Here is a 57,671-nt window from a genome sequence, read left to right as displayed (position 1 = left end):
TGGTATGCCCGTCGGTGCCGGTATGGGCTGCACGATCATCGGCAGCGAATACCGTTGCTGGCATCATACCCATGACCAATACCAGCGATAGAAGTATCGCCAACCATCGGTGAAGTGTTTTGGGTCGAGTCATAAAAACTCCTCCTTATTGCAGTGTTTCTTTTTCGCAAAATATAGATATATACTTGTACTCTATTTTAGCATTTTTCATGTCTTGCATCAATGAAAGTATAAAGTTTTCCATTCCACACAGATTTTCACACGCCAATTTCCAAGTAGCTGTGACATATGTTGCTTTTTCATAAGAATGATCTCAAGAGCAGGGAAGTGGATGTTTGTATCAACCCAACAATATAGATGCCAAGAGAAGATGGGGCCCCACACGGTGGGGCGGCGCTTTTGCGCCGTACAAGTGTTTTCGCCGTGGGCGAAAACCTTGGCGCAGGCGGAATTGACTTCCGCTGAGCATTGAAATGAGCCTGTGGCTCACAAAATAAAAGCACCTGCGAGAGCAGGTGCTTTTATTTTGGTGGAGCAGTATCGTTTATAAACGACGCAGCCGCCTTTGCGGCAACTTTTTTGTTTGTTGTTGCCGTACTGGTCTTTGCTGATCATACTAACACTGCTGCGCTGATTTTACTGGCTATGTTGACTGTTCCTATACTTTTTAACCGGTCTACTCCAACACCCTTTGAAATTGCATCTGTGGCAGGAGCGTTTTTGGAAGGTGCTTGTACCACTTTGAAGGATAAACTCTCTGTCTTTCGAGACTTATACTACGATTCTTTCCCTATAGAGGAAACCGGTCAGTATCACTATTACCCCCGTTGGGAGTGGAAAACATATAATTGCAACGGACATACCGTTGTGGAGATTGGCTTACTGCGGCTTAGTAAAAGCGATCTATCTGCTACAACGCTCTCACAGGAGCGGCGAGTTCTCCAAGATTTGCTTAGTGATGATCTGCGCCGTGGTATGCTTCCCAATGTAGCACATCCTGCTTTCACAGATGGGACACCCACACTATATCTGCTTGATATAAAGGAAAGTAATTCATACATTGTATTTGATTTTGTGTGGGTTGACAGCAAAAAGGTGGCCGATTTTGTCCACCGTTTCGATCTTCCTCCTACCGGCAGCGATATTGCTGATGATGATTTTTGATGTCTATACCATTCTTGTATGATGCTCAGTTAGTGAACCGCGGAATCAAGGTCTACATATCCGTAGACCTTGATTCCTATCCCCACTTGTTGTGTGTTGGAGCCACTGGGAGCGGCAAGACCTACGCTCTGGCACTCTTACTGGGCAAAATAGCACGGTACGAGGGTACGACTCAACTGGTTATCTGTGACTACAAAAAATCGGGATTCGGTCAGTTCGACGGGTGCAGCGGTTTCTATGGTTTTATCGCGGCCCTTGACGGCATCGACGCCGTGTATCAGGAGTTCTCTATCCGGCTGGAAGCAAATGAGCCCGAACGGAATCAGCACAGGCTGTTTCTACTCATTGACGAGTATGGTGCCCTTATATCCTCGCTGGACAAAAAAGCTGCCGAGGAAGTAAAACGCAAGGTAGGAAACATCCTCCTGATGGGACGCTCCTTAGGGGTCCACCTGATTATCGGTATCCAACGCGCAGACGCTGAATATTTCCGTGCAGGCGCGCGCGACCAATTTGGGGCTATTCTCATGCTGGGTAATCTTTCAAAAGAGCAAAAGGCCATGCTTGTACCTGACTACCGGAATCAAATGACCTACAACAATGCGCGCGGACAGGGATATTTCTTTCTGGACGGCCAAGGTCTATACCATATTCAAGTTCCGCGTGTCACCGATACCGGCAAACTCAATAGCTACATTAAACGCCGGTTATTAGCACCATCACCGCCCACCGACGCGGGCGAAGCCTAAGCGATCGGCGGGCGGGGCAGGGAGGGTTTACCCTCCCTGCTCTTTTTGCAAGGGGTCAGTATTACCCCCTTGCACACTTCTGTCGCAAGCCGCAAATCAAACAATATTAAGCAAAGGAGGCATTTTATGAGCGACACTCAATGCCGCAAGTGGCAACTGACAATCAATAATCCCATTGAAAAAGGGTTTACACATACACATATAGCCAACGAGTTAAAAACCTTAAAATCTCTCGTTTACTACTGTATGGCAGACGAAGCAGGCCATACTCACCATACACACATATACGCGGCGTTCTCCAGCGCCGTCCGCTTTTCCACCCTCAAAGCGCACTTCCCGGAAGCGCACCTTGAAACTGCACGCGGAAGTTCAGCCCAAAACCGTGACTATATTTCTAAGTCCGGCAAATGGGAGCACAACACCAAGCACGGGACACGCATACCTGGGACCTTTGAGGAGTGGGGTGAAATCCCGGAAGAACACCAAGGAAAGCGTACTGACCTTAATGACCTCTACCAGATGGTCAAAGAGGGCGCAACTGATTTGGAAATCTTGGAGATACACCCCCGCGCGATGATGTACTTGGACAAAATCGAGCGCGTGCGCCAGACCTTAAAGGCTGAAAAATACGCCACCGAGTTCAGAATGCTCAATGTTACATATATTTGGGGTCCTACTGGGACCGGCAAGACTCGTGGGGTTATGGAGGAGTACGGTTACGACAAGGTTTGTCGCGTGACCGACTACGACCACCCATTTGAGCGGTACAACGGCGAGGATATAATCGTCTTTGATGAGTTCCGCTCTCAGCTGCGTATTTCCGATATGCTCAATTACCTTGATGGCTATCCTCTAATGCTTCCCTGCCGTTATGCTAATAGGCAGGCCTGCTATACCAAGGTGTATCTCATTTCAAATGTGCCGCTTGAAAATCAGTACCGTTGGGTACAAATGGACGAGCCATTGACATGGAAGGCTTTCCTGCGCCGTATTCACCATGTGGTTGAGTACACCGCCGAGGGCTGCAACGCCGAGCCGGTGCCAGCACAGGAGACATTGTCCGGCTTCACCGAGATCAACGAGGACGAGGGTCTACCATTTTAAGTGAGAGAGGGAACAGCTAATGCTGCTCCCTCTTTTATGCTCTTGACACTATAATTTTTTATAGTATAATATATTATATTTAACAATTAAAATCCTATAAAATATTATAGGAATGAGGTGATATCGCCGTGTCGAACAAGTCCATACAATTGTTTGGATCAAAGGAGTACCGCTTTCTGAACTGGCTGAAGGGTCAGGAGCAGACGACTTCACGCGGCGCAACTATCAACTTTTCACAAGAAGAGATCGCCGTTGAGTACGGCAGCAGTCCAGCGACGGTAAACAAATGGCTGCAAGCATTGCAGTCAGTAGGGTGTGTAGAGCAAAAGAAAAAAGGCAGTTACCGCGTCACCCAAACCGGAAACGCAGTAATTGCCAAGATGGAAGAAATTGAGAAATTGGTTGGAGGAAAGAAAAATGCCTATTGAACAATATACAGAAAGCATCACACTTCAAAGCATGAAGTGCAATATTGGAGAAAACGATTTTGGCTTTGTCTTTCCTCAGGGTGATGTTGCGGATGTCGACAAGGTGGAACGGTTACTAAAAAAGGCGGGAGGAAAACCAAAAGTCTGTGCTTTGGATGACTTCTCGCTCGGCGGTTCTGGCAAGGCTCTGCCAGAATTCATTATCACATTTAAGGATGATGTGACTACCATTATTGTTGTCGAGTGCAAAAAGTCTGTTGCGAAGCACGAGACAATAGAACGCGATCATCCCAAGGATTACGCCGTCGATGGCGCGCTGTATTATGCCAAGTTTCTGAAAGAGGACTACAATGTTATCGCCGTTGCAGTTAGCGGGACCAAGCGTGAAACCCTACGCGCAAGTGCGTTCCTTTGGAGCAAAGGCCAAGATGATTACACTGAGCTGCGTAAGGCCAGAGATATTATTCTGGAGCCCAAAAACTATGTCGACTTGGTTAAGGGCAAAAAGATTCAGCGCGAATACTCCCTTGACAGCATCCGTGAAACCGCTATTGATATGCACGAGTATCTGCGTGAAATCAAAATGACTGAGCGGCACAAGCCGATTTTCATCGCCGGTATCCTTATCGCGCTAAACGATGATGACTTCGCAAAGACATATATCAATCTGCCCTCCTTCAACAGCGTTATCACCAACATTACAACCGCAATCGACAATGTGCTCCGCGACAGCGGTATCAAGTATAACCGTATCCAGTATATCAAACAGGCATTTAAGAACCTGTTGGACAACTCCAAGTTTGCGGCTATTCCTCTCGGAAACAAGAAATCCATTGTCTGGTACATTGAAGAACTCGAAATGAAAATCAAACCCATGATGGATCACGCCGACAGCACCATTGACGCTCTAGGTGTTTTCTACCACGAGTTTATCAAATATTCCGGTGGTGACGGTAGCGGCCTCGGTATTGTTCTGACCCCACAACATTTGACCGAGTTTATGTGCAACCTGGCCGGTGTCAACAAGAACAGCCGCGTTGTAGATATCTGCTGCGGCTCCGGCTCCTTTCTCGTGACCGCAATGAGTATGATGTTCAAGGATGCCAATCCGGAAGAGGTAGAACGCATTAGAGAAGACGGATTGTATGGCGTGGAGTTTGATGATGAGTTGTATACTTTAGCGGTTGCCAATATGATTATCCGCAAAGATGGCAAATCAAACATTGAACACGGAGATTGCTTTAAACCTGAAATCGTCCGCAAACTAAAGAGTAAAAATATCAATATTGGTCTAATCAACCCACCATACTCTCAAGATGATGTGGTCGAACTGGAGTTTGTGGAACACTTGCTAGATATTCTTGCTGTTGATGGAACCGGCGTTGTAGTTGTCCCCATGAGCTGCGCAATCGGCAATAAGTTCAAGGATGTCCGAACTCGACTGTTCCAAAAACATACTCTTGATGCCGTGTTTTCTATGCCCGACGATATCTTCTACCCCACGGGGACAAACGTATGTGTTATGGTGTGGAAAGCTCACCGCCCGCATGATATTACCCGCGAAACTTTCTTCGGTTACTGCAAAGATGACGGATTTGTAAAACGCAAAAAACTGGGTCGAGTGGATGTTTATGGGAAATGGTTAGCCATTGAGGCTCAGTGGATCTCTCTGTATCGAAATAGAGATGTCGAAGATGGTTTAAGCGCACGACATTGTGTAACCGACAAAGATGAATGGTTGTGCGAAGCATATATGAAGACAGATTATAGCAAATTGTCTCAAGAAGATTTCCAACAGAGTATTAATGACTATTTGGCCTATTTAGTCAAAAAAGGTGAAGTTTATGAATCTTGATACAACAAATTGGCGCTATTTTACTATTGGTGGTCCAAATGGTATCTTCGACCTAAAAAAAGGATATTACAACAAAAAGCCCGAACACACAACTGTCGGCACAATCCCATTTATTGGGGCAACTGAAAATAATAATGGTGTAACCGAGTACTACTCGATTGATGACATTGAGCGCACACACAAAGATGGCTCAGATGCACCCGATAATATTGACAAGAAGATATTTAGAGGGAATTGCATTACTGTAACAAATAACGGTTCTGTAGGACACGCTTACTACCAAAAAGAGGAATTTACATGTAGTCACGATGTAAACCCTCTCTATTTGCGTGGAAGAGAACTAAATGAGTATATTGCGCTGTTCCTTTGTGCTGTCATTGAGCAAGATCGTTACCGGTGGGCATATGGTCGAAAATGGCGACCAGAGCGGATGGAACGTTCTATAATCAAGTTGCCGGTTGATTCTTCTGGGCAGCCCAATTTTGATTATATGGAAAATTATATTAAGGAGCTCCAATGCAAAAAGATAACTACTAAAATCTGTGCTGCAAAACATCCACTGATGTTCCAAAGGTGGAAAGAATATCGCTTAGATGAATTGTTTTACATAAAGAAAGGGAAACGATTGACAAAAGCAGATATGGTCGACGGTTCGACAAATTATCTTGGAGCAATTAGCGATAACAATGGAGTTCGGCAGCAGATTGAAGTGGAAAGAGAGCAACAGTACACACCGAATTGTATCACGGTCAACTATAATGGCAGTGTGGGCGAAGCCTTTTACCAGTCCGAACCGTTTTGGGCATCGGACGATGTCAATGTGCTATATGCCAAGGATTGGACTCTGAACAAATACACGGCGCTATTTATTACAACTGTTATTAAAGCGAACAGGTATAGATTTAGTTATGGGCGTAAGTGGACCTTGGAAAAAATGAATGAAACTATAATTAAGCTCCCTGCCAAAGAAGATGGTGCACCAGATTTTCCGTATATGGAACACTACATAAAATCACTTCCTTATAGCGATAAAATATAACAATAGAGCGGCCAAGGCGTAAAACCTTGACCGCTCTTTCTGATTGTCGGTACTAAAACCACACCGTCACGGCGAAGCACCGTGAAAATAATAGGTGTTCGTGTAGTACCCTTTTGGTGGAGGCGAGGGGAGTCGAACCCCTGTCCGAAAACCATTCCACAGGACTTTCTCCGGGTGCAGACGGTTATTTACATTCCCTTCCCACGCCGTGAATCGTCACACTGCGCAGGTTGGTAGAGTCATGATGCGTGGCACGGTCAACTCTTTCCGTACGCACGGGCACCACTGAGATGACGCCCCGGCCGGCTCGTGGTCCTTCCGGCAGGGACGGCCGCATTAAGCAGCGGCGAGAACGACGTTATCGTTGTTCTTTCATTTATAAGTTGCCCATTTTAAGGCGGCTGGGCGCCGCCACCCGCTTATCCTGCTTCCTAGTCCCCGTCGAAACCAGTACGCCCCCATTTCAAATGAAAAATGAAAAATGAAGAATGAAGAATGGGTAGTTGAAAGAACTGGTGCGCTATATTATGATAGCGTCAGGGAGGGAGAAGATGAAAGAAAATCTATTGCAGACGAAATCCTTGGCATTCTCGGTACGCATCGTGGGATTGTACCGATATTTAACCGAACAAAAGAAGGAATACATCCTATCCAAGCAGATTTTGCGTTCAGGGACCAGTATCGGGGCCAATATCTATGAAGCAAATTACGGTCAGAGTAAAGTGGATTTTGCGGCGAAGCTGCAAATTGCACTCAAAGAGACTGCAGAGACAGAATATTGGCTACTTTTGCTCACTCAGACTAACTATCTGGAGGTTCCTATGGGAAAGTCCCTAACTGAGGATTGCCTGGAGCTGAAACGATTGCTCATTTCCAGTGTACGAACTGCACGAGATCAGAAATAAAGAATAAAACAAAAAGATGCAGGCCCCGGGAGAATGACACGCCCAAGGGCCTGCATTCTTCATTATTCATTATTCGTTATTCGATTAAACAGTTTCAGGCTCGGGATATTCCACGCCGAAGGTGTCCACGGTGACGGTCTTCATGCGCTGATCCTGGAGGGGCTTGTCGTTGTAGTCCCGCTGGGCGGACACGATGCCGTCAGCCACTTCCATACCCTCGATGACCTTGCCGAAGGCGGCGTAGGCGCCGTCCAGGTGGGGGGCCTTCTCCACCATGATGAAGAACTGGCTGCCGGCGGAGTCAGGCCGCATGGAGCGGGCCATGGACAGCACGCCACGGTCATGGGCCAGATCGTTCTTGAAACGGTTCTGGGTGAACTCGCCCTTGATGGAGTAACCGGGGCCGCCCATGCCGATGCCCTGGGGATCGCCGCCCTGGATCATGAAGCCGGGGATGACACGGTGGAAAATCAGGCCATTGTAAAAGCCCTTTTTCACCAGGGAGATAAAGTTGTTGACGGTGTTGGGAGCCACCTCGGGATACAGCTCGGCCTTCATGATGCCGCCGTTTTCCATTTCAAAGGTAACGATAGGATTCTGAGCCATGGGAATTTCCCCTTTCCGTATAGTATTTCATATGTCATTGGGTTGCTGCCCCAGGATCTGCCCTTATGGGCAGAGGATATCGAATGGACAAGAGATTTCTCTGTGAATGACAGACCCTCTAATATCTGCCGCGGGAGAGTCGATCCATCTCCCGTTTGGCGTCCCGCTTGGCGGCCGCCTCTCGCTTGTCGTACAGCTTTTTGCCCCGGGCCACTGCCAGCTCCACCTTCACCCGAGGGCCGGAGAGATAGACGGACAGGGGGATGAGGGAATACCCGTCCTGCTGTACCTTGGCATGAAGCTTGAGAATCTCCCGCTTGTGCAGCAGCAGCTTGCGGGTGCGCCGGGGGTCTTTGTTGAAGATGTTGCCCTGTTCATAGGGGGAGATATGCATCCCGTGGAGGAACATCTCGCCGTCCTTGACAATACAGAAGGAGTCCTTCAGGTTTACATTCCCCTTGCGGATGGACTTGACCTCTGTACCGGCCAGCTCAATGCCGGCCTCGTATTTTTCTTCTATAAAGTAATCGTGAAAGGCCTTTCGGTTGGAGGCCAGCTGTTTCACAGATTGTTTTGCCACCCGGGACACCTCCTCTCTGGGCAGGGTATCAGTATACCACGGATCCATGTTCCCTGCAAGGGGAAAAAGACGGAGAAGTTGGGAGTATGACGAAAATTTATCCCCTTCCATTGACAAAAATATGGGTGTTTGGTTAAGATAGAAGTAAACAAAGATACAGGCGGCATGAGGAAGCCGCAACAGATCCGGAAGGGGACTTTGGGATGAATATTACCGAATTTGCCGCATTGGCCGGGGTGTCCAAAACTGCTGTGAGCCGTTATTTCAACAACGGCTATCTCAGCGCAGAAAAGCGGGCTGCCATTGAGGAAGCAGTGCGCCGTACCGGCTACTCCCCCAGCGAAGCGGCCCGGGGTCTGCGCACCCGCCGCACCCGCCAGATCGGGGTGGTACTGCCTCGACTCAGCGGCGAGAGCAGCGCGCGGGTGGTGGACGGCATCAGCCTGGTACTGGGAGATAAGGGCTACCGCATGCTGCTGGCCAACACCGCCAACCGGCCGGAGCGGGAGGTGGAGTACCTGGACGCCTTGCGCCAGAGCGGGGTGGACGGGGTCATCTTCCTGGCCAGCATGTTTACCCCCGAACATCGATCGGTGCTGAAAAGCATGCACATGCCGGTGGTGATCGTGGCCCAGCAGTATGACGGGTACAGCTGTGTCTATCACGATGATTTGGGCGCAGCTCGTGACTTGACCAAGCTGCTGATTCGGCGGGGCAGCCGTCCGGCGTATATCGGCGTCACCGCCCAGGATCGGGCCGCCGGCCTGGCCCGGCGGGAGGGATATGTGCAGGCGATGCGTGAGTCTGGATTGGTGGTGCGCACTGAGGATATGTGCGTGTCCGGGTTCAGCCTGGAGGAGGGGTACCAGCAGGCCAAGACCCTGATCCAAGCCCGCCGCCCCGACGGTCTGTTCTGTGCCACCGATTCCATCGCCGTGGGTGCCATGCAGGCCTGCCGGGAGCTGGGACTCCAGGTGGGAAAGGATATCTTAGTGGCCGGAGTGGGAGACAACCGCATCGGCCGCTACGCCGCCACGCCCCTCACCAGTGCCCACTTGCACTACCAGACCAGCGGCCAGGAGGCCGCCCAGCTGCTGCTGCGGCTGCTGTGCAACCAGGGGACAGGGGTGCGCAACGTGTGCCTGGAGTACGAGATCGTGGAGCGGGCCTCCACCGGCGCAGTGTGTGAAACACGGTGAAACCAACAGAATATTGAAGTTGTATTCTCCCCTCAGACAATAGATTTTGCCCCTCTTCCGTGATATCATAGGATTAACAGGATGAAACCGATACCATAGTCGCTTTCATCAAAAACGGAATCAAAGGAGAGGGAATTTTATGGATTACAGGCAGACGGCATTGGAGCTTTTACAGGCAGTGGGAGGGGCGGAAAATGTGGCCAGTGCAGCGCATTGTGCCACCCGCCTGCGCCTGGTCATTGTGGATGACCAGCGTGTGGATAAGGCAACCCTGGAGAATGTGGACGGTGTGAAGGGTGTGTTCCAGGCCCAGGGACAGCTGCAGATCATTTTCGGCACCGGTACTGTCAATAAGGTGTACGACCAGTTCATTCAGCTCTCCGGTGTGTCCGCAGTGACCAAGGAGGAGGCTAAGGCTCAGGGAGCAAAGAAGGGAAACTGGTTCCAGCGAGCCATTAAGACCCTGGGCGACATCTTTGTGCCCATCATTCCCGCCATTGTGGCCTCCGGCTTCCTGATGGGCATCATGGAGTCGCTGAAGTTTATGGTGAACAACGGCTTTTTGGAGCTCAACACCAGCAGCTCTCTGTTTGTGTTTGCCGATCTGTTTTCCAACGTGGCCTACACCTTCCTACCCATTCTGATTGCCATTTCTGCGGCCAAGGTCTTTGGAGGCAATCCGTTCCTGGGTGCGGTTATTGGTATGATTATGCTCCATCCCAGCCTGCAAAATGCCTGGACAGTGGCCACAGAGGGTGTGCACACCTATCAGGAAGTGTTTTTCGGGCTGTATGAGATCCCGCTGGTGGGCTACCAGGGACACGTGATCCCCGTCATCATCGCTGTGTGGCTGATGAGCTTCATTGAAAAACGGCTGCACAAAGTGGTGCCCCCCATGTTTGACCTGTTTGTGACTCCTTTGGTGTCGGTGTTTGTCACTGGGTATCTGACCCTGGCTGCCATCGGCCCTGTGTTTACCACCGTGGAGAACTTCGTCATCAACGGCGTTCAGTGGCTCATCGCCATTCCCTTTGGCATCGGCTCCTTTGTCATGGGTGGCCTGTATGCCACCACCGTGGTCTCCGGCATTCACCATATGTATACCATCATCGACCTGGGCCAGCTGGGTGCCTACGGTCTGACCTTCTGGCTGCCTCTGGCCTCTGCGGCCAACGTGGCCCAGGGTGCTGCTGCTCTGGCTGTGGCCCTGAAGACCCGTGACAAGAAGCTCAAGTCCATGGCTCTGCCCGCCTCCCTGTCTGCTTTTATGGGCATTACAGAGCCTGCCATCTTTGGTGTAAACCTGCGCTTTTTACGTCCCTTCATTGCCGGTTCCATTGGCGGAGCCTGCGGCGCACTGTATGCCTCCGTGGTGGGGCTGGGTGCCACCGGAACAGGTGTGACCGGCATCTTCGGTATTTTGCTCCACCTGCACCGTCCGGTTCAGTACCTGATTACCATTGCCATTGCCGCAGGAGTGGCCTTTGTGCTGTCCTGGATCTTCGGTGTCAAGGGGCAGGAGACGGCACCGGTGGCTGAGACTCCCGCTGAGCTGGACAGCGCCAAGCAGTAACTGCTGGGAGAACATCCATGAGCAACGCATTGCAGAGAGATTTGGAGCGGCTGGTGGCCCGTGTGGAGCGGGAAGATGGCCCGCAGGCTGCCGCAGATCCCCGCCGTCAGCAGTACCATTTGATGCCTCCGGTGGGATGGCTCAACGACCCCAACGGCCTGTGTCGGTGTGGGGATTGGTACCATGTGTTTTATCAATACGGCCCCTTTGATGTCACCGGAGGGGTGAAGCATTGGGGACATTACAGAAGCAAAGACCTGCTCCACTGGGAGGCTTTGCCTGTGATGCTCTACCCTGACCAGCCCTGGGACATCCACGGGGTGTATTCCGGCTCGGCCCTGGTGGAGGACGGTGTGATGTACCTGTACTACACCGGAAACGTCAAGCATGCCGGAGATTATGACTACATCAAGGCCGGGCGGGGCCATAACACTGCCCTGGCCGTGTCCCGGGACGGGGTGACGGTGGCGTCCAACACCCTGCTGATGGAAAACCGGGATTACCCCAATGGCCTGACTTGTCATGTCCGAGACCCTAAGGTATGGGCCCAGGATGGCAAGTATTATATGGTACAGGGGGCCCGAACGCTGGACGACCAGGGTCAGCTGCTGGTGTTTGAGTCCACGGACAAGGTCAACTGGACATTCCTCCAGGTGTTGAAGACCCCCCGTCCCTTCGGATATATGTGGGAGTGCCCTGACCTGTTCTGCCTGGACGGACAGTGGTTTCTCCTCTGCTCACCCCAAGGGGTGCCCCATGAGGAGACCCGATTCCAGAACGTGTACTCCTGCGGCTATTTTCCCCTCTATGGAGATTTTCGGGGGGAGTATTCCCTGGGCGAATTTGTAGAGATGGATTTGGGCTTTGATTTCTACGCCCCTCAGACCTTCCAGGACGGAACTCGTCGGCTGATGTTCGGTTGGATGGGAATGCCGGATGCTGACTACACCAACCCCACCGTTGACAGCGGCTGGCAGCACTGTCTCACGGTGCCCTGTGAACTGCGGCGGGAGGGAGATCGGTTGCTGCGCCTGCCTGCGGTGGAGGTGACAGCCCTGCGAGGGGCAGCCATTGCGCCGGAGACGGTCAAAGTCTTTGACCTGGAGGCCTATACCCAGTCCAGCGGTCGAATGGTGTTTCGGAATGCGGCGGTTCTGGAGTGGCAAGAGGGGCTGGTGACCCTCTCCTTCCTCCAGGGTGGAGCGGGGCGCACCGTGCGCCGGGTAGCTCTGGAGCGGCTGCACACCCTGCGGGTGCTGGGGGATAGCTCCAGCCTGGAAATTTTCTTGAACAACGGGGTGGAGACCCTCTCCACCCGGTATTATCCTCAGCCGGAGGCACAGGGCGTGTGTGTGTCTGGGGCGGAGGTCCGTGTCTGGGAGATGGGTGCCATGCAGGTGACCAAAGCAGAGATTTGATGTGACGCTTTCTGAAGCGGGTGCGCTCTACAAAGGGCGCATCCGCTTTTTTCGGGAAATAGAGGGGAGAAACAAGGGGGAATCTGTGGGAAATCACCACTTGTTTTTCACTCCAGAATGACATATAATACTATGGTTTCAATGTAAGGAAAGGAGTGTGCCGGATGGATACACGGCCCATTGGAGTGTTTGACTCCGGCCTGGGCGGACTCACCGCCCTGCGGGAGCTGGCCCGGCTGATGCCCCAGGAGGATCTGGTGTACTTTGGCGATACCGGGCGGGTACCCTACGGCAGCCGCTCCAAGGATACCATCATCCGGTACGCCCAGCAGGATGTGGCCTTTTTGAGCACGTTCCAGCCCAAGGCCATTGTCATTGCCTGCGGCACCGTGTCCACCACCGCCCTGGAGACCCTGCGGGCCCAGTACGCTGTGCCCCTGTATGGGGTGGTGGAGCCTGCGGCCCGGGCAGCAGCCCAGCTGACCCAAAACGGAAAGGTGGGGCTCATCGGCACCCAGGCCACCATCCGCTCAGGGGCCTACGAGCGGGCCCTCAGCGCCCTGCGCCCCGGCACCCAGGTGACGGCCCGGGCCTGCCCTCTCTTTGTGCCCCTGGTGGAAAACGGCCGTTTCCGCCCCGGGGATATCGTGGTGGAGACGGTGGTGGAGGAGTACCTGCAAGAGGTGAAGGCCCAGGGCGTGGACACCCTCATGCTGGGCTGCACCCACTATCCTCTGCTGCGGGATGTGATTGGGGCGTACATGGGCTCTGAGGTAAAGCTGGTGGATGTGGGGGGCGAATGCGCCCGCTGGGTCACCGGACAGCTGGCAGGACAGGGGCTGCTGGCCCCTGAGGATCGCCGGGGCACCCACCGCTATTTCGTCAGTGACAGCACCGGGGACTTTGCCGCTGTGGCCTCCATGTTCCTGGGTGAGGATGTCACCGGCGGCGTGGAGCAGATCGATATCACCGTGTACTAATGGAGGAGCCGGTTTATGACAGACAACGTGATAATATCCATTAAGGGCAAGCAGCTGTATACCGACAGCGGCCCGGATGAGATGGAGCTGGTCACCGCCGGGGTGCTCCGCCAGGAAGGGGAGGGGCGCTACACCATCTCCTACCAGGAGACGGAACTCACCGGCCTGGAGGGCACCACCACAGTGGTGCAGGTGGACGGTGGCCGGGTGACCCTGCTGCGGGAGGGCAGCATCAACTCCCAGATGGTATTTGAAGAGGGGCAGCGCCACCTGTCCATGTACGAGACCCCCTATGGATCCCTGTCTGTGGGCATTCACACCCACCGGATGCGCAGCACCCTGGGGGAGAGCGGGGGAGATCTGGAGATCGACTATGCCATTGAGATCGACCATCTGGTGGCGGGACAGAACCTCTTCCGTATGAATGTAAAAAAGGATCCCTCCATCTCCCTGTGAGGTGGGAAGATCAAGAGATAAAAAGGAGCGAATGAAGATGGCCAATTTGATTCAGACCGCCCGGGAACAGGTGGCGGAATTGACCCAGCGTGCCTATGAAAAGGCCGCCGCCCAGGGTCTTCTGCCCCAGGGTGAGACCATCCGTGGTACCGTGGAGGTGCCCAAGGACAGCCGCAACGGAGACTTTGCCTCCTCCTTTGCCATGGCAGGTGCCAAGGCGCTGAAGATGGCCCCCCGTGCCATTGCTCAGATCATTCTGGACAATCTGGATTTGGGGGGCACCCTGTTCCAGCGTGCCGAGATCGCCGGCCCCGGCTTTTTGAACTTTTTCTACTCCGCCAACTGGTACCAGCAGGTGCTGGGTGCTGTGGAGGCCGACCCTGCCGGGTACGGCAGCAGCGACGTGGGCCACGGCCAGAAGGTGATGGTGGAGTTCGTCTCTGCCAACCCCACCGGCCCCATGCACATGGGCAACGCCCGGGGCGGCGTGCTGGGTGATACCCTGGCCAATGTCCTCTCCCGGGTGGGCTACAACACCTGGAAGGAGTTCTACGTCAACGACGCCGGCAATCAGGTGCACAAGTTCGCCCAGTCCATCCACGCCCGGTACATGCAGATCCTGTTGGGTGAGGACGGCTATGAGTTCCCCGAGAATGGCTACCAGGGCGAGGACATCAAGGAGCTGGCCCAGGCCTTCTATGAGGTTCATGGGGACAGCTATAAGGATGCTTCTGAGGAGAAGTGGCTGGAGGACATGAGCACCTTTGGCCTGGAGCGCAACATCCCCAAGATGAAGGCAGACCTCAACAAGTACGGCATCGAGTACGACCAGTGGTTTTTGGAGTCTGAGCTGCACAATTCCGGCTATGTGGCTGAGACCGTGGAGCTGCTGGCCCAGAAGGGCTGGACCTACGAGAAGGACGGCGCTTTGTGGCTGGACACCACCGGCCTTTTGAAGGCTAAGTACCTGCGAGAGGGCAAAACCCAGGAGCAGGTGGACAAGTTGGACCTGAAGGACGACGTGCTGCGCCGGGCCAACGGCTTCTACACCTACTTTGCCGCTGACATCGCCTACCACCGCAATAAGTTTGCCGTGCGTGGCTTTGACAAGGTCATCAACGTCTGGGGCGCCGACCACCACGGCCATGTGGCCCGGCTCCAGGCCGCTCTGGACGGGCTGGATCTGGACGGCTCCAACCGCCTGGTCATCGTGCTCATGCAGTTGGTGAACCTGCTCCAGGACGGCAAGCCCGTGCGCATGTCCAAGCGTACCGGCAAGGCCATCGCCCTCCACGATCTGCTGGACGAGATCAGCGTGGATGCCGCTCGCTACTATTTCAACAACCGGGCCTCCACCAGCCCCCTGGACTTCGATTTGGATCTGGCAGTGCGTCAGGACTCGGACAACCCCGTCTACTACGTCCAGTACGCCCACGCCCGCATCTGCTCCCTCATCGCCAACCTGGCCCAGGAGGGTGTGGAAGTGCCCGCCTGCAAGGATGTGGACGTGGCGCTGCTGGCCACCGAGGAGGAGCGGGATCTCATTAAGAACCTGGCTCAGTACCCCAATGAGATCGTACTGGCGGCCCAGCACTACGATCCCAGCCGCATCAACCGCTATCTCACTGCGCTGGCCGGTGATTTCCACCGCTTCTACAACGCATGCCGCATCAAGGGCGAGGAGCCTCAGGTGCAGCTGGCCCGGCTGAAGCTGGCCCACACCGTGCGTCTGGTGCTGGCCAACGGCCTGGGTCTGCTGGGTGTCAACGCTCCCGAGAAGATGTGAGCTTTCCTGCGATCCGCCCCCCCAGCTTGCAGGAGGGGGGCGGATTTTTGCGGGAAGAAATGAGCAAAATTACCAAAGAGATACGGTATATTTGCTGCACTTTGAATATACTATGGAGAACTTCTAAAGAATCTATTAAGAAATGGAACAACCCCTTGCAAGTTGAGCAAAAAGGGAATAAAGTAGTACAACCGATTGGTGTGGAGACCAACGGCTTGTTGATAGAATGAAGAATGGAAAAGAATGAAGTAAGGATATGAGGTGTCAAATATGTTGATGATGCTACAGAGATTCTGCGGCGTACTCACCTTGATGTTGGCGGTCTTGTATGTTTATCAGGCGTTTTACGTCATTGTCGGGCTGGTGCGCCGTAAACGGCCCCTGTCCCATCAGGCCCAGACCTTCCACCGGTATGCGGTGCTCATTTCTGCCCGCAATGAGGAGGAGGTCATAGGAGAGCTCATAGAGAGCTTAAAAAATCAGGACTATCCCAAGGAACTCCTGGATGTCTATGTGATTGCTGACAACTGCACCGATGCCACCGCCCAGGTGGCTCGTGAGGCCGGAGCCATTGTGCTCGAGCGCTTTGACCGGGTGCGTGTGGGCAAGGGTTATGCCATGGATTGGTTCTTCCACAAGCTGGAGGAGCAGGGCAAGGGCGAGCTGTACGACGGCTACTTTGTCTTTGATGCGGACAACATTGTGGACCCTGCCTTTGTGAGGGAGATGAACAATGTGTTCGATTCCGGCGATTATGCAGCCCTCACCTGTTACCGGAACTCCAAGAACTACGCTTCCAACTGGATTTCCGCCGGGTACTCCCTGTGGTTTTTGCGTGAGGCCCGCTTTTTGAACTTTGCCCGGATGGAGATGGGCACCGGTTGTGCCGTGTCCGGCACGGGCTTCCTGGTTTCTGCCCAGGTGGTGCGGGAAAACGGCGGCTGGCCCTACCATCTGCTCACCGAGGACATTCAGTTCTCCATCGACTGCGCCGTCCAGGGCCGCCGCATTGGCTACTGCGACAAGGCTGTGGTGTACGATGAGCAGCCCACCACCTTCCAGCAGTCCTGGACCCAGCGGATGCGCTGGTCCAAGGGCTTCTACCAGGTGGCTGCCCGGTATCTGGGCTCCCTGTTCCGGGGCTGCTTCACCCAGAAGAAGGGCCGGTTCACCTGCTACGACATGATGATGACCGTGGCTCCCGGTATGCTGCTGACCACGGCGGTGCTGGGCTTCAACGCCTTTATCGTCTTCTCTGCCTTTACCGAGCCCATGTCGGTGGCGGGGGAGCTGATGCAGGATGCTGTTCTGTTTTTGCTGGATAATCTGTTTAACTTCTACATCTGCATGCTCATCTACGGCGGCATGACCTTGTTGGTGGAGTGGAAGCAGGTCAACGCTCGAGCCAGCCGTAAGATCCTGTATTTGTTCACCTTCCCCTTGTTTATGCTCACGTACATCCCCATCTCCCTGGCTGCTCTGGTGCGCCGTGTGGAGTGGAAGCCCATCCGTCACAACTCTTCTGCCAGCTTGAAGGCCAAAAATGGTTCTTTGACCTAAAGATGGATGAAACCAGCACCCCGGAGTGGAAAACTCCGGGGTGTTTTTCTTTGCAAGGAACTGTTTTCATCTTACCCACCTGGGTAAGCTCCGCAGGGTGACTTTCTGGTTGGGCAGAAAGTCACCAAAGACCCACCAAAGGGAGATCCCTTTGGAATCCCCAGGTTTTAATTGTTTTTTTCGGTTCAGGCCCAAGTCGGCCCTGGGCCTGGTGGGGCGGATTGGATGGCTTGGCACATCTTTGGACAGTGTCTGCTCCGCTGGCAGCCTCCGCTCCTTCCTCCAGGGCCTCAGGTCTGGGTGTAGCGGCCTTCGCCCGGCCGCTGTCGGCCGGGGTGCGCCACAGGTAGGGCCGAAATGGGGAGAACGGCGCACCACCCCAGCAGCGACAGAGAAAAAGAGGATCTCTTTTCCTCCTGGTATGGCAAATTCCCTTCGGCCCGGTCTGGGAAGCAACTCCTCCCCTCCTAGGAAAGCGGGGTAGATTCCACAAGGAGGGGGAAGGCCCCTCCTTTGGCGATTCTTTCCCCGATTTCTCATCGCTGAGAAATCGGGCCCAGCGGAGCGTCCCCACCAGGCTGGCAAGCCTGCGTTTGAGATATCGGAGAAGAACAGACTTACGTTTTTATCCCTGCGGGTGGAGGCTCTTGATCTGATAGAGAACTGAAAGAGAGTTTTTTTAAGCAGATCGATGCTCTGGGGCTTGCAATCTCTGGACAGATATGGTATACTGCTACCGTAAGTAGGGTAGTTTAGGTAAGAGTGAGGCATCCGCCTCACTCTTTCTTTTCGGACACAAGGAAAGGAGCTGAGTAAAATGGCTAAAGTGGCAGATGTGGTGGAAAAGCTGGCCCTGCCTGTGGTGGAGCAAGCGGGCTGCACCCTGTGGGATGTGGAGTATGTCAAGGAGGCCGGTGAGTGGTTCTTGCGCCTGTACATCGACAAAGAGGGCGGTGTGGGCATTGAGGATTGCGAGGCAGTGTCCCGCCCTGTGTCCGATTTGCTGGACGAGGCCGACCCCATCCAGGGTGGCTATACCTTTGAGGTGTCCTCGGCTGGGCTGGATCGTCCCCTGAAAAAGCCCGAGCACTTTGCACACTGCGCCGGACAGCGGGTGGATGTGCGCTTCTACCGCCCCATGGACGGGCGCAAGGAGTACACCGGCACCCTGGTGGGCTGCGATGGGGACGGCAACGTCACTGTGGATGATAAGACGTTTGAGAAAAAAGACGTGGCGCAGGTGCGCCTCCACGTCACATTTTGAAGGAGTTAATTGATATGGCCAAGAAAAAGACTGCCGCAAAGAGCATGGAGCTGGACGCCAAGGAATTCTTTGCCGCCATCTCCGACATTGAGAAGGAAAAGGGAATCCCCAAAAGCTACATGATCGAGAAGATCACCCAGGCTCTGGTGGCCGCTTACAAGCGGGACCACGCCGGCATCACCGACAACGTGGTGGTGGATGCCGACGAGGAAAAGTGCCAGGTGCGCATGTTTGTGAAAAAAGAAGTGGTGGAGGATGTGACCAACCCCAACACCGAGGTGGCGTTGGAGGATGCCCGCCGGGCTCTGCCCCGGGTACAGCTGGGCGATGTGCTGCGCATTGAGATCAAGCCCAAAAACTTCGGCCGCATTGCCGCCCAGACCGCCCGTCAGGTCATTGTGCAGGGCATGCGTGAGGCAGAGCGGGGCATGATCTTTGACGCCTTCTCCGCCAAGGCCCACGAGATTATCTCCGGCGTGGTCACCCGTGTGGATGCCCGCAACGGCTCTGTGTCCGTGCGCCTGACCTCCGGGTCTGAGTTCACCGACTCCTTCCTCTCCGCTGAGGAGCAGGTGCCCGGCGAGGTGGTGAAGGAGGGCGACCGCATCCGTGTGTATGTGGTGGAAGTGCGCCAGGCCAACCGTGGGCCCCAGGTGCTCATCTCCCGCACCCACCCCGGTCTGGTCAAGCGCCTGTTCGAGCTGGAAGTGCCGGAAATCTACGACGGCACCGTGCAGGTCATGTCCATCTCCCGTGAGGCGGGCAGCCGCACCAAGCTGGCCGTGTGGAGCGAGGACGAGAATGTGGATGCCATCGGCGCCTGTGTGGGCCCCAAGGGCCAGCGTGTCAACGCCGTGGTGGAAGAGCTGCGGGGCGAGAAGGTGGACATCATCAAGTACTCCGAGGACCCCGCCGAGTATGTGGCCGCTGCTCTGGCCCCCGCTGAGGTGCTCAGCGTGGTGGAGCTGGAACCTGGCAAGCGCTGCCGTGTGGTGGTGCCCGACGACCAGCTGTCCCTGGCCATCGGCAAGGAGGGCCAGAACGCCCGTCTGGCCGCCCGTTTGACCGGTCTGAAGATCGACATCCGTCCCGCCAGCGACCCCGAGCCCGCCGAGGAGCTGGTGGAGGAAGAGACTGCTGTGTTGGAGCCCGACGAGGCTCAGGCCCAGGAGCAGGTGGTGGGCGAGGAGGAGTAATCCCTCCCACCATATAGGAAACCAATCATTGGGGGTGAAGGAGAATGCCGAAAAAAATACCCATGCGTCAGTGCCTGGGCTGCCGGGAGATGAAGCCCAAGGGGGAACTGATCCGGGTGGTGCGCTCCCCGGAGGGGGAGATTTCCCTGGATTTTAAGGGGAAGAAGCCGGGGCGTGGAGCCTATGTGTGTCCCAATGAGGGGTGCCTGGCCAAGGCCAGAAAGGCCAAGAGCCTGGAGCGGGCCTTTTCCGCCCCCATTGACGCCCAGGTCTATGAGGCCCTGGAGGCGCAGATGAAGGCGGGTGAGCACCAGTGAGCGAAAAGGTGTTAGGCCTGTTGGGTCTGGCCCTGCGGGGGGGCAACCTGGCTGTGGGCGAGGCCCCGGTGGAGGAGGCCTGTGCCACCCACCGAGCCAGAGTGGTGCTCCACGCCGCCGACGCTGCGGAAAACTCCGTTTCCCGGGCTGGCCGTCTGGCCCAGCGCTCCGGGGTGGAGCTGGTGAGCCTGCCCTGTACCAAGCAGGAGCTGGGGTACGCCCTGGGACGCAATAGCTGTGCGGTGTTGGCCCTCACCGATGGAGGCCTTGCCGCTGCGGTGGTATCCCGCCTGGCCCAGGCCCGGCCGGAGCTGGAGCCTTTGGCCCAGACCCTGGCCCAGGGGGCAGCCAAGGGCGGGAAAGCAACCAAGAATGTGGGGCGGCGCCGCACCCCACGCAATGTGTAACTTAGGAGGTGGCCGATTTGAGCCTTGCGAAATATAGTGCCCGTGATGTGGCCAAGGATTTTGGGGTACAGCCCAAGGAGATCCAGGGGATTCTGTCCCAGCATGGGGTGGACAACGTGTCCCCCACCAAGATCCTCACCGATCGGGAGTTGACGGTGATTTTTGAACATCTGACCCAGCACAACCAGGTGGCGTCCATTGAGAGCATCTATGCTGACGTCTACCATGAGAAGAAGGAGCCTGCCAAAGCCGAGCACAAGCCCCAGGCCAGCCAGCCCAACCAGGCTGCTCCTGCCAAGCAGGCTGAGAAGGAGCCTGCCAAGGCTGAGCACAAGCCCAGCCGCACCCCCGAGAAGAAGATCGTGGACACCCGCAAGGGCGGTGGGGTGAACCTGGAGAAGTACGACCAGCGCCTGGAGGATCTGGCTCCCGATAAGGCCAACCGGATGCAGACTGGCAAGCAGAAGTTCCAGAACCGGGGCGGCAAGAACCGCAACCAGAACTTCGGCAACAAGCGCAAGCAGGAAGAGGCGGAGAAGATGCGCCGCCTGCAGCTGGAGATTGCCAAGAAGACCCCCCTCACCGTGAAGATCCCCGACGAGATCGGTGTGGGCGAGCTGGCCAGCCGCATGAAGAAGACCGGCGCCGAGGTGGTCAAGTGCCTGATGAAAAACGGGATCATGGCCTCTCTGTCCGAGATCATTGACTATGACACCGCCGCCCTCATCGCCATGGAGCTGGGCTGCAAGGTGGAAAAGGAAGTCATCGTCACCATCGAGGAGAAGCTCATTGACGTCTCCGAGGACAAGGAAGAGGATCTGGAGCCCCGGGCTCCCGTGGTGGTGGTCATGGGCCACGTTGACCACGGCAAGACCTCTCTGCTGGACTATATCCGCCACGCCAACGTGGTCTCCGGCGAGGCCGGCGGCATCACCCAGCACATTGGCGCCTACCAGGTGGAGGTAAACGGCAAGCCCATCACCTTCCTGGACACCCCCGGCCACGAGGCGTTCACCGCCATGCGTGCCCGTGGCGCCATGGTCACCGACGTGGCCATCCTGGTGGTGGCTGCCGACGACGGCATCATGCCCCAGACCGTGGAGTCCATCAACCACGCCAAGGCCGCTGAGATCCCCATCATCGTGGCCATCAACAAGATGGATAAGCCCACCGCCAACCCCGAGCGCATCAAGCAGCAGCTCACCGAGTACGGCCTGGTGGCTGAGGACTGGGGCGGCGATACCATTATCTGCCCCATCTCCGCCAAGACCGGCATGGGCATTGACAACCTGCTGGAGATGGTCACCCTCACCGCCGAGATGCGGGAGCTGAAGGCCAACCCCAACCGTACCGCCCACGGTACCGTCATCGAGGCCCGTCTGGACAAGGGCCGTGGCCCCGTGGCCACGCTGCTGGTGCAAAACGGCACCTTGAAGCAGGGCGACGTCATCATCGCCGGCATGGCTGTGGGCCGTGTCCGGGCCATGACCGACTACAAGGGCAACAAGGTCACCCAGGCCGGCCCCTCTGTCCCCGTGGAGATCATCGGTATGGGCGAGGTGCCCGGCGCCGGTGACGACTTCCACGCCGTGGCCGATGAGCGCATGGCCCGGGAGCTGGTGGCCCAGCGCAAGGAAGAGATGAAGAACGCCACCACCGGACACGCCAAGCAGAAGGTGTCTCTGGAGGAGCTGTTCAGCCAGATCCAGGCCGGCGAGATGAAGGACCTGAACATCATCGTCAAGGCCGACGTGCAGGGCTCTGCCGAGGCGGTGAAGGCCAGCCTGGAGAAAATCTCCAACGCAGAGGTGCGGGTGCGGGTCATCCACTGCGCTGTGGGTGCCATCAACGAGTCCGACGTGATGCTGGCCGCCACCTCCAACGCCATCATCGTGGGCTTCAACGTGCGGCCTGACAAGAACGCCGCCGACTCCGCCCACCGCAACAACGTGGATATGCGGATGTACCGGGTCATTTACCAGGCCATTGAGGAGATCGAGGCTGCCATGAAGGGTATGCTGGCTCCCAAGTTCAAGGAAGTGGCCCTGGGCGAGGCCGAGGTGCGCCAGGTGTACAAGATCACCGGCGTGGGCATCGTGGCCGGCTGCTACGTCACCGAGGGCAAGGTGGCCCGCAATGCCCAGATCCGTCTGGTGCGTGACGGCATCGTCATCCACGAGGGCGTCATGAACTCCTTGCAGCGGTTCAAGGACTCTGTGAAGGAAGTGGCCCGTGGCTACGAGTGCGGCATCGGCATTGAAAAGTACAGCGACATCAAGGAAGGCGACATCATCGAGGCCTTCCAGATGGAGCAGGTGCAGCAGTAATTTCGCTCTATTTTGTGTGGGGGCGGGCGGCAACTCGCCTGTCCCCACCTTCTATATCAGACAACTGGAAGTGGTAATATGAAGCCCAAAGTATACATTGACGGCAAACAGGGCACCACCGGCCTGCAAATTTACGACCGACTGGCCCAGAGAAATGACATTGAGCTGCTGCTCATTGACGAGGACAAGCGCAAGAATGTGGAGGAGCGGAAAAAGCTCCTAAACGCCGCCGACCTGGTGTTTTTGTGCCTGCCCGACCAGGCGGCCAAGGAAGCCGTACAGATGGTGGAAAACCCCAACACCCGCATCATTGATGCCTCCACCGCCCACCGCACCAACCCCGACTGGGACTATGGCTTTGCCGAGCTGTCGGAGAACCATAGAAATAACATTGTCATTTCCCAGCGGGTGGCAAACCCTGGCTGTCACGCCAGCGGCTTCATCGCCTCGGTGTACCCCTTGGTGCAGCGGGGGGTCATCCCCGCCCACTTCCCCCTGACCTGCTACTCCCTCACCGGATACACCGGAGGCGGCAAGAGCATGATCGCCGAGTATGAGGATGAGGGGCGGGATTCCTGCCATGACAGCTGCCGGATTTACGGCCTGACTTTGCAGCATAAACACCTGCCCGAAATGCAGAAGATATGTGGTCTGGATCGTGCCCCCGTCTTCGCCCCCGTGGTGGGAGACTACCCCCAGGGCATGGCCACCACCGTACTGCTGCCCTGGGTGGATGCCAAGCTGGCCCACGAGGCCCTCAGTGAGCACTACGCCGGACAGGCCCTGGTGAGCGTGGCCCCTCTGGGTGGGGAGGAACCCATGATCTATTCCAATGCCCTCTCTGGCCGGGACACCATGAAATTGGTGGTGTATGGCCGGGAAGGGCAGACCGCTGTCACCGCCGTCTTTGACAACCTGGGCAAGGGTGCCTCGGGGGCTGCGGTACAAAACATGAACCTGATGCTGGGCTTTGACGAGACACGAGGCCTGAGCCTGTAACAAAAGGAGGAAAACACTATGCCAAGCAATCGCCTGGGCCGTATCAACGAGGAGATTCAGCGGGAACTGGCCGCCCTCATCCCCACGGTGAAAGACCCCCGTGTGACGGGGCTGATTTCCATCACCCGGGTGGAGACCACCCCTGACCTCCACTTTGCCAAGATCTATGTGTCCATGCTGGACAAGAGCGACGCCAACAACGTGGTCAAGGGTCTGAAGTCCGCCGGGGGCTACCTCCGTCGGGAGCTGAGCCGGGCTTTGAACCTGCGCCACACCCCGGAGCTGATCTTCGAGCGGGACGACTCCATCGACCACGGCGCCCACATTCTGGAGCTGCTGCGGGATCCCAACGTGGTCAAGCCTGCCAACCCCGCCAATGCCCACATCGTGCTGGACGAGGAGGACTGAGCATGACCCACCAGGAAGCGGCTCGTTTTCTCAGTGAGCACGACAACTATCTCATCCTCACCCACAAGCGTCCGGATGGGGACACCATTGGCTGCGGTGTGGGCCTGTGCAACCTGCTGCGCACCATGGGCAAGACTGCCTGGCTGCTGCCCAGCCTGGATGCCACCGCCATGTTCCGGGAGTACCTGGAGGGGATGGAGGCTCCGGAAGAGTACACCCCCGATACGGTGGTGAGCGTGGACGTGGCCACCCTGGGACTGCTGCCCCCCAATGCCCAGGAGTATGTGGAGCGCATTGACCTGGCCATCGACCACCACCCCTCCCAGGAGTTCTTTGCAAAGAATACCTGCCTGGAGGCGGACAAGGCCGCCTGTGGAGAGATCCTGTGGGAGATTGCCCAGGATCTGGGTGTGATGAATGAGGCCATCGCCACCCCCCTCTATGTGGCGGTGTCCACCGACACCGGCTGCTTTGTCTATGCCAACACCACCCCCCACACCCACCGGGTGGCGGCGGGGCTGATGGAACAGGGCATTGACTTCAAGCGCTTGAACAAAAAGCACTTCCGCACCAAGTCCGTGGCCCGGATGCGCCTGGAGAGCCTGCTGCTCCAGGGTCTGTATCTGTGCCACGAGAACACCGTGGCGGTGGCCACCCTGTCCCTGGACGTGATGGAACAGGCGGGGGCCACCAACGATGACACCGAGGACATCGCCGCCTTTGTGGGTCAGCTGGAGGGTCTGCGCCACTCCGCCACCATCCGGGAGCTGAAACCCGGGGAGTGCAAGATCTCCATGCGCACCAATGCCGACTACCTGGATGCCTGTGCCGTGTGCGCCCACCTGGGTGGGGGCGGACACAAGGCCGCTGCGGGCTGCACCGTCATGGGCAGCGTGGAGCAGGCCAGAGAGGCTATTTTGAAGGCCATCGACCAGGAATTAAACCGCAACTAACCGGGAGGAGACAAGGATGCCCAACGGAATCATCATCATCGACAAACCCCAGGACTGGACATCCATGGACGTGTGTGCCAAGCTGCGGGGTGTGCTGGGGGAGCGGCGGATCGGACACGCCGGAACCCTGGACCCCATGGCCACCGGGGTGCTCCCGGTGTTTGTGGGCCGGGCCACCCGGGGGGTGGAGTTTGCCGAGCGGGGGGATAAGGAGTATGTGGCAGGGCTGAAGCTGGGCCGGGTCACCGATACCCAGGACACCAGCGGAAACACCCTGGAAGAACACCTGGTGGAGGTAACAGCGGAGCAGGTGAGAGGGGTACTGCCCCAGTTCACCGGGGATATTCTCCAGGTGCCTCCCATGTACTCCGCCATAAAAATCAATGGCAAAAAACTCTACGAACTGGCCCGCAAGGGCAAAGAGGTGGAGCGGCCCGCCCGGCCTGTGACCATCCACGCCCTCACCCTGGAGGGACAGACCGCCCCGGACGAGTTCACCATCCGGGTCAAATGCTCCAAGGGTACCTATGTGCGCACCCTGTGCCACGATATTGGAGCGGCGCTGGGCTGCGGCGGGTGTATGAGCTCTCTGCGGCGTACCATGGCCTGCGGCTATGAGCTGACCCAGGCCCATCCCCTGCAAGAGGTGCTGGAGACTGAGAACCCAGCCGGACTGCTGCTGTCTACGGACACCCTGTTTGAAGCCCACCCCGCCCTCACCCTGGGAAAGCGGGGGGCGGAACGGGTGCGCCACGGGGCCCAGGTGCACCAGCCGGAGGCGGAGGACGGTACCTACCGCATCTACGGCCCCGAGGAGGAATTTCTGGCCCTGGGCCGGGTGGAGCAGGGCAAACTCCACATCATCAAGAGCTTTTTTGATCCCACTTGAACGGAGAGAGAACCATCATGGCAGAGAAACAACGAGTCATTGCCCTGGGCTTTTTTGACGGGGTACACCGGGGCCACGGGGCACTGTTGCGCAGGGCTCGGGAAGTGGCGGACGAGACGGGGGCTTTGGCCTGCGCCGTCACCTTTGACCACCACCCCCGGGACCTGACCCGGGGTGAGCCCACCCCCCTCATCAACACCCATCAGGAGCGCACCACCCTCATGGAGCGGTATTACGGCATGGATGAGGTGCTGGTGCTTCCCTTTGACCGGGCCATGATGGAAATGCCCTGGCGGGAATTTGCCACCCACATCCTGTCTGAGCAGATGGGAGCCATCCACGTGGTGGCGGGCCATGACTACCACTTCGGTTACAAGGGGGAGGGCAACGTGGATCGCCTGGGGGAGATCTGCCAGGAGATGGGCATTGGCTGCACCATCATCCCTCCGGTGCAGATAGACGGCATCACCGTCTCCTCCACCTACATCCGGGGCCTCATCACCCAGGGCGATATGGAGCGGGCCTGCCGCTATCTGGGCCATCCCCACCTCATCACCGGCACGGTGGTGCATGGCAAGCAGCTGGGCCGCACCCTGGGCACCCCCACCGCCAATCTGCTGCTGCCCTCCAACATTCTGGTGCCCGCCTTTGGCGTGTACGCCACCCGGGTGCACCTGGCAGGGCAGACCTACCAGGCGGTGACCAACGTGGGGGTGCGCCCCACGGTGGAGGATACCCACCAGGTGACGGTGGAGCCGTGGATTCTGGACTTTGACGGGGATGTGTACGGCCAGCGCATGGAGGTGGAGTTTTACACTCGGCTGCGGGGCGAGCGGAAGTTTGAATCCCTGGATGCCCTGCGGGACGAAATCCTCCGCAACGCTCACCAGACCCGGGCCTATTTTGTCAAAAAATGAATTTCCACGGACCGGATTGGCAGACCATGGTGATGGGCTGTCAATCTTTTTTGTGCCTACATGGACGAAATAGACAAAAAGGGGTTGAAATTTCCCGGCGGGAATGTATAATTATATCGTATGAAATTCCTTGCAAATAGACGAGGAAAGCAGTATACTTGAATGCAAGGAAGGGACATTCCGGATTTTTTTGCGGCTTATTTGTTAAAAAAATAACGACAAAAAGCCGCTGACCTTTTGTAAAGACACGTCAAAAAAATAACGTGATATCACACTTTGAAGTATATTCGGTGATAAAAAGGTCAACTGGATGTAAAATTTGATTGCAAGGAGGCAATCCCTATGTCATTTGTGAAGTTTGAAAAGCAGGGAAGCGTGGCCGTACTTACCATTGACCGTCCCGAGGCCCTCAATGCGCTGAACTCTCAGGTTCTGTGTGACCTGGATGCCGCCATCTCCCAGGTGGAGGCTGACGACGAGGTTCGTGTTGTGGTGCTCACCGGTGCCGGTCGTTCTTTTGTGGCTGGCGCTGATATCGGCGAGATGGTGAATTTCTCCGCCATCGACGGCAAGAAGTTCGGTGTCCACGGCGGCTCCATCTTCCTGCGTCTGGAGAACCTGTCCAAGCCCGTCATCGCTGCCATCAACGGCTTTGCTCTGGGCGGCGGCTGCGAGCTGGCTATGGCCTGTGACATCCGTATTGCCTCTGAGAAGGCCAAGTTCGGCCAGCCCGAGGTGGGCCTGGGCATCACCCCCGGCTTCGGCGGCACCCAGCGTCTGCCCCGCATCGTGGGCATTTCCAAGGCCATGGAGCTGATCCTCACCGCCAAGGTCATCGGCGCTGCCGAGGCCAAGGAGATCGGCCTGGTGTCCCAGGTGTACGCTCCCGACGAGCTGATGGACAAGGCCATGGAGCTGGCCAACGCCATCTGCGCCAACGCCCCCATTGCTGTGGCCGAGTCCAAGCGCTGCATCCGTATGGGCATGCAGACCGACATCGCCACCGGTTCCGCCTTCGAGGCCGAGGCCTTCGGTGTCACCTGCGGCACCCAGGACAAGAACGAGGGCATGGGCGCGTTCCTGGCCAAGCGCGCTGAGAAGCACTTCCAGAACAAGTAAGCACCTCTTGGAAGGTAAGCCCTCGGCAGAGTTTCGCCGTCCGCAGACGGCGAAAGAAAATGAAATCCGTATTTTCTGAGGACATGTGCATCAGAAAATACACTTCTCAGCCCGCAAACGTGCGAGCAAGGCGAGTGCGATGCAGCGGGCTGCAATCTCCTCGAGAAAACGCTTGCGTTTTCGAGACATAGCTGAGAAGCACTTCCAGAACAAGTAAGTAATTTCCCTTATCATATATTAAAACTGGTCATTCCAGTGAGGAGGAACTTAACATGAAGAAAGTTGTAGTCATCGGCGGCGGCACCATGGGCCTGGACATCGCTCAGGTCTTTGCTCGCAAGGGTTTTGACGTGGTGGTCCGTGACATCAAGGACGAGATCATTCAGGCTTCCGAGGCCCGTCTGAACAAGGGCCTGGACAAGCTGGTTGCCAAGGGCAAGATGGACGAGGCTGGCAAGCAGGCCATCCTGGACAAGATGTCCTTCACCACCGACCTGAACGTGGCTGCTGACGCCGACCTGGTGGTTGAGGCCGCCATCGAGAACCTTGAGATCAAGAAGTCCATCTTCGCTGAGCTGGACGCCATCTGCAAGCCCGAGACCATCCTGGCCTCCAACACCTCTTCCATCTCCATCACCGCCATTGCTGCCGCTACCAAGCGCCCCGACCGCTTCATCGGTATGCACTTCTTCAACCCCGCCACCGTCATGAAGCTGGTGGAGGTCATCCGTGGCGCCAACACCTCCGACGAGACCTACAAGGCCATCTACGACCTGTCCGTGGAGATCGGCAAGGAGCCCGTGGAGGTCAACGAGGCCCCCGGTTTCGTGGTCAACAAGATCCTGATCCCCATGATCAACGAGGCCTGCGACCTGCTGTACACCGGCGTTGCCACTGCTGAGGGCATCGACACCGCCATGAAGCTGGGCGCCAACCACCCCATGGGCCCCCTGGCTCTGGGCGACCTGGTGGGTCTGGACGTGTGCCTGGCCATCATGGACACTCTGTACAACGAGACCCACGATCCCAAGTACCGTGCCTCTCTGCTGCTGCGCAAGATGGTGCGTGCCGGCAACCTGGGCCGCAAGACCGGCAAGGGCTTCTTTGACTACACCAAGAAATAATTTGCTCCCATCCGGGGGGCGGCAATGCCACCCCCCGGTCTCATACTGATAAGGAGGAAACATTCCATGGATTTCAAACTGTCCAAAGAACAAGAAATGATGCGCAAGCTGTTCCGTGAGTTTGCCGAGAACGAGGTCAAGCCTCTGGCTGCCATGGTGGACGAGGAGGAGATGTTCCCCGAGAACACCGTCAAGAAGATGGCTGAGTTGGGCATGATGGGCATCTACTTCCCCAAGAAGTACGGCGGCGCCGGTGCTGACGTGGTGAGCTACGCCATGGCTGTGGAGGAGCTGTCCAAGGTCTGCGGCACCACCGGTGTTATCGTCTCCGCTCACACCAGCCTGTGCTGCGCCCCCATCTATGAGAACGGCACCGAGGAGCAGAAGATGAAGTATCTGCCCAAGCTGTGCTCCGGCGAGTGGCTGGGTGCCTTCGGCCTGACCGAGCCCGGCGCTGGTACCGACGCTCAGGGTCAGCAGACCACCGCCGTGCTGGATGAGTCCGGTGGGAACTGGATCATCAACGGCTCCAAGATCTTCATCACCAACGCTGGCTATGCCAACGTGTTCGTCATCTTCGCTGTCACCGGCACTGTGCTGGACAAGCGCGGCCGCAAGAGCAAGGAGATCTCCGCCTTCATCGTGGAGCGCACCGACCCCGGCTTCAAGGTGGGCAAGCACGAGAAGAAGATGGGTATCCGCGGCTCCTCCACCTGCGAGCTGATTTTCGAGGATTGCGTCATTCCCAAGGACCGTCTGCTGGGCAAGCAGGGCAAGGGCTTCGCCATCGCCATGAAGACCCTGGACGGCGGCCGTATCGGCATCGCTGCTCAGGCTCTGGGTCTGGGCGAGGGCGCTGTGGAAGAGGCCATCAACTACACCAAGGAGCGTGTGCAGTTTGGCCGCCGCATCTCCCAGTTCCAGAACACCCAGTTCCAGCTGGCTGAGATGCACACCAAGATGCAGGCTGCTCAGTTCCTGGTCTACTCCGCTGCTGCCAAGAAGCAGGCTGGCGAGAAGTACACCATGGACGCTGCCATGGCCAAGCTGTTTGCCGCTGAGGCCGCCAGCGACGTGACCCGTCGTGCCGTGCAGCTGTTCGGTGGCTACGGCTACACCCGTGATTACCCCGTGGAGCGCATGATGCGTGACGCCAAGATCACTGAGATCTACGAGGGTACATCTGAGGTTCAGCGTATGGTCATCGCTGCCAACCTGGGCATTAAGTAATTGAGGAGGAAGAGCGCATTATGAAAATCATTGTCTGTGTCAAGCAGGTGCCCGACACCTCCGGCAAGGTTGCTGTGAAGGCTGACGGCACCATGGACCGTGCCGCTATGGCCACCATCTCCAACCCCGACGATATGAACGCTCTGGAGGCCGCCCTCCAGATCAAGGATAAGAACCCCGACACCAAGGTGGTTGTCATCTCCATGGGTCCCCCTCCCACGGAGTCCATGCTGCGTGAGTGCCTGGCCATGGGCGCTGACGAGGCTGTGCTGGTGTCCGCCCGTGAGTTCGGCGGCGCTGATACCTTCGCCACCTCCACCACTCTGACCGCTGCCATCCGCAAGATCGGCGTGGAGAAGGACGACATCGTGTTCTGCGGCCGTCAGGCCATCGACGGTGACACCGCCCAGGTGGGTCCCCAGATCGCTGAGAAGCTGGGCCTGCCCCAGGTCACCTATGTCACCGGCATCGACTACACCGACGGCCAGCTCACCGTGCGTCGTGAGCTGGAGGACGGCTACATGACCATCAAGGTGCAGACTCCCTGCCTGCTGACCTGCATCAAGGAGCTGAACACCCCCCGTTATATGCGCGTGTCTGGCATCATGGAGTGCTACTCCAAGCCCTACACCGTGCTGGACTTCAACGCTCTGGTGGACGATCCCATGGTGGAGCTGGAGACTGTCGGCCTGAAGGGCTCTCCCACTCAGGTGTACAAGTCCTTCTCTCCCCCCGTCAAGGGCGCTGGCACCATGCTGGAGGGCGCCGACAAGGCTACCTGCGAGCAGCTGGTGTCCATTCTGGGCGAGAAGCACATCATTTAAGGGAAGGAGCACTGAATTATGGCTTTCAATAGTAAAGACACTGCCGCCTTCAAGGGCGTGTGGGTATTCTGCGAGCAGCGCGACGGCGTGATCCTCAGCACTGGCTACCAGCTGCTCAGCGAGGGCCGCAAGCTGGCCAACGATCTGGGCGTGGAGCTGTGCGGCGTGCTGCTGGGCCACGAGGTCAATGAGACCTACGCCAAGGCTCTGGGCGGCTACGGTGCCGACCGTGTGTACATCTGCGATCACCCCCTGCTGAAGGACTACACCACCGATGCTTACACCAAGGTCATCTGCGACCTGGTGGAGGACAAGAAGCCCGAGATCTTCCTCATCGGCGCTACCAACATCGGCCGTGACCTGGGCCCCCGTGTGGCTGCCCGTCTGAAGACCGGTCTGACCGCTGACTGCACCCACCTGGACGTGGATGTGGAGAAGTACAAGGCCTTCCTGAAGACCACTTCCACCATCGACGTGGACAACACCAAGTTCGAGGAGAACACCAACCTGAAGATGACCCGTCCCGCCTTTGGCGGCCACCTGATGGCCACCATCGTGTGCCCCGACTATCGTCCTCAGATGTCCACCGTGCGTCCCGGCGTGATGCAGACCCAGGCCTTCAACGAGGAGACCGCTGCTAAGACCGTCCTGGAGAAGGTGGACGTGCAGCTGACCGAGGCTGACATCCACGTGGATCTGGTGGAGATCGTCAAGTCCGCCAAGAAGGCTGTGGACCTCATCGGCGCCGACGTTGTGGTTGCCGTGGGTCGTGGTATCAGCGCCGATCCCAAGCGTGGTCTGGAGATCGCCGAGGAGCTGGCCAACGTCCTGGGCGGCGTGGTTGGCGCTTCCCGTGCTGTGGTGGATGACGGCTACATCAGCGTGGATCACCAGGTTGGTCAGACCGGTAAGACCGTTCACCCCAAGATCTATGTGGCTCTGGGCATTTCTGGCGCCATTCAGCACGTGTCCGGCATGCAGGACGCTGAGTGCATCATCGCTGTGAACAAGAACGAGAATGCCCCCATCTTTGACGTGGCTACCTACGGCATCACCGGCGACCTGTTCAAGGTCGGCCCCATGCTGACCGAGGCCATTGCCAAGTTCAAGGCTGAGAAGGCCTAAGTTTCGCTTTCAAAGACTGGCTTCCCTCCGGGGAAGTCAGTCTTTTTTTGCCGTATTTGCCTACGGTGCTGTGGTAGGGGAGGGGCTTGCCCCTCCCAAGGGGTTCAGGGCAATGCCAGGGGAGAGGCGGGCCAAAACCATGAAAAATCACCTGCTTTAGCGTGATGGAAAACTACCATTTGTAGAACTGCGTAATATTGGAAAATAACTGGAATCCCTTGCACACCAACGGATAGAGGGTGTGGAAAACTTTGTGGAAGTTGTGGATAACTCTCTGTAATATACGGGAAGGCGTCTGGTGCACAGGGAGAAGGGGAAAGCCCTTGACGCTGCGGGTGGGAACATGGTAAGATAGATGTGCTGTATGACTGACGGAAGTGGAGTGACCACATGGAGTACAGCCGGCGCGAGATGTGCCGTATTGCCGACCGTCTGGGCGCACTTTGAATCAGTGCGCCCTTTTTGTTTTTGTGGCGCAGGAAGGAGCATGGAAGATGAAAACAGACATTCAAATTGCCCAGGAGGCAACAATGCTTCCCATTGGTCAGGTGGCGGCTATGGCCGGTATCGACGAGAATTTGCTGGAGTATTACGGCAAGGTCAAGGCCAAGATCGACATCACCCCCCTGCGGGAGGTGCCCCGGAAGGGCAAGCTGATCCTGGTCACCGCCATCAACCCCACCCCCGCCGGGGAGGGCAAGACCACCACCTCTGTGGGCCTGGCCGATGCCCTGCGCCGTCTGGACAAGAATGTCATGCTCTGTCTCCGTGAGCCCTCTCTGGGCCCGGTGTTCGGGGTGAAGGGGGGCGCCGCCGGCGGCGGATACGCCCAGGTGGTGCCCATGGAGGACATCAACCTCCACTTCACCGGAGACTTCCACGCCATTGGGGCAGCCAACAACCTGCTGGCCGCTATGCTGGATAACCATATTCAGCAGGGGAATGCCCTGGGCATTGATGTGAAGAAGATCACCTGGCGTCGCTGCGTGGACATGAACGACCGCCAGCTGCGCAACATTGTGGACGGCCTGGGTGGCCGGATGCAGGGGGTGCCCCGGGAGGACGGGTTCGACATCACCGTGGCCAGTGAGATCATGGCGGTGCTGTGCCTGGCCACGGGCCTTGCCGACCTGAAGGAGCGACTGGGCCGCATGATCGTGGGCTACACCTACGACGACAAGCCTGTCACTGCCGCCGATTTGAAGGCCCAGGGCGCCATGGCTGCCCTCTTGAAGGATGCCATCAAGCCCAACCTGGTGCAGACTCTGGAGCACACCCCCGCCCTGGTGCATGGCGGCCCCTTTGCCAACATTGCCCACGGCTGCAACTCCGTCTCCGCCACCGACACCGCTTTGAAGCTGGCCGACTATGTGGTCACCGAGGCGGGCTTTGGCGCTGACCTGGGCGCCGAGAAGTTCCTGGACATTAAGTGCCGAGCCGCCGGACTGGTGCCCGACGCCGTGGTCATCGTGGCCACCGTCAAGGCCCTGAAGTACAACGGTGGGGTGCCTAAGACCGAGCTGGGGGCGGAGAACCTGGAGGCTCTGGAGCGAGGTCTGCCCAACCTGCTCAAGCACGTGGAGAACGTGACAAAGGTGTTCGGCCTGCCCGCCGTGGTGGCCATCAACCGCTTTGCCAATGATACCGAGGCGGAGCTGGACCTCATCCGCACCCGTTGCCAGGAGCTGGGGGTGAACGTGGCCCTGTCCGAGGTGTGGGGCAAGGGCGGCGAAGGCGGCCTGGAGATGGCTGAGGAAGTGCTGCGCCTGTGTGAGCAGGACAAGGACTTCCGCTATGCCTACGACCTGGAGATGTCTTTGAAGGATAAAATCCAGGCGATTGTGGAAAAGGTGTATGGAGGCGTGGGGGTACACTACACCACCGCTGCCGCCAAGGAGCTGGCCCGCCTGGAGGCCATGGGCTTTGACAAGCTGCCTGTGTGCATGGCTAAGACCCAGTACTCCCTCTCCGACGACGCCACCCAGCTGGGCCGCCCTGAGGGCTTTACCATCACCGTGTCCAAAGTGAAGGTGTCCGCCGGTGCCGGCTTCGTGGTGGTGCAGACCGGGGACATCATGACCATGCCCGGCCTGCCCAAGGTGCCTGCTGCCGAGAAGATCGACGTGGACGAAAACGGCGTCATCTCCGGCCTGTTCTAATCGGAAAAAAATATGGTGGCCATCGCATAGCGATGGCCGCCGTTTCATGGACAAAAAGAGTCCGCACAGCATAAGCTGTGCGGACTTCTCTTTTGCAGACTAGATTAGTCAGCGGGAGCAATGGCGCCCACGGGGCAAACGCCAGCGCAGGAGCCGCAGTCGATGCAGCTGCCAGCGTCGATCTGCATGTGATCGTCGCCCATGGAGATAGCGCCCACGGGGCAGGTGGACTCACAAGCGCCGCAGGACACGCAGGTATCGTTGATTGCATGTGCCATGTAAAATACACCTCCATCTTTAGAGTTAGAACCATTCTCATTGTAGCATATCTCTCGAAAAAAGCAATAAGGAATTTTGGGAAATGGGGGAGGAGAAAAATCCCGGCAGCAGGGGTATAAACCAGGCCAAATCAACCCATGATTGGAGGGACGACAGGAGGGATTCCATGGAACACAGCAAGGAATGGAAGCAGCAGCCCCCAGTGGGGAAAAAGGGCGGACAGCCCCGGGACTCCATGGGCTGGGGCGGGGAGCTCCAGGCCACCCGGGCCGAGCGCACCCGTGTGCGGGAGGGCGGAGAGACCAAACTCACCGACCGCTATTCCCGAGACCTCACCCGCATGGCAGCTATGGGTGCGCTGGACCCCCTCATTGGCCGAGATGAAGAGGTAAACCGGGTGGTTCAGATCCTCTCCCGGCGCACCAAAAATAACCCCGCCCTGGTGGGAGAGCCGGGGGTGGGAAAGACCGCCGTGGCAGAGGGGCTGGCTGTGCGCATGGCTGCGGGGCAGGTGCCCCCGGTGCTGTGTGGCAAGCGGCTTTTGTCCCTGGATCTGGTGTCCATGGTGGCGGGTACCAAGTACCGGGGGGAGTTTGAGGACCGAGTCAACCAGATCCTGGCGGAGGTGCGCCGGGTGGGCAACGTCATCTTGTTTTTGGACGAGCTGCACAACATTGTGGGGGCAGGCTCTGCGGAAGGGGCCATTGACGCTGCCAACATCCTCAAGCCCGCCCTGGGCCGGGGAGAGATCCAGGTGGTAGGTGCCACCACCTTGGAGGAGTACCGCAAGTATATCGAAAAGGACTCTGCCCTGGAACGGCGGTTCCAGCCCGTGCGGGTGGGGGAGCCTACCCCCCAGCAGGCCCTGGACATCCTCAAGGGGATCCGGCCCCGGTATGAGGAACACCACGGGGTGGTGATTACCGACGGGGCGCTGGAGGCGGCGGTGGAGCTGTCCCGGCGGTACCTGCCTGACCGATTCCTTCCCGACAAGGCCATTGATCTGGTGGACGAGGGGGCAGCCAAGCTGCGGATGCAGGGTGAAATTCCCCATTCCCTGCGTGGACTGATGGGCCGCATCGAGCAGGCCGCGCAACAGCGTCGGGCAGCGGCAGCGGAGCAGGATTACGAGCGAGCGGCCATGCTCCGGGATGCGGAGTGGGATTTTCGCTGTGAGCTGAAGAAAAAGCTGTCCCGCAAGCAGATAGCCTTTCACCAGCAGCTGGAGGGGGAACATATCGCCTCGGTGGTATCCCAGTGGACGGGCATCCCGGTGGAGACAGTGACCAAGGGGGAGGCCAAGCGGCTGCTGGAGCTGGAGAATGAGCTGAAACGCCGGGTGGTGGGGCAGGACCAGGCAGTGACGGCGGTGGCCTCCGCCATTCGCCGCAGCCGGGTGGGACTGAAAGAGCCCAACCGCCCCGTGGGCGTGTTTCTCTTCCTAGGCCCCACCGGTGTGGGGAAAACTGAGCTGTGCCGGGCCCTGGCTGCTGCCCTGTTCGGCAGCGAAGAGGCCATCATCCGCTTTGATATGTCGGAATATATGGAAAAGCACTCGGTCTCCCGACTGGTGGGTGCCCCTCCTGGCTATGTGGGTCACGAGGAAGGGGGACAGCTCACCGAGCGGGTGCGCCGTCGTCCCTGGTCGGTGGTGCTCTTTGATGAGCTGGAAAAAGCCCACTCTGACCTGCACAACATCCTCTTGCAGGTGATGGAAGACGGGGTGCTCACCGACGGCCTGGGCCGGAAGGCGGATTTTCGCAATACGGTGGTGGTGATGACCTCCAATGTGGGGGCTCGCCATATGGTCAGCCGCACACCCCCTATGGGGTTTGCCGGGGGTGACCTGGATGCCCACCGCACCAACGCTGTGATGGAGGAGCTGCGCCGCCAGTTCCCGCCGGAGTTTCTCAATCGTCTGGATGAGGTGGTGCTCTTCCATCGCCTGGACAAGTCCCACATGGAGCGCATTGCCGGGCGGCTGCTGGGCGGCCTGGAGGGTCGTCTGGCCGCCCTGGGGGTGGGACTCAAGGCAGATGAGCAGGCAGTGTCCCTGCTGGCCAGCCCCATGGAGCAGCGGGAGCAAGACCAGGGCGCCCGCCCCATCCGCCGTGCGGTACGCCGAAGGGTGGAGGAACCTGCCGCTCAGATGCTCCTGTCCAACAAGCTGGAGCGGGGAGACGTGCTCTGCCTGGGGGTGGAGCAGGAGCAGTTGGTGCTCCACCGGGAGAAAAAACAAGTCTGAATGAGCTGGGGCCATTCCGGAAGCGGAATGGCCCCAGTTTTTGTATATATGGATGAATATTCATTCTATCATGAATAAATATGGGGTGTTGTGGAATATTACCCATAAAATCTGGGAAACAACTGAATACTTATGCAAAATGGGGGCTTGCATTCTGAAAGCAAAAGGGGTATACTTGGCTTCACTGAGATAGAAAAAACCATTGGAGGAATGCAACCATGGCAGAAGTGAAAAAAGTAGTGCTGGCCTATTCCGGCGGCTTGGATACATCCATCATCATCCCCTGGCTGAAGGAGAACTACGGCAACCCTGAGATTATCGCCGTGTCCGGGGATGTGGGCCAGGGCACCGAGCTGGACGGCCTGGAGGAGAAGGCCATCAAAACCGGCGCCTCCAAGCTGTATGTGGAGGACCTCACCGACGAGATGGTGGACGATGTGATCATCCCCTCCATGATGATGGGGGCCAAGTATGAGGACTACCTGCTGGGCACCGCTTTCGCCCGGCCCATCATCGCCAAGCGCCTGGTGGAGATCGCCAAGGCCGAGGGCGCCGACGCCATCTGCCACGGCTGCACCGGCAAGGGCAACGACCAGGTGCGTTTTGAGCTGGCCATCAAGCGCTTTGCCCCTGAGATGACCATCATCGCCCCCTGGCGTGAGTGGGATATCAAGGGCCGGGAAGAGGAGATTGCCTACGCCGAGGCCCACAACGTGCCCTTGAAGATCAGCCGGGAGACCAACTACTCCAAGGACAAGAACCTGTGGCACCTGTCCCACGAGGGCCTGGATCTGGAGGACCCCGCCAACGAGCCCCAGTACGACAAGCCCGGCTTCCTGGAGATGGGTGTGTCCCCTGCCATGGCTCCCGACGCTGCGACTTATGTGACCATCGACTTTGAGCAGGGCTGGCCTGTGGCGGTGGACGGCGAGAAGATGAAGGCCAGCGACATCATCCGCAAGCTCAACGACCTGGGCGGTGCCAACGGCATCGGTCTGCTGGACATCGTGGAGAACCGTCTGGTGGGCATGAAGGACCGTGGCGTGTACGAGACCCCCGGCGGCACCATCCTCTACCGGGCCCACGAGGTGCTGGAGATGATCACCATCGACAAGGACACCAAGCACATGAAGCAGAAGCTGTCCATTGACTTTGCCGACCTCATCTACAACGGCAAGTGGTTTACCCCCCTGCGGGAGGCCCTCCAGGCCTTCGCCGTGAAGACCCAGGAGTACGTCACCGGCACCGTGAAGCTGAAGCTGTACAAGGGCAACATCATCACTTCCTCCGTCACCTCTCCCTGTTCTCTCTACTCCGAGAATCTGGTGACCTTCGAGGAGAGCGACTACAACCAGGACGATGCAACAGGCTTCATCAACCTGTGGGGTCTGCCCGACACCGTGCAGGCACTGCGGGAGCAGGGCAAGTTGAAATAACTTTTCTGACGCAGGGGCGGCGAAAGGCCGCCCCTGCGCTTGGACTATCTTTTTATAAAAGGCAGTGATTGCATATGAAATTATGGGCAGGCCGGTTCCAAAAGGAAACGGATACACAGGTCAACGACTTCAATTCCTCCATTACCTTTGATGCCCGGCTCTACGAGCAGGACATCCGTGGCTCCATTGCCCACGCCACCATGCTGGGGCACCAAGGCATCATTGAGGAGCATGAGGCGGAGAAGATCGTAGAGGGCCTGAAGGCCATTTTAGACGACATCGAGGAGGAAAAGGTGGAGTTCTCCCTGGACAATGAGGACATCCACATGAACATCGAGGCCCTTCTCACCCAGCGCATCGGCCAGACGGGCAAGCGTCTGCACACCGGGCGCAGCCGCAACGACCAGGTGGCCACCGACTTTAGACTCTATGTCAAGGAGCAGATTCCCACCATCATCGACATGATCGTGGACTTGCAGAAGGTGCTCATCAAGAAGGCCAAGGCCAATGTACATACGGTGATGCCTGGCTACACCCACTTGCAGCGGGCACAGCCCACCACCTTCGGCCACTACATGATGGCCTATGCCAACATGCTGCGCCGGGATGTGACCCGGCTGGAGGACTGCCTGGAGCGCATGGATGAGTGCCCCTTGGGGGCCGGCGCTCTGGCCACCTCCACCTACCCTGTGGATCGGTTCCAGACCGCCGCTGCCCTGGGCTTTGCCAAGCCCAGTGACAACTCCATGGATGCGGTGTCCGACCGGGACTACGCCATTGAGCTGCTGTCCGCTCTGTCCATTTTGATGATGCACCTGTCCCGGTTCTCCGAGGAGATCATTCTGTGGTGCTCCTGGGAGTTCAAGTTTGTGGATTTGGATGATGCCTACTCCACCGGCTCCTCCATCATGCCCCAGAAGAAGAACCCCGACGTGGCCGAGCTGGTGCGTGGCAAGACAGGCCGGGTGTACGGCTCCCTTATCACCCTGCTCACTGTCATGAAGGGTCTGCCTCTGGCCTACAACAAGGACATGCAGGAGGACAAGGAGCCGGTGTTTGACGCCATCGACACGGTGGAGCTGTGTGTGCCCGTGTTTTCCGCCATGCTGGACACCCTGACCGTGCGGCCCAAGAACATGGCCAAAGCGGCCTCCGGCGGCTTCATCAACGCCACCGACTGCGCCGACTACCTGGTGAAGAAGGGGATGCCCTTCCGGGAGGCGTACATGATCGTGGGCCGTCTGGTGAACATCTGCATCAAGTCCGGGGAGAGCCTGGACACCCTGCCCTTGAAGGACTTCCGGGCCATTTGCGGTCTGTTTGACGAGGATGTGTACGAGGCTTTGCAGCTGAAGACCTGTGTCAACGGCAGAACCGTGTACGGCGGCCCCTCCGAGGAGTCGGTGAACCAGCAGATCCAGGCCATGGAGGAGTTCGTGGCCCAGCGGAGCAAATAAAGGAGAATGAATATGAAGACGATTTCCGGCGGCGTCACCGCCCCCAAAGGATTCCGTGCCGCAGGGGTATACTGCGGCGTCAAGGCCAGCCACGCCGGGGATGTGACCCCTGTGGTGCCTGCCACAAAAGGCAAGCCTGACCTGGCCATGATCGTGTCCGACTGCGAGTGTACCGCAGCCGCCACCTACACCCTCAACCGGGTGAAGGCCGCCCCCCTGTATGTGACCATGGGCCACCTGGAGGACGGGGTGTGCCGGGGCATTGTGGCCAACAGCGGCAATGCCAACGCCTGCGCTCCCATGAGCCACGAGAACGCCGAGAAGATGTGTGAGCTGGCTGCCGCCGCCACGGGCCTGAAGCCGGAGGACTTTGCCGTGGCTTCCACCGGTGTCATTGGCCAGACCTTGAACATCGCCGCCATTGAGCGGGGGATGCCCCAGGTGGCTGGGGAGCTGTCCTATGACGGCTCGGATGCTGCTGCCCACGCCATCATGACCACCGACACGGTGAAAAAGGAGATCGCCCTCACCGTCACCATCGGCGGCAAACCGGTGACCATCGGGGCCATTGCCAAAGGCTCCGGCATGATCCACCCCAACATGGGCACCATGCTGTGCTTCATCACCACCGACTGCGCCATCACCTCTGAGATGCTCACCGAAGCCCTCCACGCCATTGTGCCCCGCACCTTCAACCGGGTCACTGTGGACGGGGACACCTCCACCAACGACATGTGCGTGGTGCTGGCCAACGGTCTGGCGGGCAACAGCCAGATCGAGTGGAAGGATGACGACTTCACCGTGTTTTACAAGGCCCTGCACCAGGTGTGTGAGACCATGGCCCGCTCCATCGCCGCCGACGGCGAGGGCGCCAGCCGCCTCATCACCTGCACGGTGACCGGGGCCCGCAACGAGGAGACCGCCGAGCGTTTGGCCAAGGCGGTGGTGGGTTCCTCCCTGGTGAAGGCCGCCATGTTCGGGGCGGATGCCAACTGGGGCCGGGTACTGTGCGCCATGGGCTATTCCAAGGCTCCGTTCCGTCCCGAGTATGTGGACGTGTCCTTCTCCTCCATCCAGGGGGATATCCTGGTGTGCCAGAAGGGTGCCGGGGTGGACTTTGACGAGGACTTGGCCAAGAAGATTTTGAGTCAGGACGAGGTGGTCATTGCAGTGAACCTCCACGAGGGGGATGACCAGGCCACCTGCTGGGGCTGCGATCTGACCTATGAGTATGTAAAAATCAACGGAGACTACCGCTCCTAAGAAAACGAAGGTGCTGAACATGGCTTATTCACTGGCAGACCGGGCCCAAGTGCTGGCGGAGGCTCTGCCTTACATTCAAAAATACAGCGGCAAGACCATTGTGGTGAAATACGGCGGCAACGCCATGATCTCCCAGGAGCTGCGCTGCGCCGTCATTTCCGACATCATCCTTCTGTCTCTGGTGGGCATCCACGTGGTGGTGGTCCACGGGGGCGGCCCCGAGATCAACCAGATGCTGAAACGTCTGGGCAAAGAGGGCAAGTTTGTGGACGGCCTGCGCTACACCGATGAGGAGACCATGGACGTGGTGCAGCAGGTGCTGTGCGGCAAGGTCAATAAGGATCTGGTGGCCACCCTCAACCGTATGGGCGGCCAGGCCTTAGGGCTGTGCGGTATGGACGCTGAGCTGTTCCAGGCGGTACAGCTCAGTGAGAAGTACGGCCTGGTGGGGGAGATCACCCATGTGGACCCCAAAGTGGTGCAGGATGCCCTGGCTATGGGGTACATCCCTGTGGTGTCCACCGTGGCTCTGGGCACCGATGGAGACACCGCCTACAACATCAATGCCGACACCGCCGCTGCCAAGCTGGCGGTGGCCCTGGGGGCGGAGAAGCTGGTGCTGCTCACCGACGTGCGGGGCCTGCTCCGGGATCCCAAGGATGAGAGCACCCTCATCCACTCCGTACAGGTGTCTGAGATCCCCGGCCTCATCAAGGACGGTATCATCAGCGGCGGCATGATCCCCAAGATCGACTGCGCTGTGGAGGCGGTGCGCTCGGGAGTGCACTCCACCGTCATCCTGGACGGGCGCATTCCCCATTCCATTTTGATTGAATTGCTCTCGGATGACGGAGCGGGCACCATGCTGGTGCGATAAAGGAGGACACTATGAATACCCAACAGCTGATGGATTTGGACCATCAATATCTGGTGCAGACCTATGGTCGCAACCCCATTGCCCTGGATCACGGCCTGGGAGCCACCATGTACGATTTGGAGGGGAAGGAGTACATCGACTTCGCCTCCGGCATTGGCGTTTTGTCCCTGGGCACTGCCCACCCCAAGTGGCTGGCGGCGGTGACCATGCAGGCGGCCAAGCTGGGTCATGCGTCCAACCTGTACTACACCCAGCCCTACGCCAAGCTGGCTGAGAAGCTGTGCACCCGGTCTGGCATGTCTGCGGCCTTCTTTGGCAACTCGGGGGCGGAGGCCAACGAGGGTATCATCAAGCTGGCCCGGAAATATTCCTTTGACAAGTACGGCAAGGGGAGAGGGACGGTCATCACCCTGAACCGCTCCTTCCACGGCCGCACCATCACCACCCTGGCCGCCAACGGTCAGGAGGTGTTCCACCAGTACTTCTTCCCCTTCACCGAGGGGTTCCGCAGTGCTGACCCCACCATGGAGGCCATCCAGGAGGTGGCGGGCCACGACGTGTGTGCCGTGCTGCTGGAGCTGGTGCAGGGCGAGGGCGGCGTGCTGCCCATGGACCAGGAGTTTGTGAAGGAACTGGCTCAGCTGTGTGAAAAGCGGGACTGGCTGCTGCTGGTGGACGAGGTGCAGACGGGCATTGGCCGCACCGGCTCCCTCTTTGCCTTCCAGCAGTACGGCATTCAGCCCGACGCCTGCTCCTTTGCCAAGGGCATTGCCGGAGGTCTGCCCATGGGCGGCTTCCTGGTGGCGGAAAAGTGCCGCAACATCCTGGGTCCCGGCACCCACGGCTCCACCTTTGGCGGAAACCCTGTGAGCGCCGCCGCTGGCTGCGCTGTGCTGGAGGTGCTGGATGACGAGACCATTGCCCAGGCCAAGGAGAAGGGGGCCTACATCCGCCAGTCCATTGAGGACATGAACCTGCCCTGCCTGGGTAAGACCCGGGGCCTGGGCCTGATGATTGGCATTGATGTGGCAGAAGGGTACAGCAACAAAGAGCTGTGCGCCAAGCTCAATGTGGGGGGGCTGTTGACCCTCACCGCCGGAGCGGGACTGCGGTTCCTGCCCCCCTTGACCATCACCCGGGAGGAGATGGACAAGGGCCTCGGCGTGTTCCGGGACGTGCTGTCCCGGGTGTAAGAAGAATATTTCCCAGGGAGGTTCGAAGGATGAAGAAGGATTTACTCAAGTTGATGGATTTGAGCGGGGAGGACATCAAGGAGATTCTGGACACCGCTGACCAGATGAAGTACAGCCAGAAGCACGGCATTCCCCACGATGCGCTGCGGGGCAAGACCCTGGCTATGATTTTTGAGAAGAACTCCACCCGCACCCGTGTCTCCTTTGAGGTGGGGATGTACCAGCTGGGTGGCCACGCCCTGTTCCTCTCCGGCAAGGAGAGCCAGATTGGCCGGGGCGAGCCCATTGAGGACACCGCCCGGGTGCTCTCCCGCTACTGCGACGGTATCATGATTCGAACCTATTCCCAGGAGGAAGTGGAGTCTCTGGCGAAATACGCCTCCATCCCCGTCATCAACGGCCTCACCGACTTTGCCCACCCCTGCCAGGTGCTGGCGGACCTGATGACCATCCGGGAGAAGATGACCCGGCTGGAAGGTCTGAAGCTGGCATTCATTGGGGACGGCAACAACATGGCAAACTCCCTCATTGTGGGTGGCCTCAAGTGCGGTATGGATGTGTCCGTGGCCTGCCCTGAGGGGTACGACCCCGACCCCCAGGTGCTGGAGTTTGCAGCCAGCGTAGAGGGGGCCAAGTTCCAGCTGTGCCGCAAGCCGGAGGATGCGGTGGTGGATGCCGACGTGGTGATCACCGACGTGTGGGCCTCCATGGGCCAGGAGGAGGAGAAGGCGGAGCGGGCAAAGGCCTTTGCCGGGTACTGCATCGATGACAAGCTCCTGTCTCTGGCCAAGCCCGGGTGCATGGTGCAGCACTGTCTGCCTGCCCACCGGGGGGAGGAGATCACCGCAGAGGTGTTCGAAGCCCACGCCGACGAGATCTTTGAGGAGGCGGAGAACCGCCTCCACGCCCAGAAGGCGGTTATGTACCTGCTGATGAAATGAGCACAAAGGCTCCTCTTGCCATGCAAGGGGAGCCTTTGTGCAAGTGAAAAATGAAGAATGAAGAGTGAAGAATGGTGGTGTGCCGCCAAAGCGGCACGGATTTCAATGGGGGCGCAGACTGGAGGGTAGGGCAAAGGCTCTCTTCGGGAGGGAAACTGGAGGGTTCTGCCGTGCACCGACGTTTTTCTAAAGAAGCACTGCATTTTTATATCGTGAGTATCAGCGGCAGCGGCGCAAGGAGTAGGGATGATTCCCCATACCTCAGCGTCGGTAGGGACTGCTCCGGCACTGAGCCAAGATGCTCAGGGGGTACCTAGGGGGGAAAGCCCTAGGCGATTCTTTGGTGACTTTTTCATCGTGGAGAAAGTCACCCCAGCGGAGCGTCCTGGCCAGGCTGCCAAGTCTGTACCAGAGCAGAGGAGAAGGACAATCCAAACACCACGAAAAAACAAAAAGCCGATGCAAAAACAGATTAAATCTGTCGTACATCGGCTTTGTTGCGTGAATATTATGGGTCGCAGCGGTACAGGTAAATCCACTGATAGCCCAGATAGCTGAGCGACCCGGACCGGATGGGCACCTTCAGGGGGTTAAACGCCCGATAGGGCTCACCCAGTTTGCACACATAGATGACGCCGTCCACCTCAATCACCGGTTCCATGCTCTCCTCCTGCACGGTGATGGACTTGCCCTGCTGGGAAAAGTGCTTCACCAGCTCGTCGGTGAACTCCCGGGGGGTGGTAATGGGGTCAGATGGTTCAATGTACATCTGATGGTTATGGGGCAGTAACTTCATGGTGACACCTCCAGGCAAAGCGATTGTGAAAAACCCCGCAAAAAGGCATGAAACTTTTTGCGGGGCTTTGTGTGTGATTGAGATTAAATACCCAGGTAATTTTTCAGCATGTTCTGGAGCAGCTCATCTCGATCCAGCTTTCGGATGAGGGCCCGGGCATTGTTGTGGTTGGTGATGTAGGTGGGGTCTTCGCTGAGAATGTAGCCCACCAGCTGGTTGATGGGATTGTAGCCCTTCTCCTGCAAGGAGGCATAGACAGAGCTGAGGACGGAGCGAATCTCGTCATCCTTGTTCATGTTGACGCTGAACTTGCGTGTATAATCCATATCATTCATTGGGTACACCCCCGATAAAAATCTATCAGTCCGATTCATCGGATGAAAGTATTGTACCCCAAATGGGGCGAATTGTAAAGAGGGAGGGAGAAAAATCCCGTGGCAACCCAGCTGCCGGATTGCCACGGGAGGGTGCTTGCATGTGAGAAAAGCGTCAGCCCATACGCTTGACTGCCACCACATAGTCGCCGTAGTAGCCGCCAAACAGAGTGTCGGTACGCACGGTGTAGCTGGTGGTGGAGGCGTGGAGGACGGTGTTGTTGCCTATGTACATCACCACATGGGTGGTGGGCAGTGCACCGCCGGAGCTGTCATACTTGGGATTGTAGATGAACACCAAATCGCCGGGCTGCATCTCATCCACCGAGACGAAGCGGCCGCTGTTGTAGTACTGGCCGGAAGAGCCCCGGTCGATGTTGATGCCCAGCTGACGGAACACATAGTAGAACAGGCCGGAACAGTCAAAGCTGTTGGGGCCGGTGGCGCCGTACACATAGGGCTTGCCCAGCTGCTGCTTGGCAAGAGCCACGGCTTTCTCGCCAACGGAACTGGAAGAATTGCTGGCACTGTTGTCGGTGCTGTTGCTGCCACCGCCGTTGGAGGTGGAGACATACTGGGCGCTGACGTAGCCTACCCCGTTTTTATAGGAGATCTTGTACCAGCCGTTGGAAGAACCCAGAATGGTCGCTGAGTTGCCGGAGTAGAGAAGACCCAGGCGGGAATAGCCGGTGCCAGCCCCAGAGCGCACGTTCAAGGCATCGGCGGTGACGATGCCGGAGGTTTTGGTGTCGCTGTTGTGGGAGCCACTGTTGCTGCCGGTGGAGATGTACTGGGCGCACACATAAGCGCTGCCATTGCCGTAGGAGATCTCATACCAGCCATTGCCGCAGTCCTTGAGAATGGACACGGAGTTCCCGCTGTACAGATAGCCCACACGGGAGTGGCCGGTGCCGGCCCCGGAGCGGACGTTGAGACAGGCGGTGTTGACAGTGCCGGTGCCGATGGGCTTGGCGTTGGAGCTGCCAGAGCTGCTGCCGGAGACCTTGATCCATTCGGCGGACACATAACCGGTGTAACCACCGCCGGAGATCTGATACCAGCCGTTGCCGCAGTCTTCCAGGATCATCACAGAGGCGCCCTTATACAAAAGACCCAGGCGGTTGTACACGGTGCCAGCCCCGGAACGCACATTCAAAGCGTCGGCGGTGACAGTGCCTTGGCCCACTACGGCCTCGCTGCCGGACTGGCTCACATTCAGCCAGTCAGCGGACATATAGCCCACCTGATCTCCATAGGAGACCTTGTACCAGCCATCCAGCTCCTCCAGCAGGGTCACCACGCTGTTGCGGGGAGCCAAGTTGAGGATGTCGGAGTTGGTGTTGGCCTGGCTGCGCAGGCGCAGGGCGTCTGCCGTCACAGTGCCCTTGCCAATGGAAGCCAGGGCGATGCCGGTGGTCATGGCCAGTGCAAGGCCGGTGATGGCGGCGACCTTGACCAGTCTTCTCTTTCTGTGCATGGGGGCAAGCCTCCTACTTTCTTTATTTATTTCCCTGACAGGGCACGCATCAGCCAGATGGAACCCATGTCAATGGCAGAGAACAGATCGGGAAGATCGGACTTCTTTACCACACGATCCCGGCTCTTCAGGTCGGGGTCAGTGAGCTGAAGCTCCAGGTGCACCTTGTCAGCCAGTTCCAGATCGCCGGACTTGGTGGTGCTCATCACCTGAATCATGATGATATACTTATCCGCCATGGACCCGTAGTAAATCAGATTGTCCTTGCGGCGCAGGGGATGTCCTTTATACATCAGTGTGCTGGTCTTGTCAGCCATAATAGCCTCCTTAGAAATATGCAAAAGTCGTTGTAACCAATTTGTAACTATTGTAACTCTTTGTTTCCCGCTTGTCAACCGCAGATATTGATGAAAAAGACCTTTCTGCCACTTTTTTGGGCAGAAAGGTCTTTTGTCAAGATCGAACCAGAACGGCCACAAAAATCGCCGCATCCAGGACAACCAACAGGGGAATTGTCACATAAAACTTGGGTTTGCGGATTTTGTGGTGAAAGAGGTGCATTCCCACAAAGCCGCCCACGGCCCCGCCTGCCAGGCAGGAAAAGAGCAGGGATGCCTCGGGAATCCGCCGTCGGCCCAGCTTGGCCATCAGCTTATCCCAGCCGAAGAGGAGCAGGGTAAAGGCGGAGAGTACCCCAAACCACACCAGCAGCAGATAGAGCCGCTCAGTCATGGCTCAGCTGGGACTCCAGGTAGTCCTCGTAGCTCATGCGCTTGTCAATGAGCTTGCCCTCGGGGGTAAAGTCAAAGATACGGTTGGCCACGGTCTGCACCAGCTGGTGGTCGTGGGAGGACACCAGCACGTTGCACTTCACCGACTCCAGGCCGTTGTTCAAAGCGGCGATGGACTCCAGATCCAGGTGGTTGGTGGGCTGGTCCAGCAGCAGCACGTTGGCCCCGGAGAGCATCATGCGGGAGAGCATACAACGCACCTTCTCACCACCGGAGAGCACCTTCACGGGCTTGAAGATGTCATCGCCAGAGAAGAGCATCCGGCCCAGGAAGCCCCGCAGGTAGCTCTCATGCTGATCCTCGGAGAACTGGCGCATCCAGTCCAGAATGGACAGGTCGCAGTCGTTGAAGAAGGGGGAGTTGTCCTTGGGGAAGTAGGAGAAGGATGCGGTCTGGCCCCACTTCACGGTGCCCTCGTCAGGCTCCCACTCCCCGGTGAGGATCTTAAACAGGGCGGTGTGGGCATTTTCGTTGTCACCCACAAAGGCAATCTTATCCCCGTGGCCCACGATGAAGGACACCTTGTCCAGTACCTTCACCCCGTCCACGGTTTTGGACACGTCGGTGACAAAGAGAATGTCCTTGCCCACTTCCCGGTCGGGAGAGAAGCCCACCCAGGGGTAGCGGCGGGAGGAGGCGGGCAGCTCCTGGACCGTGAGCTTGTCCAGCAGCTTGCGCCGGGCGGTGGCCTGCTTGGACTTGGACTTGTTGGCAGAGAACCGGGAGATAAACTCTTGCAGCTCCTTGATTTTGTCCTCGTTACGCTTGTTCTGCTGCTTGATGAGGTTTTGCACAAGCTGGGAGGACTCGTACCAGAAGTCATAGTTGCCCACATACATCTTGATCTGGTTGTAGTCGATGTCCACGATGTGGGTACACACGGTGTTGAGGAAGTGGCGGTCGTGGCTGACCACGATGACGGTGCCGTCGTAGTCCAGCAGGAAGTCATTGAGCCACTCCACGGCGGCGATGTCCAGGTTGTTGGTGGGCTCGTCCAGCAGCAGGATGTCGGGGGCGCCGAACAGGGCCTGGGCCAGCAGCACCTTCACCTTCAGACGGGCGTCCAGGGTCTCCATGTTGTTGTAGTGGAGATCCACCCCGATACCCAGGCCCTGGAGAATGCGGCTGGCGTCGGACTCGGCCTCGTAGCCGCCCATCTCGGCGTACTCCGCCTGGAGGTCAGCCGCCCGCAGGCCGTCCTCGTCGGTGAAGTCCTCCTTCTCGTACAGGGCGTTCATCTCCCGGCCGATCTCATACAGGTGCTGGTTGCCCATGATGACGGTGTCCAGCACCGTGTAGGCATCGTAGGCGTTTTGATCCTGCTTCAAAACGGACATGCGCACCTTGGGCAGGATGGACACAGAGCCGCTGGTGGGCTCCAGCTGACCGGAGAGAATTTTCAGGAAGGTGGACTTACCGGCGCCGTTGGCGCCGATGATGCCGTAGCAGTTGCCCCGGGTGAACTGCAGATCCACATGGGAGAACAGAGGGGCTCCCTGGTAGCTCAGGGACAGATCGGAAACAGTAATCATATCGAGCTCCTTCGGTAACGTCAGTGATTGGTAGGCATATTGCGCTATATCATACCACATTTTTCGGTGGAATGGTAGCGTAATTTTGGAGATTTGGCGGAAGAAGAGAAAAATCAAAAAAAGAAGCCCCGCCATCAAGAAGCGTCTTGACAGGGGACAAAAGCTATGGTATCATAAATTGCTTTTAACATATGGTCAAAAACCCGGGGGATACTCCCCCAGGCTAAGCACAGTATACCAGACCATGGCAGGAAATGCAAGAGGCAATTTTACGAATGTGACAACAACCCCGGGTGTGCGCAATGCGCCCACCTGCAAAATTCTTACGAAGTGGAGCGTGATCAGCAAATGGCAAGAGCGGTCAAAGACGTCTATTACGGCAAGACCTTGCGCAAGAGCTTCGCCCGCAGCGAGGAAATTCTGGAGATGCCCTACCTGCTGGAGATCCAGAAGTCTTCCTACAAGTGGTTTTTCGAGACCGGGCTGCAGGAAGTGTTCAACGATGTGGAAGCCATCACCGACTATGCCGGGAACCTGGAGCTGAGCTTTATCGGCTTCTCCATGGACGACCCCCCCAAGTACACCATTGAAGAGTGCAAAGCCCAGGACGCCACCTATGCCGCCCCCATTAAGGTGCAGGTGCGCCTGCGCAACAAGGAGACGGGCGAGATCAAGGAGCAGGAGATCTTCATGGGCGATTTCCCCCTGATGACCGATGCCGGCACCTTCGTCATCAACGGCGCTGAGCGTGTCATCGTCTCCCAGATCGTCCGTTCTCCCGGCGTGTACTATGCCAAGAACGCCGACAAGGCGGACAACATCACCTACGCCTCCACCGTCATCCCCTATCGTGGTGCCTGGCTGGAGTATGAGACCGACCTGTCCGATGTGTTCTATGTGCGCATCGACAAAAACCGCAAGCTGCCCATCACCTGCCTCATTCGTGCCGTGGGCCCCAAGACCGACGCTGAGATCCTGGATATGTTCGGTGAGGATCCCCGCATCCTGGCCACTCTGGAGAAGGACAGCTGCAAGACCTACGAAGAGGCCCTGCTGGAAATTTACCGCAAGATGCGTCCCGGCGAGCCCCCCACGGTGGACTCCGCCGAGAGCCTGCTCAACGCTCTGTTCTTTGATCCCCGCCGCTATGACCTGTCTGCGGTGGGCCGCTACAAGTTCAACAAGAAGCTGACCATGTGGACCCGTCTGTCCGGTCAGAAGCTGGCTGCCCCTGTGGCTGATCCCTCCACCGGTGAGATCGTGGCCGAGGCTGGCGAGGTGCTCACCCGTGAGCGTGCCATGGAGCTGGACCGCCTGGGCGTCAACGAGGCCTTTGTGGAGGTGGAAGACCTGCACACCGGCGCCCACATCGTCAAGGTGTTCTCCAACGGCATGGTCAACATGGCCGACTTCGTGGACTTCGACCCCGAGACCGTGGGCATCTCCGAGAAGGTGCGCTTTGTGGTCTTGAAGGAGCTGCTGGCCAAGCGGGATGAAGAGGGCCTGAGTCAGGAGGAGTTTGAAGACCTCATCCGTGAGCGCATGCTGGACCTCATTCCCAACCACATCATTGTGGACGACATGATGGCCTCCATCAACTACCTCAACTGCCTGGCCTTTGGCGTGGGCACCCCCGACGACATTGACCATCTGGGCAACCGCCGCCTGCGCTGCGTGGGCGAGCTGCTGCAAAACCAGTTCCGCATCGGCTTTACCCGTATGGAGCGGGTGATCCGTGAGCGTATGACCATTCAGGATCTGGACATCGTCACCCCCCAGTCCCTGATTAACATCCGCCCCGTCACCGCCGCCATCAAGGAGTTCTTCGGCTCCAGCCCCCTGTCTCAGTTCATGGACCAGACCAACCCTCTGGCCGAGCTGACCCACAAGCGCCGTCTGTCCGCTCTGGGCCCCGGCGGTCTGAGCCGTGACCGTGCCTCCTTCGATGTCCGAGACGTACATTACAGCCACTATGGCCGTCTGTGCCCCATCGAGACTCCCGAAGGTCCCAACATCGGTCTGATCTCCTATCTGGCCTCCTATGCCCGCATCAACCGCTACGGCTTCATCGAGGCCCCCTACCGCAAGGTGGAGAAGATTTACGACGAGAACGGCAAGTGTGTGGCTGCCCGTGTCACCGACCAGGTGGAATACATGACTGCCGACGTGGAGGACGAGTTCAACGTGGCTCAGGCCACCGAGCCTGTGGGCGAGGACGGCACCTTCACCAATCGACGTGTGGCCTGCCGTCACCGCAACGAGATCATTGAGGTGGACTTCAACCAGGTGGACTACGTGGACGTGTCCCCCAAGATGATGGTGTCTGTGGCTACCGCCATGATCCCCTTCCTGCAAAACGACGACGCAAACCGTGCTCTGATGGGCGCCAACATGCAGCGTCAGGCCGTGCCTCTGCTCACCACTCAGGCCCCCATCGTGGCCACCGGTCAGGAGTACAAGAACTGCCAGGACTCCGAGGTGGTTGTGCTGGCCGAGGGCGACGGCGTGGTTACCCGTGTGGACGCCACCGCTGTCTCCGTGCGCTACGACGGCGGCGAGGAAAAGACCTATCAGCTGACCAAGTTCCTGCGCTCCAACCACGGCACTTGCATCAACCAGCGTCCCATCGTCTCCGTGGGTGACCGAGTGAAGGCCCGGGACACCCTGGCCGACGGCCCCTCCACCTGCGACGGCGAGATCGCTCTGGGTAAGAACATCCTCATGGGCTTTATGACCTGGGAAGGTTACAACTACGAGGACGCTATCCTGCTCAACGAGCGCATGGTGAAGGAGGACGTGTTCACCTCCATCCACATTGAGGAATATGAGACCGAGGCCCGTGACACCAAGCTGGGCCCCGAGGAGATCACCCGTGACATCACCAACGTGGGTGAGGACGCTCTGAAGGATCTGGACGAGCGGGGCATCATCCGTGTGGGCGCCGAGGTTCATGCCGGCGACTACCTGGTGGGTAAGGTCACCCCCAAGGGCGAGACCGAGATGACCGCCGAGGAGCGTCTGCTCCGGGCCATCTTCGGTGAGAAGGCCCACGAGACCCGTGACACCTCCCTGAAGGTGCCCCACGGCGAGTGCGGCATCATCGTGGACGTGAAGGTGTTTACCCGTGAGGAGGGTGCTGAGCTGGCTCCCGGCGTCAACCAGGTGGTGCGTGTCTACATCGCCCAGAAGCGTAAGATCAGCGTGGGCGATAAGATGGCCGGCCGTCACGGCAACAAGGGTGTTGTCTCCCGCATTCTGCCCCAGGAGGATATGCCCTTCCTGCCCGACGGCACTCCCCTGGACATCGTGCTCAACCCCCTGGGCGTGCCTTCCCGTATGAACATCGGTCAGGTGCTGGAGGTTCACTTGGGTTACGCCGCCAAGGCCCTGGGCTGGAAGGTGGCCACCCCCATCTTCAACGGCGCCGACGAGAAGGACATCGCCGACACCCTGGAGCTGGCCGGCCTGCGCCGGGACGGCAAGAGCTGGCTGTACGACGGCCGCACCGGTGAGCGGTTTGACAACCCCGTCACCGTGGGCTATGTGTACTTCCTCAAGCTCCACCACCTGGTGGATGATAAGATCCACGCCCGTTCCACCGGCCCCTACTCTCTGGTCACCCAGCAGCCCTTGGGCGGCAAGGCCCAGTTCGGCGGCCAGCGCTTCGGCGAGATGGAAGTTTGGGCTCTGGAGGCCTACGGCGCTGCCTACACCCTCCAGGAGATCCTCACCGTCAAGTCCGACGACGTCACCGGCCGTGTGCGCACCTACGAGTCCATCGTCAAGGGCTACAATGTGCCCAAGCCCGGTGTGCCCGAATCCTTCAAGGTTCTGGTCAAGGAGCTGCAGGCCCTGTGTCTGGACATCCAGGTGCTGGACGAGCACGGCAATCAGATCGAGCTCAAGGACGAGGATGAGGACACCTATCAGCCCGGCCGCTTCAAGGAGGATTACGACCGCTACCAGGATTACGGCAGCGAGAGTGACTTCGCCCAGGCTGGCTTTACCATGAAGGAGACCAGCGACGACGACGATCTGTCCGTGGCCATCAACGAGAATGATACCGCCGACCAGGATGATTCCTACGGCGATGAAGACTAAGAAAGGGAGGATGAAGGAATGAGCTACGCCGAATTTAACGCCATCCGCATTGGCATCGCCTCCCCAGAGCAGATCCGGGAGTGGTCTTACGGCGAGGTCAAGAAGCCTGAGACCATCAACTACCGCACCCTGAAGCCGGAGCGGGACGGCCTGTTCTGCGAGCGGATCTTTGGCCCAACCAAGGACTGGGAGTGCCACTGCGGTAAGTATAAGAAGATTCGCTTCAAGGGAAAGGTGTGCGACCGCTGCGGCGTGGAGGTCACCCGGGCCAAGGTGCGCCGTGAGCGCATGGGCCACATTGAGTTGGCCGCCCCCGTGTCCCACATCTGGTACTTTAAGGGCATCCCCTCCCGCATGGGTCTGCTGTTGGACATCAGCCCCCGTATTCTGGAGAAGGTGCTGTATTTCGCCTCCTATATCGTCACGGATCCCGGCCCCGACTACACCCATCTGACCAAGAATCAGATTCTGTCCGACGCCGAGTACCGCAAGCTGCGTGAGTACTACGAGGACGACTTCCAGGCCGGCATGGGCGCCGAGGCTGTGAAGAAGCTGCTGCAAGACCTGGATCTGGAGCAGCTGTCTGAGACCCTCCGGGCCCAGCTCAAGGACGCCACCGGCCAGAAGAAGGCCAAGATCGTCAAGCGTCTGGAAGTGGTGGATGCCTTCCGCCTGTCCGGCAACAAGCCCGAGTGGATGATTATTGATGTGCTCCCCGTCATTCCCCCCGAGCTGCGCCCCATGGTGCAGCTGGACGGCGGCCGCTTTGCCACCTCCGACCTCAACGACCTCTACCGTCGTGTCATCAACCGCAACAACCGCTTGAAGCGCCTCATTCAGCTCAACGCCCCTGACATCATCGTGCGCAACGAAAAGCGTATGCTCCAGGAGGCTGTGGACGCCCTCATCGACAACGGCCGCCGTGGCCGTGCCGTCACCGGCGCCAACAACCGGGCTCTGAAGTCCCTGTCCGACCTGCTCAAGGGTAAGCAGGGCCGTTTCCGTCAGAACCTGCTGGGTAAGCGTGTGGACTACTCCGGCCGTTCCGTTATCGTGGTTGGCCCTGAGCTGAAGATCTATCAGTGCGGCGTGCCCAAGGAGATGGCCATTGAGCTGTTCCGCCCCTTCGTGATGAAGAAGCTGGTGGAGGACGGCCACGCCAACAACATCAAGTCCGCCAAGAAGATGGTGGATAAGGCCTCTCCCGCTGTGTGGGACGCCCTGGAGTTTGTCATCAAGGAGCACCCTGTCATGCTCAACCGTGCTCCTACCCTCCACCGTCTGGGCATCCAGGCCTTCGAGCCGGTGCTGGTGGAAGGCCGTGCCATGAAGCTCCACCCCCTGGTGTGTACCGCCTTTAACGCCGACTTCGACGGCGACCAGATGGCTATCCACGTGCCCCTGTCCGCTGAGGCCCAGGCTGAGGCCCGCATCCTGATGCTGGCTGCCAACAACCTGTTGAAGCCCTCCGACGGCGGCGCTGTGGCCGTGCCCACCCAGGACATGGTGTTGGGCTCCTACTATCTGACCTATGAGAAGGACCCCGAGCACGATCCCGACTGCTCCTACGCCACCACCGCCGACGCCGCTGCCGCTCTGGAGCGGGGCGAGGTGGGAATCAACGACCGCATTTGGGTGCGGGACGAGGAGGCAAACCGCTGGTACCGCACCACCCCCGCCCTGTGTGGGGAGGCTGTGGACGGCAAGGCCCGTGAGGTCTATCAGACCTTCGGCTGCGACCAGGATGCCAAGCTGGCCTACGACGAGGGCGAGCTGGACCTCCACGAGCCCATTCTGGTGCGCCGCACCGCCGAGATTGACGGTGTGACCCAGGAGAAGATGGTACGCACCACCGTGGGCCGCCTCATCTTCAACGAGGGCATTCCCCAGGATCTGGGCTTTGTGGATCGCACCGATCCCGAGAAGGCCTTCGAGCCTGAAATCAACTTCGTCTGCGGCAAGAAGCAGCTGGCCAAGATCGTGGACAAGTGCATTGCCAAGCATGGCTTCACCGTGTCCGCCACCGTGCTGGACACCATCAAGGCCCGGGGCTACAAGTTCTCCACCCGCGGCTCTCTGACCGTGGCCATTGCAGATATGACCGTACCTCCCCAGAAGAAGGAACTCATCGCCAACACCGAGAAGGAAGTTGTGAAGATCGAGAACCAGTACAAGCGAGGCTTCCTCACCAACGAGGAGCGCTACCGCTTGGTGGTGTCCGCCTGGGAGAAGACCACTGCCGACGTGTCCGACGCTCTGCAAAAGGGCATGGACCGCTACAACCCCATCTTCATGATGGCCGACTCCGGCGCCCGTGGTTCTGCCGCTCAGATTCGTCAGCTGGCTGGTATGCGTGGTCTGATGGCCGATACCTCCGGCCGTACCATCGAGATCCCCATCAAGGCCAACTTCCGTGAAGGTCTGTCCGTGTTGGAATACTTCATCTCCTCCAGAGGTGCTCGAAAGGGCATGGCCGATACCGCTCTGCGTACCGCCGACTCTGGTTACCTCACCCGCCGTCTGGTGGACGTCTCCCAGGAGGTCATCATCCGGGAGGAGGACTGCGGTACCCACGATGGTATCACTGTTTTCGAGATCAGCGAGAACGGCCAGGTCATCGAGCCTCTGCACGAGCGTCTCCGTGGCCGCTACCTGTGCGAGGACTTCAAGGACTTCCGTACCGGCGAGGTGCTCATCAGCCACCACGAGATGATCAACGCCGACCAGGCCAACATGATCGAGGCCAAGCTGCGTGAGCAGGCTGAGGCCGAGGGCGATCCCGACCGCAAGGTGTCCATCCGGGTGCGCTCCGTGCTCACCTGTGAGGCCCGCAACGGCGTGTGTGCCAAGTGCTACGGCATGAACATGGCCTTCGGCGAGCCTGTGGGTCAGGGCGAGGCCGTGGGTATCATCGCTGCCCAGTCCATCGGCGAGCCTGGTACTCAGCTGACCATGCGTACCTTCCACACCGGCGGCGTGGCCGGCGGCGATATCACCCAGGGTCTTCCCCGTGTTGAGGAGCTGTTCGAGGCCCGCAAGCCCAAGAAGATGGCCCAGCTGGCCGAGATCTCCGGCACCGTCACCCTGGAGGAGGCCAAGCGTGCCACCCTGTGCAACGTCACCATCACCGCCGACGACGGCGAGGTGGTCACCTACGCCATTCCGCACAGCGCTGGCATCCGGGTCAAGGCCGGAGACAAGGTGGTCAAGGGCCAGGAGCTCACCGACGGCGCTCTGTCTCCCCACGACGTGCTGCGGGTGCGTGGTGTGGATGCCGTCCACAACTACCTCATCCAGGAAGTTCAGAAGCCCTACCGTCAGCAGGGCGTGGACATCAACGACAAGCACATCGAGGTCATCGCCCGTCAGATGATGCGCAAGGTGCGTGTGGAGGATGCCGGGGATTCCACCCTGTTGTCCGGCTCCACCGTGGACATCATTGAGTACAAGGATGCCTACAAGGCTGTGGAGGCCCGCATTGCCGCTGGCGAGAAGCAGGAGACCGGCGAGGAGCTGCGTCTGCCCACCTGCACCCGTCTGCTGCTGGGTATCACCAAGGCCTCTCTGGCCACCGAGTCCTTCCTGTCCGCCGCCTCCTTCCAGGAGACCACCAAGGTGCTCACCGAAGCCGCCATCAAGGGTAAGGTGGACCACCTGCTGGGTCTGAAGGAGAACGTCATCATCGGTAAGCTCATCCCCGCCGGTTCCGGTCTGGCTGCCTACCGCAAGTATGACAAGATCGAGGACGAGATGCCCCAGGAGGAGAGCCGTTTCGATGCGGTCAACGCCGCTGCTGAGGCCGCCCGTGAGGCTGAGGAGCCCCAGGAGGACGTGAACAACGCTCCTGAGCAGGTGGAAGAGGATGAGATCCTGTCCATCTCCATCGAGGAGTAATGTTCTCCCCAATAACCCAAGGGTAAATATTGATGAAAGGGTCTGTTGCAAAACAGGCCCTTTCTTTTTGCCCTACTGCAGCCTCGCCAGACTGGCAGGCACGCTCCGCTTGGCCCAATTTCTCCCGATGAGAAATTGGGGAAAGAATCGCTTAGGGCTTTCCCCCCTAAGAACCCCCCTTGGGGTACGGGTTTGGTGGTGCGTCAAGCCTATGGTCGGCCCTGGTTTGGTGCCAATTCAGGAAAGCAGTTGCTCCTTGCAAGGCGCACAGCCAGGCAAGCCGTGCGCTGTCTCCCCTCCAGGGCCTTAGTTGGGAGTGTTGCAGCCGTTCCCGGCTGCCGGAAGCCTGGGTTTC

General features: G+C 58.3%; 49 protein-coding genes, 1 other RNA gene and 1 riboswitch (1 of these 51 running past the window's edge). Of the genes, 39 read left to right on the top strand and 11 right to left on the bottom strand.

Features of this window, described 5'->3' with window-relative positions:
* Positions 1 to 133, bottom strand: partial view of a hypothetical protein gene (locus tag H9X86_RS04790; protein WP_204900439.1) — the start only. It extends 4,616 nt beyond the left edge of the window; only the first 133 of its 4,749 coding nucleotides appear in the window; its start codon is at positions 131 to 133; the stop codon falls past the left edge of the window.
* A 446-nt stretch (positions 134 to 579) separates the two neighbouring features.
* Here H9X86_RS04790 and H9X86_RS04785 point away from each other — a divergent pair, with 446 nt between their 5' ends.
* The 6 genes from H9X86_RS04785 to H9X86_RS04760 all read left to right on the top strand — a co-directional run bounded on the left by H9X86_RS04785 (position 580) and on the right by H9X86_RS04760 (position 6,339).
* Complete coding sequence (locus H9X86_RS04785) at positions 580 to 1,164, top strand: hypothetical protein (protein ID WP_204900438.1); 585 nt, start codon at positions 580 to 582, stop codon at positions 1,162 to 1,164.
* Between the two features lie 32 nt (positions 1,165 to 1,196).
* Positions 1,197 to 1,913 carry an FtsK/SpoIIIE domain-containing protein gene (locus tag H9X86_RS04780; RefSeq protein WP_204900437.1) on the top strand — a complete coding sequence of 239 codons (717 nt, stop codon included), beginning with the start codon at positions 1,197 to 1,199 and terminating at the stop codon, positions 1,911 to 1,913.
* A gap of 126 nt (positions 1,914 to 2,039) precedes the next feature.
* On the top strand, positions 2,040 to 3,017 hold the full coding sequence (locus H9X86_RS04775; protein WP_204900436.1) for a replication protein: 978 nt from the start codon (positions 2,040 to 2,042) through the stop codon (positions 3,015 to 3,017).
* A gap of 128 nt (positions 3,018 to 3,145) precedes the next feature.
* Positions 3,146 to 3,445 (top strand): helix-turn-helix domain-containing protein, encoded by a 300-nt coding sequence (locus H9X86_RS04770; RefSeq protein ID WP_204900435.1) that lies wholly within the window; start codon positions 3,146 to 3,148, stop codon positions 3,443 to 3,445.
* Entirely contained in the window at positions 3,435 to 5,300 is a 1,866-nt protein-coding gene (locus H9X86_RS04765; RefSeq protein ID WP_243416832.1) for an HsdM family class I SAM-dependent methyltransferase, read from the top strand. The genes H9X86_RS04770 and H9X86_RS04765 overlap by 11 nt, the downstream gene beginning before the upstream one ends.
* A complete protein-coding gene (locus tag H9X86_RS04760; RefSeq protein ID WP_204900434.1) occupies positions 5,290 to 6,339 on the top strand; it encodes a restriction endonuclease subunit S in 1,050 nt (349 codons plus the stop codon). Before H9X86_RS04765 ends, H9X86_RS04760 begins: the two co-directional genes overlap by 11 nt.
* A gap of 114 nt (positions 6,340 to 6,453) precedes the next feature.
* Here H9X86_RS04760 and ssrA read toward each other — a convergent pair.
* Positions 6,454 to 6,799, bottom strand: a transfer-messenger RNA (tmRNA) gene (gene ssrA, locus H9X86_RS04755).
* A 91-nt stretch (positions 6,800 to 6,890) separates the two neighbouring features.
* Between ssrA and H9X86_RS04750 the strand changes: the two genes are divergently transcribed.
* The gene (locus H9X86_RS04750; protein WP_204900433.1) at positions 6,891 to 7,244 is read left to right on the top strand and encodes a four helix bundle protein; all 354 of its coding nucleotides are present in this window, start codon (positions 6,891 to 6,893) and stop codon (positions 7,242 to 7,244) included.
* An 84-nt stretch (positions 7,245 to 7,328) separates the two neighbouring features.
* Here H9X86_RS04750 and H9X86_RS04745 read toward each other — a convergent pair whose 3' ends face one another.
* Positions 7,329 to 7,850 (bottom strand): peptidylprolyl isomerase, encoded by a 522-nt coding sequence (locus H9X86_RS04745; protein ID WP_204900432.1) that lies wholly within the window; start codon positions 7,848 to 7,850, stop codon positions 7,329 to 7,331.
* 118 nt (positions 7,851 to 7,968) lie between these two features.
* Positions 7,969 to 8,478 carry an SsrA-binding protein SmpB gene (smpB, locus tag H9X86_RS04740; protein WP_207752601.1) on the bottom strand — a complete coding sequence of 170 codons (510 nt, stop codon included), beginning with the start codon at positions 8,476 to 8,478 and terminating at the stop codon, positions 7,969 to 7,971.
* A 155-nt stretch (positions 8,479 to 8,633) separates the two neighbouring features.
* Between smpB and H9X86_RS04735 the strand changes: the two genes are divergently transcribed.
* From H9X86_RS04735 to H9X86_RS04625, 23 genes are all read left to right on the top strand, one after another.
* Entirely contained in the window at positions 8,634 to 9,629 is a 996-nt protein-coding gene (locus H9X86_RS04735; protein ID WP_204900430.1) for a LacI family DNA-binding transcriptional regulator, read from the top strand.
* Positions 9,630 to 9,768: 139 nt separating this feature from the next.
* The gene (locus tag H9X86_RS04730) at positions 9,769 to 11,202 is read left to right on the top strand and encodes a PTS transporter subunit EIIC (RefSeq protein WP_430736090.1); all 1,434 of its coding nucleotides are present in this window, start codon (positions 9,769 to 9,771) and stop codon (positions 11,200 to 11,202) included.
* Positions 11,203 to 11,219: 17 nt separating this feature from the next.
* The gene (locus H9X86_RS04725; RefSeq protein ID WP_204900429.1) at positions 11,220 to 12,620 is read left to right on the top strand and encodes a glycoside hydrolase family 32 protein; all 1,401 of its coding nucleotides are present in this window, start codon (positions 11,220 to 11,222) and stop codon (positions 12,618 to 12,620) included.
* A 164-nt stretch (positions 12,621 to 12,784) separates the two neighbouring features.
* Positions 12,785 to 13,600 (top strand): glutamate racemase, encoded by an 816-nt coding sequence (gene murI / locus H9X86_RS04720; RefSeq protein WP_204900428.1) that lies wholly within the window; start codon positions 12,785 to 12,787, stop codon positions 13,598 to 13,600.
* 15 nt (positions 13,601 to 13,615) lie between these two features.
* Positions 13,616 to 14,056 (top strand): YwiB family protein, encoded by a 441-nt coding sequence (locus tag H9X86_RS04715; protein ID WP_204900427.1) that lies wholly within the window; start codon positions 13,616 to 13,618, stop codon positions 14,054 to 14,056.
* A gap of 37 nt (positions 14,057 to 14,093) precedes the next feature.
* Complete coding sequence (gene argS / locus H9X86_RS04710; protein ID WP_204900426.1) at positions 14,094 to 15,842, top strand: arginine--tRNA ligase; 1,749 nt, start codon at positions 14,094 to 14,096, stop codon at positions 15,840 to 15,842.
* A gap of 270 nt (positions 15,843 to 16,112) precedes the next feature.
* Positions 16,113 to 17,402, top strand: a complete 1,290-nt coding sequence (locus H9X86_RS04705; RefSeq protein WP_204900425.1) for a glycosyltransferase family 2 protein — start codon at positions 16,113 to 16,115, stop codon at positions 17,400 to 17,402.
* 817 nt (positions 17,403 to 18,219) lie between these two features.
* Complete coding sequence (rimP, locus tag H9X86_RS04700; RefSeq protein WP_204900424.1) at positions 18,220 to 18,666, top strand: ribosome maturation factor RimP; 447 nt, start codon at positions 18,220 to 18,222, stop codon at positions 18,664 to 18,666.
* Positions 18,667 to 18,680: 14 nt separating this feature from the next.
* Positions 18,681 to 19,862: a transcription termination factor NusA gene (gene nusA / locus H9X86_RS04695; RefSeq protein WP_204900423.1), complete on the top strand. Its 1,182-nt coding sequence runs from the start codon at positions 18,681 to 18,683 to the stop codon at positions 19,860 to 19,862.
* 44 nt (positions 19,863 to 19,906) lie between these two features.
* Entirely contained in the window at positions 19,907 to 20,179 is a 273-nt protein-coding gene (gene rnpM, locus H9X86_RS04690) for an RNase P modulator RnpM (RefSeq protein WP_204900422.1), read from the top strand.
* Positions 20,176 to 20,586: a L7Ae/L30e/S12e/Gadd45 family ribosomal protein gene (locus H9X86_RS04685; RefSeq protein WP_204900421.1), complete on the top strand. Its 411-nt coding sequence runs from the start codon at positions 20,176 to 20,178 to the stop codon at positions 20,584 to 20,586. Before rnpM ends, H9X86_RS04685 begins: the two co-directional genes overlap by 4 nt.
* Positions 20,587 to 20,594: 8 nt before the next feature.
* Positions 20,595 to 22,913 (top strand): translation initiation factor IF-2, encoded by a 2,319-nt coding sequence (gene infB / locus H9X86_RS04680; protein ID WP_430736089.1) that lies wholly within the window; start codon positions 20,595 to 20,597, stop codon positions 22,911 to 22,913.
* A 78-nt stretch (positions 22,914 to 22,991) separates the two neighbouring features.
* The gene (gene argC / locus H9X86_RS04675; RefSeq protein WP_204900419.1) at positions 22,992 to 23,912 is read left to right on the top strand and encodes an N-acetyl-gamma-glutamyl-phosphate reductase; all 921 of its coding nucleotides are present in this window, start codon (positions 22,992 to 22,994) and stop codon (positions 23,910 to 23,912) included.
* Positions 23,913 to 23,930: 18 nt separating this feature from the next.
* Entirely contained in the window at positions 23,931 to 24,320 is a 390-nt protein-coding gene (gene rbfA / locus H9X86_RS04670; protein ID WP_204900418.1) for a 30S ribosome-binding factor RbfA, read from the top strand.
* A gap of 2 nt (positions 24,321 to 24,322) precedes the next feature.
* Complete coding sequence (locus H9X86_RS04665) at positions 24,323 to 25,273, top strand: DHH family phosphoesterase (protein ID WP_204900417.1); 951 nt, start codon at positions 24,323 to 24,325, stop codon at positions 25,271 to 25,273.
* Positions 25,274 to 25,289: 16 nt separating this feature from the next.
* A complete protein-coding gene (gene truB, locus H9X86_RS04660; RefSeq protein WP_204900416.1) occupies positions 25,290 to 26,162 on the top strand; it encodes a tRNA pseudouridine(55) synthase TruB in 873 nt (290 codons plus the stop codon).
* Positions 26,163 to 26,179: 17 nt separating this feature from the next.
* Positions 26,180 to 27,079 (top strand): bifunctional riboflavin kinase/FAD synthetase, encoded by a 900-nt coding sequence (locus H9X86_RS04655; RefSeq protein ID WP_204900415.1) that lies wholly within the window; start codon positions 26,180 to 26,182, stop codon positions 27,077 to 27,079.
* Positions 27,080 to 27,421: 342 nt separating this feature from the next.
* The gene (locus tag H9X86_RS04650; RefSeq protein ID WP_204900414.1) at positions 27,422 to 28,198 is read left to right on the top strand and encodes an enoyl-CoA hydratase-related protein; all 777 of its coding nucleotides are present in this window, start codon (positions 27,422 to 27,424) and stop codon (positions 28,196 to 28,198) included.
* A gap of 272 nt (positions 28,199 to 28,470) precedes the next feature.
* The gene (locus H9X86_RS04645) at positions 28,471 to 29,322 is read left to right on the top strand and encodes a 3-hydroxybutyryl-CoA dehydrogenase (RefSeq protein WP_204900413.1); all 852 of its coding nucleotides are present in this window, start codon (positions 28,471 to 28,473) and stop codon (positions 29,320 to 29,322) included.
* Between the two features lie 66 nt (positions 29,323 to 29,388).
* Positions 29,389 to 30,552, top strand: a complete 1,164-nt coding sequence (locus tag H9X86_RS04640; protein ID WP_204900412.1) for an acyl-CoA dehydrogenase — start codon at positions 29,389 to 29,391, stop codon at positions 30,550 to 30,552.
* Between the two features lie 20 nt (positions 30,553 to 30,572).
* Complete coding sequence (locus H9X86_RS04635; RefSeq protein WP_204900411.1) at positions 30,573 to 31,376, top strand: electron transfer flavoprotein subunit beta/FixA family protein; 804 nt, start codon at positions 30,573 to 30,575, stop codon at positions 31,374 to 31,376.
* An 18-nt stretch (positions 31,377 to 31,394) separates the two neighbouring features.
* On the top strand, positions 31,395 to 32,501 hold the full coding sequence (gene acrA / locus H9X86_RS04630; RefSeq protein WP_204900410.1) for an acryloyl-CoA reductase electron transfer subunit beta: 1,107 nt from the start codon (positions 31,395 to 31,397) through the stop codon (positions 32,499 to 32,501).
* Between the two features lie 354 nt (positions 32,502 to 32,855).
* Positions 32,856 to 32,946: riboswitch (ZMP/ZTP riboswitch) on the top strand.
* Between the two features lie 49 nt (positions 32,947 to 32,995).
* A complete protein-coding gene (locus H9X86_RS04625; protein ID WP_204900409.1) occupies positions 32,996 to 34,660 on the top strand; it encodes a formate--tetrahydrofolate ligase in 1,665 nt (554 codons plus the stop codon).
* A 104-nt stretch (positions 34,661 to 34,764) separates the two neighbouring features.
* Here the strand turns inward: H9X86_RS04625 and fdxA are convergent, their stop codons facing one another.
* A complete protein-coding gene (gene fdxA / locus H9X86_RS04620; RefSeq protein WP_087253804.1) occupies positions 34,765 to 34,938 on the bottom strand; it encodes a 4Fe-4S ferredoxin in 174 nt (57 codons plus the stop codon).
* A gap of 167 nt (positions 34,939 to 35,105) precedes the next feature.
* Here fdxA and H9X86_RS04615 point away from each other — a divergent pair, with 167 nt between their 5' ends.
* The 7 genes from H9X86_RS04615 to argF all read left to right on the top strand — a co-directional run bounded on the left by H9X86_RS04615 (position 35,106) and on the right by argF (position 44,351).
* A complete protein-coding gene (locus H9X86_RS04615) occupies positions 35,106 to 37,184 on the top strand; it encodes an ATP-dependent Clp protease ATP-binding subunit (protein ID WP_243416831.1) in 2,079 nt (692 codons plus the stop codon).
* Positions 37,185 to 37,402: 218 nt separating this feature from the next.
* Positions 37,403 to 38,620, top strand: coding sequence for an argininosuccinate synthase (locus H9X86_RS04610; RefSeq protein ID WP_204900407.1), 1,218 nt, complete (start codon positions 37,403 to 37,405; stop codon positions 38,618 to 38,620).
* A 74-nt stretch (positions 38,621 to 38,694) separates the two neighbouring features.
* On the top strand, positions 38,695 to 40,077 hold the full coding sequence (argH, locus tag H9X86_RS04605) for an argininosuccinate lyase (protein ID WP_204900406.1): 1,383 nt from the start codon (positions 38,695 to 38,697) through the stop codon (positions 40,075 to 40,077).
* Positions 40,078 to 40,089: 12 nt separating this feature from the next.
* Positions 40,090 to 41,340: a bifunctional glutamate N-acetyltransferase/amino-acid acetyltransferase ArgJ gene (argJ, locus tag H9X86_RS04600; RefSeq protein WP_204900405.1), complete on the top strand. Its 1,251-nt coding sequence runs from the start codon at positions 40,090 to 40,092 to the stop codon at positions 41,338 to 41,340.
* Positions 41,341 to 41,359: 19 nt separating this feature from the next.
* Positions 41,360 to 42,217, top strand: coding sequence for an acetylglutamate kinase (gene argB / locus H9X86_RS04595; protein ID WP_204900404.1), 858 nt, complete (start codon positions 41,360 to 41,362; stop codon positions 42,215 to 42,217).
* Positions 42,218 to 42,228: 11 nt separating this feature from the next.
* Positions 42,229 to 43,410 carry an aspartate aminotransferase family protein gene (locus H9X86_RS04590; protein ID WP_204900403.1) on the top strand — a complete coding sequence of 394 codons (1,182 nt, stop codon included), beginning with the start codon at positions 42,229 to 42,231 and terminating at the stop codon, positions 43,408 to 43,410.
* 29 nt (positions 43,411 to 43,439) lie between these two features.
* Complete coding sequence (gene argF, locus H9X86_RS04585) at positions 43,440 to 44,351, top strand: ornithine carbamoyltransferase (protein ID WP_204900402.1); 912 nt, start codon at positions 43,440 to 43,442, stop codon at positions 44,349 to 44,351.
* Between the two features lie 508 nt (positions 44,352 to 44,859).
* On the opposite strand, the gene H9X86_RS04580 is transcribed toward argF, so the two are convergent.
* From H9X86_RS04580 to H9X86_RS04555, 6 genes are all read right to left on the bottom strand, one after another.
* Positions 44,860 to 45,147, bottom strand: a complete 288-nt coding sequence (locus H9X86_RS04580; RefSeq protein WP_204900401.1) for a hypothetical protein — start codon at positions 45,145 to 45,147, stop codon at positions 44,860 to 44,862.
* A gap of 83 nt (positions 45,148 to 45,230) precedes the next feature.
* A complete protein-coding gene (locus H9X86_RS04575) occupies positions 45,231 to 45,482 on the bottom strand; it encodes an IreB family regulatory phosphoprotein (protein WP_204900400.1) in 252 nt (83 codons plus the stop codon).
* 154 nt (positions 45,483 to 45,636) lie between these two features.
* Positions 45,637 to 46,998: a C40 family peptidase gene (locus tag H9X86_RS04570; protein ID WP_204900399.1), complete on the bottom strand. Its 1,362-nt coding sequence runs from the start codon at positions 46,996 to 46,998 to the stop codon at positions 45,637 to 45,639.
* 26 nt (positions 46,999 to 47,024) lie between these two features.
* Positions 47,025 to 47,315, bottom strand: a complete 291-nt coding sequence (locus H9X86_RS04565) for a hypothetical protein (protein WP_204900398.1) — start codon at positions 47,313 to 47,315, stop codon at positions 47,025 to 47,027.
* Positions 47,316 to 47,451: 136 nt separating this feature from the next.
* Positions 47,452 to 47,730 carry a DUF1294 domain-containing protein gene (locus H9X86_RS04560; protein WP_204900397.1) on the bottom strand — a complete coding sequence of 93 codons (279 nt, stop codon included), beginning with the start codon at positions 47,728 to 47,730 and terminating at the stop codon, positions 47,452 to 47,454.
* Positions 47,723 to 49,321, bottom strand: a complete 1,599-nt coding sequence (locus tag H9X86_RS04555) for an ABC-F family ATP-binding cassette domain-containing protein (RefSeq protein WP_204900396.1) — start codon at positions 49,319 to 49,321, stop codon at positions 47,723 to 47,725. The genes H9X86_RS04560 and H9X86_RS04555 overlap by 8 nt, the downstream gene beginning before the upstream one ends.
* Before the next feature lie 348 nt (positions 49,322 to 49,669).
* Between H9X86_RS04555 and rpoB the strand changes: the two genes are divergently transcribed.
* Both rpoB and rpoC read left to right on the top strand, forming a co-directional pair.
* On the top strand, positions 49,670 to 53,422 hold the full coding sequence (gene rpoB / locus H9X86_RS04550) for a DNA-directed RNA polymerase subunit beta (RefSeq protein WP_204900395.1): 3,753 nt from the start codon (positions 49,670 to 49,672) through the stop codon (positions 53,420 to 53,422).
* Positions 53,423 to 53,440: 18 nt separating this feature from the next.
* Entirely contained in the window at positions 53,441 to 57,316 is a 3,876-nt protein-coding gene (rpoC, locus tag H9X86_RS04545; RefSeq protein WP_204900394.1) for a DNA-directed RNA polymerase subunit beta', read from the top strand.
* Positions 57,317 to 57,671 lie beyond the last annotated feature (355 nt).

Origin of the sequence: Pseudoflavonifractor capillosus (assembly GCF_016902575.1) — a bacterium.
Lineage (GTDB): Bacteria > Bacillota > Clostridia > Oscillospirales > Oscillospiraceae > Enterenecus > Enterenecus capillosus_A.
The sequence above is the reverse complement of the archived record's forward strand: the minus strand, read 5'-3'. Positions and strand labels throughout refer to the sequence as shown.

Excerpts from the sequence above, each read along its gene's own strand:
- argB (WP_204900404.1), top strand. The coding sequence starts at position 41,360 with ATGGCTTATTCACTGGCAGACCGGGCCCAAGTGCTGGCGGAGGCTCTG.
- argJ (WP_204900405.1), top strand. The coding sequence starts at position 40,090 with ATGAAGACGATTTCCGGCGGCGTCACCGCCCCCAAAGGATTCCGTGCC.
- argH (WP_204900406.1), top strand. The coding sequence starts at position 38,695 with ATGAAATTATGGGCAGGCCGGTTCCAAAAGGAAACGGATACACAGGTC.
- H9X86_RS04760 (WP_204900434.1), top strand. The coding sequence starts at position 5,290 with ATGAATCTTGATACAACAAATTGGCGCTATTTTACTATTGGTGGTCCA.
- H9X86_RS04570 (WP_204900399.1), bottom strand. The coding sequence starts at position 46,998 with ATGCACAGAAAGAGAAGACTGGTCAAGGTCGCCGCCATCACCGGCCTT.
- H9X86_RS04580 (WP_204900401.1), bottom strand. The coding sequence starts at position 45,147 with ATGAAGTTACTGCCCCATAACCATCAGATGTACATTGAACCATCTGAC.
- H9X86_RS04590 (WP_204900403.1), top strand. The coding sequence starts at position 42,229 with ATGAATACCCAACAGCTGATGGATTTGGACCATCAATATCTGGTGCAG.
- truB (WP_204900416.1), top strand. The coding sequence starts at position 25,290 with ATGCCCAACGGAATCATCATCATCGACAAACCCCAGGACTGGACATCC.
- H9X86_RS04655 (WP_204900415.1), top strand. The coding sequence starts at position 26,180 with ATGGCAGAGAAACAACGAGTCATTGCCCTGGGCTTTTTTGACGGGGTA.
- H9X86_RS04735 (WP_204900430.1), top strand. The coding sequence starts at position 8,634 with ATGAATATTACCGAATTTGCCGCATTGGCCGGGGTGTCCAAAACTGCT.
- murI (WP_204900428.1), top strand. The coding sequence starts at position 12,785 with ATGGATACACGGCCCATTGGAGTGTTTGACTCCGGCCTGGGCGGACTC.
- H9X86_RS04705 (WP_204900425.1), top strand. The coding sequence starts at position 16,113 with ATGTTGATGATGCTACAGAGATTCTGCGGCGTACTCACCTTGATGTTG.
- H9X86_RS04730 (WP_430736090.1), top strand. The coding sequence starts at position 9,769 with ATGGATTACAGGCAGACGGCATTGGAGCTTTTACAGGCAGTGGGAGGG.
- H9X86_RS04615 (WP_243416831.1), top strand. The coding sequence starts at position 35,106 with ATGGAACACAGCAAGGAATGGAAGCAGCAGCCCCCAGTGGGGAAAAAG.
- H9X86_RS04635 (WP_204900411.1), top strand. The coding sequence starts at position 30,573 with ATGAAAATCATTGTCTGTGTCAAGCAGGTGCCCGACACCTCCGGCAAG.
- smpB (WP_207752601.1), bottom strand. The coding sequence starts at position 8,478 with ATGGATCCGTGGTATACTGATACCCTGCCCAGAGAGGAGGTGTCCCGG.
- H9X86_RS04575 (WP_204900400.1), bottom strand. The coding sequence starts at position 45,482 with ATGAATGATATGGATTATACACGCAAGTTCAGCGTCAACATGAACAAG.
- rnpM (WP_204900422.1), top strand. The coding sequence starts at position 19,907 with ATGCCGAAAAAAATACCCATGCGTCAGTGCCTGGGCTGCCGGGAGATG.
- rpoC (WP_204900394.1), top strand. The coding sequence starts at position 53,441 with ATGAGCTACGCCGAATTTAACGCCATCCGCATTGGCATCGCCTCCCCA.
- H9X86_RS04650 (WP_204900414.1), top strand. The coding sequence starts at position 27,422 with ATGTCATTTGTGAAGTTTGAAAAGCAGGGAAGCGTGGCCGTACTTACC.
- H9X86_RS04610 (WP_204900407.1), top strand. The coding sequence starts at position 37,403 with ATGGCAGAAGTGAAAAAAGTAGTGCTGGCCTATTCCGGCGGCTTGGAT.
- fdxA (WP_087253804.1), bottom strand. The coding sequence starts at position 34,938 with ATGGCACATGCAATCAACGATACCTGCGTGTCCTGCGGCGCTTGTGAG.
- H9X86_RS04715 (WP_204900427.1), top strand. The coding sequence starts at position 13,616 with ATGACAGACAACGTGATAATATCCATTAAGGGCAAGCAGCTGTATACC.
- acrA (WP_204900410.1), top strand. The coding sequence starts at position 31,395 with ATGGCTTTCAATAGTAAAGACACTGCCGCCTTCAAGGGCGTGTGGGTA.
- H9X86_RS04775 (WP_204900436.1), top strand. The coding sequence starts at position 2,040 with ATGAGCGACACTCAATGCCGCAAGTGGCAACTGACAATCAATAATCCC.
- argC (WP_204900419.1), top strand. The coding sequence starts at position 22,992 with ATGAAGCCCAAAGTATACATTGACGGCAAACAGGGCACCACCGGCCTG.
- H9X86_RS04640 (WP_204900412.1), top strand. The coding sequence starts at position 29,389 with ATGGATTTCAAACTGTCCAAAGAACAAGAAATGATGCGCAAGCTGTTC.
- H9X86_RS04625 (WP_204900409.1), top strand. The coding sequence starts at position 32,996 with ATGAAAACAGACATTCAAATTGCCCAGGAGGCAACAATGCTTCCCATT.
- H9X86_RS04565 (WP_204900398.1), bottom strand. The coding sequence starts at position 47,315 with ATGGCTGACAAGACCAGCACACTGATGTATAAAGGACATCCCCTGCGC.
- H9X86_RS04750 (WP_204900433.1), top strand. The coding sequence starts at position 6,891 with ATGAAAGAAAATCTATTGCAGACGAAATCCTTGGCATTCTCGGTACGC.
- H9X86_RS04560 (WP_204900397.1), bottom strand. The coding sequence starts at position 47,730 with ATGACTGAGCGGCTCTATCTGCTGCTGGTGTGGTTTGGGGTACTCTCC.
- argS (WP_204900426.1), top strand. The coding sequence starts at position 14,094 with ATGGCCAATTTGATTCAGACCGCCCGGGAACAGGTGGCGGAATTGACC.
- H9X86_RS04745 (WP_204900432.1), bottom strand. The coding sequence starts at position 7,850 with ATGGCTCAGAATCCTATCGTTACCTTTGAAATGGAAAACGGCGGCATC.
- H9X86_RS04665 (WP_204900417.1), top strand. The coding sequence starts at position 24,323 with ATGACCCACCAGGAAGCGGCTCGTTTTCTCAGTGAGCACGACAACTAT.
- rbfA (WP_204900418.1), top strand. The coding sequence starts at position 23,931 with ATGCCAAGCAATCGCCTGGGCCGTATCAACGAGGAGATTCAGCGGGAA.
- rimP (WP_204900424.1), top strand. The coding sequence starts at position 18,220 with ATGGCTAAAGTGGCAGATGTGGTGGAAAAGCTGGCCCTGCCTGTGGTG.
- H9X86_RS04555 (WP_204900396.1), bottom strand. The coding sequence starts at position 49,321 with ATGATTACTGTTTCCGATCTGTCCCTGAGCTACCAGGGAGCCCCTCTG.
- H9X86_RS04645 (WP_204900413.1), top strand. The coding sequence starts at position 28,471 with ATGAAGAAAGTTGTAGTCATCGGCGGCGGCACCATGGGCCTGGACATC.
- rpoB (WP_204900395.1), top strand. The coding sequence starts at position 49,670 with ATGGCAAGAGCGGTCAAAGACGTCTATTACGGCAAGACCTTGCGCAAG.
- argF (WP_204900402.1), top strand. The coding sequence starts at position 43,440 with ATGAAGAAGGATTTACTCAAGTTGATGGATTTGAGCGGGGAGGACATC.
- H9X86_RS04765 (WP_243416832.1), top strand. The coding sequence starts at position 3,435 with ATGCCTATTGAACAATATACAGAAAGCATCACACTTCAAAGCATGAAG.
- H9X86_RS04725 (WP_204900429.1), top strand. The coding sequence starts at position 11,220 with ATGAGCAACGCATTGCAGAGAGATTTGGAGCGGCTGGTGGCCCGTGTG.
- nusA (WP_204900423.1), top strand. The coding sequence starts at position 18,681 with ATGGCCAAGAAAAAGACTGCCGCAAAGAGCATGGAGCTGGACGCCAAG.